General features: G+C 66.0%; 57 protein-coding genes. 9 read left to right on the top strand and 48 right to left on the bottom strand.

The genetic code is table 11. The features are described 5' to 3' along the window. Positions 1-336: 336 nt before the first annotated feature. From pheT to infC, 10 genes are all read right to left on the bottom strand, one after another. On the bottom strand, positions 337-2862 hold the full coding sequence (gene pheT, locus JWP90_RS02400) for a phenylalanine--tRNA ligase subunit beta (RefSeq protein ID WP_297359208.1): 2526 nt from the start codon (positions 2860-2862) through the stop codon (positions 337-339). A 1-nt stretch (position 2863) separates the two neighbouring features. After that, entirely contained in the window at positions 2864-3904 is a 1041-nt protein-coding gene (gene pheS, locus JWP90_RS02395) for a phenylalanine--tRNA ligase subunit alpha (protein ID WP_297359205.1), read from the bottom strand. A 27-nt stretch (positions 3905-3931) separates the two neighbouring features. Continuing rightward, positions 3932-4852 (bottom strand): amino acid ABC transporter permease, encoded by a 921-nt coding sequence (locus JWP90_RS02390; RefSeq protein ID WP_297359203.1) that lies wholly within the window; start codon positions 4850-4852, stop codon positions 3932-3934. Next, positions 4849-5496 carry an amino acid ABC transporter permease gene (locus tag JWP90_RS02385; RefSeq protein ID WP_297359201.1) on the bottom strand — a complete coding sequence of 216 codons (648 nt, stop codon included), beginning with the start codon at positions 5494-5496 and terminating at the stop codon, positions 4849-4851. Before JWP90_RS02385 ends, JWP90_RS02390 begins: the two co-directional genes overlap by 4 nt. A 78-nt stretch (positions 5497-5574) precedes the next feature. Then, positions 5575-6441 carry a glutamate ABC transporter substrate-binding protein gene (locus JWP90_RS02380; protein WP_297359199.1) on the bottom strand — a complete coding sequence of 289 codons (867 nt, stop codon included), beginning with the start codon at positions 6439-6441 and terminating at the stop codon, positions 5575-5577. A gap of 91 nt (positions 6442-6532) precedes the next feature. After that, entirely contained in the window at positions 6533-7321 is a 789-nt protein-coding gene (locus tag JWP90_RS02375) for an amino acid ABC transporter ATP-binding protein (protein WP_297359198.1), read from the bottom strand. Positions 7322-7397: 76 nt separating this feature from the next. Continuing rightward, the gene (locus JWP90_RS02370; protein WP_297359196.1) at positions 7398-8216 is read right to left on the bottom strand and encodes an RNA methyltransferase; all 819 of its coding nucleotides are present in this window, start codon (positions 8214-8216) and stop codon (positions 7398-7400) included. A 106-nt stretch (positions 8217-8322) separates the two neighbouring features. Next, positions 8323-8715 (bottom strand): 50S ribosomal protein L20, encoded by a 393-nt coding sequence (rplT, locus tag JWP90_RS02365; protein WP_297359194.1) that lies wholly within the window; start codon positions 8713-8715, stop codon positions 8323-8325. Positions 8716-8741: 26 nt separating this feature from the next. Further along, the gene (rpmI, locus tag JWP90_RS02360) at positions 8742-8936 is read right to left on the bottom strand and encodes a 50S ribosomal protein L35 (protein ID WP_196834244.1); all 195 of its coding nucleotides are present in this window, start codon (positions 8934-8936) and stop codon (positions 8742-8744) included. Then, entirely contained in the window at positions 8929-9513 is a 585-nt protein-coding gene (infC, locus tag JWP90_RS02355; RefSeq protein ID WP_090710825.1) for a translation initiation factor IF-3, read from the bottom strand. Before infC ends, rpmI begins: the two co-directional genes overlap by 8 nt. A 269-nt stretch (positions 9514-9782) precedes the next feature. Between infC and JWP90_RS02350 the strand changes: the two genes are divergently transcribed. Then, positions 9783-10148 (top strand): DUF1844 domain-containing protein, encoded by a 366-nt coding sequence (locus JWP90_RS02350; RefSeq protein ID WP_297359191.1) that lies wholly within the window; start codon positions 9783-9785, stop codon positions 10146-10148. Positions 10149-10458: 310 nt separating this feature from the next. Here JWP90_RS02350 and JWP90_RS02345 read toward each other — a convergent pair whose 3' ends face one another. From JWP90_RS02345 to JWP90_RS02310, 8 genes are all read right to left on the bottom strand, one after another. Continuing rightward, complete coding sequence (locus JWP90_RS02345; RefSeq protein WP_297359188.1) at positions 10459-12228, bottom strand: DUF5671 domain-containing protein; 1770 nt, start codon at positions 12226-12228, stop codon at positions 10459-10461. Beyond that, positions 12225-12683 (bottom strand): hypothetical protein, encoded by a 459-nt coding sequence (locus tag JWP90_RS02340; RefSeq protein WP_297359187.1) that lies wholly within the window; start codon positions 12681-12683, stop codon positions 12225-12227. Before JWP90_RS02340 ends, JWP90_RS02345 begins: the two co-directional genes overlap by 4 nt. A 76-nt stretch (positions 12684-12759) precedes the next feature. Then, a complete protein-coding gene (locus tag JWP90_RS02335; protein WP_297359185.1) occupies positions 12760-13527 on the bottom strand; it encodes an SseB family protein in 768 nt (255 codons plus the stop codon). Beyond that, the gene (gene priA, locus JWP90_RS02330; RefSeq protein WP_297359183.1) at positions 13511-14257 is read right to left on the bottom strand and encodes a bifunctional 1-(5-phosphoribosyl)-5-((5-phosphoribosylamino)methylideneamino)imidazole-4-carboxamide isomerase/phosphoribosylanthranilate isomerase PriA; all 747 of its coding nucleotides are present in this window, start codon (positions 14255-14257) and stop codon (positions 13511-13513) included. The genes JWP90_RS02335 and priA overlap by 17 nt, the downstream gene beginning before the upstream one ends. A 49-nt stretch (positions 14258-14306) precedes the next feature. Further along, the gene (hisH, locus tag JWP90_RS02325; RefSeq protein WP_297359181.1) at positions 14307-14957 is read right to left on the bottom strand and encodes an imidazole glycerol phosphate synthase subunit HisH; all 651 of its coding nucleotides are present in this window, start codon (positions 14955-14957) and stop codon (positions 14307-14309) included. Next, a complete protein-coding gene (hisB, locus tag JWP90_RS02320; RefSeq protein WP_297359179.1) occupies positions 14954-15562 on the bottom strand; it encodes an imidazoleglycerol-phosphate dehydratase HisB in 609 nt (202 codons plus the stop codon). Before hisB ends, hisH begins: the two co-directional genes overlap by 4 nt. Continuing rightward, positions 15559-16641, bottom strand: a complete 1083-nt coding sequence (locus tag JWP90_RS02315; RefSeq protein WP_297359177.1) for a histidinol-phosphate transaminase — start codon at positions 16639-16641, stop codon at positions 15559-15561. The genes hisB and JWP90_RS02315 overlap by 4 nt, the downstream gene beginning before the upstream one ends. A 65-nt stretch (positions 16642-16706) precedes the next feature. Then, complete coding sequence (locus JWP90_RS02310) at positions 16707-17132, bottom strand: LysM peptidoglycan-binding domain-containing protein (RefSeq protein ID WP_297359175.1); 426 nt, start codon at positions 17130-17132, stop codon at positions 16707-16709. Positions 17133-17480: 348 nt separating this feature from the next. Here JWP90_RS02310 and lexA point away from each other — a divergent pair, with 348 nt between their 5' ends. Beyond that, entirely contained in the window at positions 17481-18146 is a 666-nt protein-coding gene (gene lexA, locus JWP90_RS02305; RefSeq protein WP_297359232.1) for a transcriptional repressor LexA, read from the top strand. 218 nt (positions 18147-18364) lie between these two features. On the opposite strand, the gene hflX is transcribed toward lexA, so the two are convergent. Next, positions 18365-19903 (bottom strand): GTPase HflX, encoded by a 1539-nt coding sequence (gene hflX, locus JWP90_RS02300; RefSeq protein WP_297359174.1) that lies wholly within the window; start codon positions 19901-19903, stop codon positions 18365-18367. 41 nt (positions 19904-19944) lie between these two features. Here hflX and JWP90_RS02295 point away from each other — a divergent pair, with 41 nt between their 5' ends. Next, positions 19945-20559: a methyltransferase gene (locus JWP90_RS02295; protein WP_297359172.1), complete on the top strand. Its 615-nt coding sequence runs from the start codon at positions 19945-19947 to the stop codon at positions 20557-20559. A gap of 1 nt (position 20560) precedes the next feature. Here JWP90_RS02295 and dapF read toward each other — a convergent pair whose 3' ends face one another. The 15 genes from dapF to JWP90_RS02220 all read right to left on the bottom strand — a co-directional run bounded on the left by dapF (position 20561) and on the right by JWP90_RS02220 (position 36208). Beyond that, a complete protein-coding gene (gene dapF / locus JWP90_RS02290; RefSeq protein ID WP_297359170.1) occupies positions 20561-21442 on the bottom strand; it encodes a diaminopimelate epimerase in 882 nt (293 codons plus the stop codon). Positions 21443-21614: 172 nt separating this feature from the next. Then, positions 21615-22523, bottom strand: a complete 909-nt coding sequence (miaA, locus tag JWP90_RS02285; protein WP_297359167.1) for a tRNA (adenosine(37)-N6)-dimethylallyltransferase MiaA — start codon at positions 22521-22523, stop codon at positions 21615-21617. A gap of 17 nt (positions 22524-22540) precedes the next feature. Further along, positions 22541-24139 carry a tRNA (N6-isopentenyl adenosine(37)-C2)-methylthiotransferase MiaB gene (gene miaB / locus JWP90_RS02280; protein WP_297359165.1) on the bottom strand — a complete coding sequence of 533 codons (1599 nt, stop codon included), beginning with the start codon at positions 24137-24139 and terminating at the stop codon, positions 22541-22543. A gap of 297 nt (positions 24140-24436) precedes the next feature. Next, complete coding sequence (locus JWP90_RS02275) at positions 24437-25075, bottom strand: regulatory protein RecX (RefSeq protein ID WP_297359163.1); 639 nt, start codon at positions 25073-25075, stop codon at positions 24437-24439. A gap of 14 nt (positions 25076-25089) precedes the next feature. Continuing rightward, a complete protein-coding gene (gene recA, locus JWP90_RS02270; RefSeq protein WP_297359160.1) occupies positions 25090-26217 on the bottom strand; it encodes a recombinase RecA in 1128 nt (375 codons plus the stop codon). Between the two features lie 708 nt (positions 26218-26925). Beyond that, positions 26926-27150, bottom strand: a complete 225-nt coding sequence (locus JWP90_RS02265) for a DUF3046 domain-containing protein (protein WP_297359158.1) — start codon at positions 27148-27150, stop codon at positions 26926-26928. 81 nt (positions 27151-27231) lie between these two features. Next, entirely contained in the window at positions 27232-27540 is a 309-nt protein-coding gene (locus tag JWP90_RS02260; protein ID WP_297359156.1) for a helix-turn-helix transcriptional regulator, read from the bottom strand. Positions 27541-27717: 177 nt separating this feature from the next. Beyond that, positions 27718-28239 (bottom strand): CinA family protein, encoded by a 522-nt coding sequence (locus tag JWP90_RS02255; protein ID WP_297359154.1) that lies wholly within the window; start codon positions 28237-28239, stop codon positions 27718-27720. Further along, positions 28236-28823, bottom strand: a complete 588-nt coding sequence (pgsA, locus tag JWP90_RS02250) for a CDP-diacylglycerol--glycerol-3-phosphate 3-phosphatidyltransferase (protein ID WP_297359152.1) — start codon at positions 28821-28823, stop codon at positions 28236-28238. The genes JWP90_RS02255 and pgsA overlap by 4 nt, the downstream gene beginning before the upstream one ends. A gap of 3 nt (positions 28824-28826) precedes the next feature. Continuing rightward, positions 28827-31673 (bottom strand): DNA translocase FtsK, encoded by a 2847-nt coding sequence (locus JWP90_RS02245; protein ID WP_297359150.1) that lies wholly within the window; start codon positions 31671-31673, stop codon positions 28827-28829. 66 nt (positions 31674-31739) lie between these two features. Then, entirely contained in the window at positions 31740-31997 is a 258-nt protein-coding gene (locus tag JWP90_RS02240; RefSeq protein ID WP_297359149.1) for a hypothetical protein, read from the bottom strand. A gap of 147 nt (positions 31998-32144) precedes the next feature. Then, positions 32145-33821 carry a ribonuclease J gene (locus JWP90_RS02235; RefSeq protein ID WP_297359147.1) on the bottom strand — a complete coding sequence of 559 codons (1677 nt, stop codon included), beginning with the start codon at positions 33819-33821 and terminating at the stop codon, positions 32145-32147. A gap of 22 nt (positions 33822-33843) precedes the next feature. Beyond that, positions 33844-34821 carry a 4-hydroxy-tetrahydrodipicolinate synthase gene (gene dapA / locus JWP90_RS02230; protein ID WP_297359145.1) on the bottom strand — a complete coding sequence of 326 codons (978 nt, stop codon included), beginning with the start codon at positions 34819-34821 and terminating at the stop codon, positions 33844-33846. 62 nt (positions 34822-34883) lie between these two features. Further along, a complete protein-coding gene (locus JWP90_RS02225) occupies positions 34884-35402 on the bottom strand; it encodes a dihydrofolate reductase (RefSeq protein WP_297359143.1) in 519 nt (172 codons plus the stop codon). Beyond that, positions 35399-36208, bottom strand: coding sequence for a thymidylate synthase (locus JWP90_RS02220; RefSeq protein ID WP_297359141.1), 810 nt, complete (start codon positions 36206-36208; stop codon positions 35399-35401). The genes JWP90_RS02225 and JWP90_RS02220 overlap by 4 nt, the downstream gene beginning before the upstream one ends. Before the next feature lie 181 nt (positions 36209-36389). On the opposite strand from JWP90_RS02220, the gene JWP90_RS02215 reads away from it, so the two are divergent. Beyond that, positions 36390-36818, top strand: a complete 429-nt coding sequence (locus JWP90_RS02215) for an OsmC family peroxiredoxin (protein ID WP_297359139.1) — start codon at positions 36390-36392, stop codon at positions 36816-36818. 28 nt (positions 36819-36846) lie between these two features. Then, on the top strand, positions 36847-37743 hold the full coding sequence (locus JWP90_RS02210) for a TIGR01777 family oxidoreductase (RefSeq protein WP_297359137.1): 897 nt from the start codon (positions 36847-36849) through the stop codon (positions 37741-37743). An 86-nt stretch (positions 37744-37829) separates the two neighbouring features. On the opposite strand, the gene JWP90_RS02205 is transcribed toward JWP90_RS02210, so the two are convergent. After that, positions 37830-38270, bottom strand: coding sequence for a tetratricopeptide repeat protein (locus JWP90_RS02205; RefSeq protein WP_297359135.1), 441 nt, complete (start codon positions 38268-38270; stop codon positions 37830-37832). Further along, on the bottom strand, positions 38267-39007 hold the full coding sequence (dapB, locus tag JWP90_RS02200; protein ID WP_297359133.1) for a 4-hydroxy-tetrahydrodipicolinate reductase: 741 nt from the start codon (positions 39005-39007) through the stop codon (positions 38267-38269). Before dapB ends, JWP90_RS02205 begins: the two co-directional genes overlap by 4 nt. 58 nt (positions 39008-39065) lie before the next feature. On the opposite strand from dapB, the gene JWP90_RS02195 reads away from it, so the two are divergent. Further along, positions 39066-39524 carry a GNAT family N-acetyltransferase gene (locus JWP90_RS02195; protein ID WP_297359131.1) on the top strand — a complete coding sequence of 153 codons (459 nt, stop codon included), beginning with the start codon at positions 39066-39068 and terminating at the stop codon, positions 39522-39524. A gap of 30 nt (positions 39525-39554) precedes the next feature. Here JWP90_RS02195 and JWP90_RS02190 read toward each other — a convergent pair whose 3' ends face one another. The 8 genes from JWP90_RS02190 to JWP90_RS02155 form a co-directional block, all read right to left on the bottom strand. Then, positions 39555-40157 (bottom strand): histidine phosphatase family protein, encoded by a 603-nt coding sequence (locus JWP90_RS02190; RefSeq protein ID WP_297359129.1) that lies wholly within the window; start codon positions 40155-40157, stop codon positions 39555-39557. A gap of 5 nt (positions 40158-40162) precedes the next feature. Further along, positions 40163-41551 carry a pitrilysin family protein gene (locus JWP90_RS02185; RefSeq protein WP_297359127.1) on the bottom strand — a complete coding sequence of 463 codons (1389 nt, stop codon included), beginning with the start codon at positions 41549-41551 and terminating at the stop codon, positions 40163-40165. Positions 41552-41613: 62 nt separating this feature from the next. Then, on the bottom strand, positions 41614-42561 hold the full coding sequence (locus tag JWP90_RS02180; RefSeq protein ID WP_297359125.1) for an aldo/keto reductase: 948 nt from the start codon (positions 42559-42561) through the stop codon (positions 41614-41616). A 263-nt stretch (positions 42562-42824) separates the two neighbouring features. Further along, entirely contained in the window at positions 42825-43646 is an 822-nt protein-coding gene (locus JWP90_RS02175) for a CoA ester lyase (RefSeq protein WP_297359123.1), read from the bottom strand. Further along, positions 43643-44128: a MaoC family dehydratase gene (locus tag JWP90_RS02170; RefSeq protein WP_297359121.1), complete on the bottom strand. Its 486-nt coding sequence runs from the start codon at positions 44126-44128 to the stop codon at positions 43643-43645. Before JWP90_RS02170 ends, JWP90_RS02175 begins: the two co-directional genes overlap by 4 nt. 24 nt (positions 44129-44152) lie before the next feature. Beyond that, on the bottom strand, positions 44153-45319 hold the full coding sequence (locus JWP90_RS02165; RefSeq protein ID WP_297359119.1) for an acyl-CoA dehydrogenase family protein: 1167 nt from the start codon (positions 45317-45319) through the stop codon (positions 44153-44155). Then, complete coding sequence (locus JWP90_RS02160; protein WP_297359117.1) at positions 45316-47367, bottom strand: biotin carboxylase N-terminal domain-containing protein; 2052 nt, start codon at positions 47365-47367, stop codon at positions 45316-45318. Before JWP90_RS02160 ends, JWP90_RS02165 begins: the two co-directional genes overlap by 4 nt. 4 nt (positions 47368-47371) lie before the next feature. Next, positions 47372-48979, bottom strand: coding sequence for a carboxyl transferase domain-containing protein (locus JWP90_RS02155; protein ID WP_297359115.1), 1608 nt, complete (start codon positions 48977-48979; stop codon positions 47372-47374). Positions 48980-49228: 249 nt separating this feature from the next. Between JWP90_RS02155 and JWP90_RS02150 the strand changes: the two genes are divergently transcribed. Both JWP90_RS02150 and JWP90_RS02145 read left to right on the top strand, forming a co-directional pair. Next, a complete protein-coding gene (locus JWP90_RS02150; RefSeq protein ID WP_297359113.1) occupies positions 49229-49855 on the top strand; it encodes a TetR/AcrR family transcriptional regulator in 627 nt (208 codons plus the stop codon). 268 nt (positions 49856-50123) lie between these two features. Next, positions 50124-50423: an Hsp20/alpha crystallin family protein gene (locus tag JWP90_RS02145; RefSeq protein WP_297359111.1), complete on the top strand. Its 300-nt coding sequence runs from the start codon at positions 50124-50126 to the stop codon at positions 50421-50423. 31 nt (positions 50424-50454) lie between these two features. On the opposite strand, the gene JWP90_RS02140 is transcribed toward JWP90_RS02145, so the two are convergent. The 3 genes from JWP90_RS02140 to pdhA are packed head-to-tail and all read right to left on the bottom strand — an operon-like array spanning position 50455 to position 53998. Then, entirely contained in the window at positions 50455-51897 is a 1443-nt protein-coding gene (locus JWP90_RS02140) for a dihydrolipoamide acetyltransferase family protein (RefSeq protein WP_297359109.1), read from the bottom strand. Then, positions 51894-52907: an alpha-ketoacid dehydrogenase subunit beta gene (locus JWP90_RS02135; RefSeq protein ID WP_297359107.1), complete on the bottom strand. Its 1014-nt coding sequence runs from the start codon at positions 52905-52907 to the stop codon at positions 51894-51896. The genes JWP90_RS02140 and JWP90_RS02135 overlap by 4 nt, the downstream gene beginning before the upstream one ends. Next, on the bottom strand, positions 52904-53998 hold the full coding sequence (gene pdhA / locus JWP90_RS02130; protein WP_297359230.1) for a pyruvate dehydrogenase (acetyl-transferring) E1 component subunit alpha: 1095 nt from the start codon (positions 53996-53998) through the stop codon (positions 52904-52906). The genes JWP90_RS02135 and pdhA overlap by 4 nt, the downstream gene beginning before the upstream one ends. A gap of 243 nt (positions 53999-54241) precedes the next feature. Between pdhA and JWP90_RS02125 the strand changes: the two genes are divergently transcribed. Next, entirely contained in the window at positions 54242-54712 is a 471-nt protein-coding gene (locus tag JWP90_RS02125) for an Lrp/AsnC family transcriptional regulator (RefSeq protein ID WP_297359105.1), read from the top strand. Positions 54713-54970: 258 nt separating this feature from the next. Here JWP90_RS02125 and JWP90_RS02120 read toward each other — a convergent pair. After that, a partial coding sequence (locus JWP90_RS02120; RefSeq protein WP_297359103.1) for a polyribonucleotide nucleotidyltransferase occupies positions 54971-56961 on the bottom strand: 1991 nt, incomplete at its 5' end.

Genomic DNA, 56961 nt, shown 5'->3' with positions numbered 1-56961 from the left:
CGCGCCTCTCCGCCCTGCTGCTGCGCACAACTCCGCCTGAACGCCACCGAAACGGCCCGGAACTCCCGTACAACGACGCCGGCCGTCAGATTGGCGGAGTTATGCGCTCCCCGCCGTTGCGAGTGGGCACCCGCGCCTCTCCGCCCTGCTGCCGCGCACAACTCCGCCTGAACGCCACCGAAACGGCCCGGAAACCTTCCGCAGCGACGCCGGCCGTCAGTTTGGCGGAGTTATGCGCTCCCCGCCCGTGCTATCGGAGGCGCAGCTCCCCCTGAACGCCACCGGCCCGGAACCCACAGGGGCCCGGGCCGTCAGATTGGCGGAGCTACGCGCGGCTTAGTCGCGGATGTGCGCCCCGAAGCGCTCAGCCGCGAGGGCGGAACCGGCGAGCTTTGCCTCGGAGGCCTCCGCCGCCGTGAGCGTGCGATCCGGCGCCCGGAACCGCAGCGCGAAGGTGAGGCTCTTGGTGCCGTCGGCGAGGCCGGGGCCGCGGTAGTCATCGACCAGTCGGATGTCTTCAAGCAGCGAACCTGCACCCTCACGTACCGCGGCACCGACGGCAGCGGCAGGCGCGTCCACCGAGACCACGAGCGAGAGGTCCTGCGTAGCGGCTGGGAGCGTGCCGATCACCCCGGCGGTGAAGGGCACGTCCGTCGACTCGAGCAGCGCATCGAGGTCGAGTTCGACGACGGCGACGACGCGCGGCAGGTCTGAGTCGAGCGCGAGCCGCGGCAGCAGTTCACCGGCAAAGCCGATCGACCGGTCGCCGATCCGCAATTCGGCGGTCCGCCCCGGGTGCAGAGCCTTGTGGCTGCCCTGCACGACCTCGATCGTCGCACCGGTCGCGAGCCCGATCTGGGTGACAGCGGCGAGAGCATCCGCGATGCCGGACGGGACCGCTGGCTGCCCTGGCTGCTTCGGTACGGCGTTGCCGAGGATCAGGACCCCGACGTGGCGCGGCTGCGGCGGGATGCCCGTGTTGAGCTCGGCGAGCTGTTCGTCGGTCGGCAGGGTGACACCGGAGGGCAGCTCAGCCTGGCCGTAGCTTTTCCCGGCTTCCGGGGTAAAGATCAGTCCGACCTCGAACAGCGACAGGTCGGTCAGGCCGCGGGCGAGGTTGCGCTTCGCCGCTTCGATCAGCCCGGGGATCAGGGTGGTCCGCAGGTACGGCGCGCTTGCGTCGAGGGCGTTGGCGACCTTGATCGCCGGGACTTCCCCGTCGACGGGCGAGCCGTACAGGTCGTTGTCAGTGGCACCGAGGAACGGGAATGCGAGGATCTCGGTCGATCCGGCCGCTGCGAGCGAGTCGGCCACCGTGCGGCGGATGCGCTGCGAGCGGGTCAGCCCGCGCCCGGCGGGAGCCACCGGGAGCACGGACGGGATCCGGTCATAGCCCACGATGCGGGCGACCTCCTCCGCCAGGTCGGACTTGTCGAGCAGGTCGGGGCGCCAGCTCGGCGGGGTGACGAGCAGCGCACCATCGGAGTCGGCGATCGTTGCACCGATCTCTTCGAGGGAACCGCGAATCTCGTCGTCGGTGTAGTCGACGCCGATCAAAGCGGAGACGTACCCGCTCGGGAACCGAATCGCAGAGGGCTCTTCGGGTTCACCGACGAGGCCGGCGACGGCATCCGCTGTGCCGCCGGCGAGGGTGACCATGAGCTCAGCCACCCGTGCCGCTGAGGCGACGGCGATGCGAGGATCGACCCCGCGTTCGAACCGCCGGGAAGCCTCGCTCGGTAGCTTGTGCCTGCGAGCGGTGCGGGCGATCGACACAGGGTCGAAGTTCGCCGCCTCGATGAGCACGTTCGTTGTCGTTGCGCTCATTTCGGTGTGCGCGCCGCCCATCACTCCGGCGAGGCCGATCGCGCCTGAACCGTCGGTGATGAGCAGGTCCTCACGGTCGAGAACGCGCTTCTGCCCGTCGAGCGTCTCAAGCGTCTCGGCCGCGATGGCCCTGCGCACGACGATGCCGCCGGTGAGCGAATCGAGGTCATAACCGTGGATCGGCTGGCCGAGTTCGAGCATCACATAGTTGGTGATGTCGACGAGCAGCGAGATCGATCGGATGCCGGCGAGCTTCAGTCGCGACACCATCCACGGCGGTGTCGGTCGTGTTGCATCGACGCCCCGCACAACACGGGTCGCGAAGACGCTTGCACCCTGACGTCCGCGGATCGGGGCGATGTCGTCGATCGCGACGGGGTAACCGTCGCCGATCGGTGTCTCAAGCTCCTGCCGGGCGGCAGGGTCACTGAAGGCGACCCCGGTAGCGTGGGAGTACTCCCTGGCGACACCGCGGATGGAGAACGCATAGCCGCGATCCGGGGTGACGTTGATCTCGACCGCTGCGTCATCCAGACCGAGCAGCGTGATGGCATCCGTACCGACCTCGGCGTCGACGCCGAGCGTTGACAGGCGGAGGATGCCGTCGTGCTCGTCACCGAGGCCGAGTTCACGCGTGGAAGCGATCATTCCGTCGGAGACATGGCCGTAGGTCTTGCGGGCGGCGATCGGGAACGGGCCGGGCAGCACCGAACCGGGCAGGGTCACGACAACCTTGTCGCCGACGAAGAAGTTGTCGGCTCCGCAGACGACGCCGTGGATGGCGGGGCCGCCGTCAGCGGCGAGTTCGCCGTCCGGCGCGACCCGCACCTGGCACCAGCGAATGGTCTTGCCGTTCTTCTGGGGTTCCTCGACGAACTCGAGAACCTCCCCGACGACGACCGGTCCTGTGACGTCGAAGGCGTGAACGTCTTCCTCTTCAAGGCCGACCTTCACCAGTGCGGCGTGGACGTCTTCTGTCGTCGATCCCGGTGCGAGATCGACGTATTCGGCGAGCCAACTCAGAGGCACCCGCATGCTAAACCACCATTCCAAACTGCTGTGAGAAGCGCACGTCGCCCTCAACCATCTCCCGCATGTCCTGGACGTCATTGCGCAGCATCAGGCCACGCTCGATTCCCATGCCGAAGGCGAAACCTGAATACTCGTCCGGATCGATCCCCGCGGCACGGAGCACGTTCGGGTTGATCATGCCGCAGCCGCCCCACTCGATCCACCTCGGACCGTGCTTGAACGTCGGATGCCAGAAGTCGAGCTCGGCGCTTGGCTCCGTGAACGGGAAGTAGCTCGGGCGCAGGCGGATTTTCGCCTCGTCGCCGAAGATCGACTTCACGAAGTGGTCGAGTGTGCCTTTGAGGTGCGCCATGGTCAGGCCCTTGTCGACGGCGAGGCCCTCGAACTGCATGAACACCGGCAGGTGCGTGGCGTCGAACTCGTCGGTGCGATACACGCGGCCGGGGGCGAGCACGTACACCGGGAGTTCCCGGTCGAGCAGCGACCGGACCTGCACCGGTGACGTGTGCGTGCGGAGCACCAGGTGGGACTCGGGCGGGTCGATGAAGAAGGTGTCCTGCATGGCGCGCGCCGGGTGGTCGGCGTCGAAGTTGAGAGCGTCGAAGTTGAACCACTCGCTCTCGACCTCGGGGCCTTCGGCGATTTCCCATCCCATGCCGGTGAAGATCTCGCTCACCCGGTCCTGCAGCAGGGTGAGCGGATGCCGCGCGCCCGCCCGGTAGCGGCTGGCAAGCGCGGTCACGTCGACGGTTTCTGCGGCGAGTTGCGCGGCGTTCTCCGCCTCGACGATCTCCTGCTCACGGGCGGCGAATGCTGCGTTGACCCGGCCGCGGGCCTGGCCGACCAGTTTGCCGAGCGGCGCCTTCTGGTCGGGGGCGACGGAGCGCAGCATGCCGTTGAGCTTCGCCAGCGGCGAGGACTCACCGGTGTGCTCTGTGCGCACCTGCTTGAGGGCGGAGGAGTCGGCGGCAGCGGCGATGGCCTCGAGCGCGGCCTCCACCGCAGCGTTCACTGTGGTTTCGGAAATTTCGGGAGAGTCGGACACGGGTCACAAGTCTACCGAGTGGCGAAGCTAGACCCCGCCTTCGCCTTGCTGCCTGGCCGTGATCGACGCTTGGGCAATGGCGAGCCCCGGATCCACGGGGACGTCCTTGCCTGCTGCTTCACCACGCCGCGCAGAGTCGGTGCGCTTCGACAGCCAGCGGGCGACCCAGGAGAGAGACAGGTTCATCGCGAGGTAGATGATGAGGGTGACGGCGAAAAGTGAGAAAAGGTACCGGCTCCCGTAGAAGCTCGCCAGGTTGTTCATCGTTGACCGGAGGAGTTCGAAGTATCCGACGATGAACCCCAGCGACGTGTCTTTGAGAAGCACGACGAGCTGCGCGACGATGATCGGCAACATCTGCCGGAACGCCTGGGGGAACTCGATGAGCATCTTGGACTGCAGCTCGCGCATGCCGAGACTGAGTCCGGCTTCGCGCTGGCCTCGGGGCAGAGACGCCAGCCCGGCTCTGAGCGCTTCACCGATGATCGCGCCGTTGTAGAGCCCCAGGGCGAGGACGACCGCGAGGTAGGAGCCGCTCGAGAACGCCAGGAGGATGAAAAGCATCATCAGAAGGACGGGCATGCCCCGGATGAATTCGAGGACGACAGTCGTCGGGATTCGGATCCAGGCGGTCTTCGCCGTCCGCAGCAGCGAGAAGATGACGCCGATGACAAGGGCGAGGACCGCGGCGGCCCCTGCCGCTCGCAAAGTCCCGACCACTCCACTGCCGATGAAGGTCCACACCTCAGGGTCACTGAAGATGTTCCACCGGCTGGGGTCGAACATCCCCGGCAGCTTCAGGCCACCCGCCGCTGTGCGGGGCGCAGCGAGGATGCTGTAGAGAAAATACAGCCCGACGAGCAGGAGCAGCCCGACGACGACGGACAGGATGATTGAGAGACGGCGAGCCTTCGGCCCGGGTGCGTCGAAGAGAACGGAACCGCTCATCGGGTCACCACCCATTTCTTTTCGAGTCTTGCCGCAAGGATTCCGAGCGGGATGGTGATGATCAGGTAGAACGTCGCAACGCCGAGCAGCACAGCAACGACGGCGTTTCCGTTGGCGTTGGCGAGTTCCTTACCGATGGTGAAGAGCTCGGCGACGAAGAAGCCGCCTGCCACAGACGTGTTCTTGGTCAGCGCGATGATGACGTTGATCAGCGGCGGGATGACCATCCTGAAGGCTTGCGGGAGCACGACGGTACCGATGGTCTGACCAAATCCGAGTCCGAGGCTCCGCGCGGCCTCCGCCTGGCCGATGGGAACGCCGTTGATCCCCGACCGAAGGGCCTCTGCGATGAACGGTGACGTATAAACGGTGAGGCCGATCGTCGCGAGTGTGGCGAAATCGGTACGGACGCCGAGGTACGGCACGACGACGGCGCAGAAGAACAGGACGAGCGTGAGTGGGGTGTTTCGAACCAATTCGGTGTACACCGTCGCGAAACCGCGAAGGGAAGCCACCGGGGAGATCCTCATGGCTGCGATGAACGTGCCGATGATCAGGGCGCCAATCGCTGCGATCACCAGCAATTGCAAGGTCATCCCGAAGCCTGAGAGGTATCGAGGCAGGTTGTCAATGATGACGTCCATGTGGCCTCATCCGTTTCTATGAGTGCAATGCTCACAAACGGGGCGGGAGAACTCCCGCCCCGTTTGTGTCTGGGTTGTCTAGTAGCGGTCTACAGCGGGCGGCTCGACGTACTCGAGCACGGTACCGGCCGTGTTGTTCCAGGCTTTTTCGTATGAGCCGTCTTCGTAGGACTCTTCGAGGACGTCATTGATCCAGTTACGGAAGTCAGTGTCGTCCTTGGCGAGGCCGATACCGTATGGCTCTTCGGTGAAGGGCTTACCGACGACCTTGAACTCGCCCTCGTTCTGCGCGGCGAGGCCGGCGAGGATCACGTTGTCGGTCGACACGGCGACGACCTGTCCGGTGCGCAGCGGCTCCAGGCAGTTCGAGTACGTGTCGGTGAGAACCGGAGTTGCCCCGATCTCGGCAAGCTTGGCCGCAGGGGTCGAACCGGTGACGGAACAGACAGGCTGCCCGACCAGGTCCTTCTCACTCTTGATGTCCTTGTTGTCTGCCAGTGTCAGGATCGACTGGCCGGCCATGTAGTACGGTCCGGCGAAGGAGATGACTTCCTTGCGCTTGTCGTTGATCGTGTAGGTGGCGATGACGATGTCAACCTCACCCTGCTGGATGAACGGCTCGCGGTTCGCCGAGACGGTCTCCTTCCACTCGATCTTGTCCTCAGCGATGCCGAGCTTCGCGGCGATGATCTTGCCGATTTCGACGTCGAACCCTTCCGGCTCGCCGCTGGGGCCGACGAGGCCGAACAGGGGCTGGTCGAACTTGGTTCCGATGCTGATGCTGCCTGCCTCAGCGAGCTCCGCCATGGTGGTGCCCGCCTCGAACGTCGGTTTTTCTTCCGGCTCGGGTGCCGCGCCGCCGCCGGCATCGCCGCCCGCGCAGGCGGAGAGAGCGAGCAGCGCTGCTCCTCCGAGAGCGATTAGGGATAGCTTCTTACGCTTCATCAGCTTCTCATTCCTTTGTGTGGTGCTGTGTCTCGACCGCCGTGGACGGTCAAGGGTAGACGGGCCGGGACTTCGCCCCAGCTTCGGTGGTTCAGTGTTCGAGGATCTTCGAAAGGAAGTCCTTCGCCCGCTCCGACCGCGGGTTGGTGAAGAACTGCTCGGGAGTCGCCTCTTCGACGATCTCGCCTTCGGCCATGAAGAGCACGCGGTCGGCTGCCTTGCGTGCGAAGCCCATCTCGTGCGTGACGACGATCATCGTCATGCCCTCCTTGGCGAGACCAACCATGACGTCGAGAACCTCGTTGATCATCTCCGGGTCCAGCGCGCTCGTCGGCTCGTCCATGAGGATGAGCTTGGGGCTCATCGCCAGCGACCGCGCAATCGCCACTCGCTGCTGCTGCCCGCCCGAGAGCTGGGCGGGCATCTTGTTGGCCTGGTTGGCGACCCCGACGCGCTCGAGCAGCGTCATCGCGCGCTCCGTCGCATCCTTCTTCGACATCTTCTTCACCTTGAGCGGCGCGAGGGTGATGTTCTCGAGCACCGTCTTGTGGGCGAAGAGGTTGAATGACTGGAACACCATGCCCACGTCTGCGCGCAGACTGGCTAGCGCGGCGCCCTCCTCAGGCAACTTCTTGCCGTCGATGGTGATCGATCCACTGTCGATCGTCTCCAGCCGGTTGATGGCGCGGCACAAGGTCGATTTGCCTGAACCGCTTGGGCCGATGACGACCACCACCTCGCCGCGCGCGACGGAGGTGTTGATGTCCTTCAGGACGTGCAGCTCACCGTAGTGTTTGTTCACTCCGTCCACGACGACAAGAGGCTCGCCGCGTTTGGCAACGGGCACGCTCGTGGTGTGCGGGATCAGGGTTGGTTCCATGGAATCCAACGTAGGGGACTCCATGTTTCGCGCGTATGACGGAGCAGTCCCCGTTACTCAGTTGTAACGTAATGTTTTACTGGGCTGAGGACGCGGGAGAGCGCTGCGCGAACGCCGATTCGTACAGGCAGACGGATGCCGCGGTGGCGAGGTTCATGGACTCTGCGTGACCGTAGATGGGTACCGTGATCGCGGCATCCGCCAGCGGCAGCTGCTCGTCGGTGAGCCCATGGGCTTCGTTGCCGAAGAGCCAGGCAGTGGGGGCGGCCAGAGTGCCGTCCGCGCGGGCGTCGAGCAGGCTAGTGCCTTTGACGTCTGCGGCAAGGACGGTGAGTCCTGCGGCACGGGCGCGCTGGATCACATTGGACAGTTCAGCACCGACCGCGATGGGCAGGTGGAACAGCGAGCCGGTGGTCGAACGGACGACCTTCGGGTTGTACAAGTCGACGGTACGGCCGGTCAGGATGACGGCGTCGGCTCCGGCGGAGTCAGCGGCACGGATGATCGTGCCCAAGTTGCCCGGGTCACGCACTTCTTCGAGGATGGCGACAAGTTTGGGGCCCGCCGCGAAGATGTCCTTCATCGACGTCGGGAACTGGTGCGCGACAGCGATGAATCCCTGCGGGGTCACGGTGTCGCTCATCACATTGAGCACCTCTTCGGAGACGTACTCGATCTCGACGTCGGCGGCAGCAGCCTTCTCGGCGATGTCCGGGTAGCGTTCGAGAGCCGTTGGCGTCGCGAACAATTCGACGAACAGTTGCGGCCGGAAGGTCAGCGCCTCGGCGACCGCCTGCGGGCCCTCGAGGAGGAACAGTCCTGTCTCAGCGCGACCTGGTCGTTTGGCGAGTTTGGCGACCGATCGGACGCGCGGGGAACGTGGGTTATCAAGCACGACCCCAGTCTACGGAGCGGCGCCTGAGAGCTCCGAGAGGCTCGCCACGAACGCAACAACGGGCATCCCGCAAAAGCGGAATGCCCGTTGGGACAAGCAGGAAAGACTACGCCGCAGCGTCGACCTTCGGAGCCGACGTGTCGGCCGGGAGGGCCTTCTTGGCGCTCTCGACGAGAGCAGCGAACGTGGCGGGCTCGTGAACAGCCAGTTCGGCGAGGATACGACGGTCGACCTCGATACCGGCAAGACCGAGACCCTGGATGAGACGGTTGTACGTCAGGCCGTTAGCGCGCGATGCCGCGTTGATCCGCTGGATCCAGAGGCGACGGAAGTCACCCTTCTTCTGGCGGCGGTCACGGTACGCGTAAACCATGGAGTGGGTGACCTGCTCCTTGGCCTTACGGTACAGGCGCGAACGCTGACCGCGGTAACCCTCAGCCCGCTCGAGGATCTTCCGGCGCTTTTTGTGAGCGTTTACCGCCCTTTTTACTCTTGCCATTTGTCTATATTCCTAACGGGTCTGGTCTAGCGACCGAGAAGCTTCTTGATGTTCTTGGTGTCGGCTTTCGACACAAGCTGGTCGGTGTTCAGGCGACGCTTGCGCTGGCCGGACTTCACCTCGAGGTTGTGACGCATGCCCGACTGCTGCTTCTTGATCTTGCCGGAACCAGTGAGCTTGAATCGCTTCTTGGCGCCGGAGTGGGTCTTCTGCTTAGGCATTGTTTTCCTCCTGCTTCGCTGCCTTATCGGCAGCACGATGTGCGTTGGCCTCGGCCTTGGCCTCTGACTTGTTCTTCAGAGGGCCGATAACCATGACCATGTTTCGACCGTCGATGGTCGGAGAGGACTCAACAGTGCCCAACTCCGCAACATCTTCGGCAAATTTTTGGAGCAAGCGCACACCCTGGTCGGGGCGGGACTGCTCACGGCCGCGGAACAGGATCATTGCTTTGACCTTGTCGCCACCCTTGAGGAAGCCCTCAGCGCGCTTAACTTTCGTCTCGTAGTCGTGCTTGTCGATCTTGAGGCGGAAACGGACCTCTTTGAGGATCGTGTTCGCCTGGTTGCGCCTGGCTTCCTTGGCCTTCTGCGCAGCCTCGTACTTGAACTTGCCGTAATCCATGATCTTTGCGACCGGTGGCTTGGAGTTCGGGGCGACCTCGACGAGGTCGAGGTCGGCGTCCTGCGCCAGGCGCAATGCCACCTCGATTTTGACGACGCCGACCTGTTCTCCGGCGGGACCCACGAGGCGAACCTCGGGGACGCGGATACGGTCGTTTGTACGGGGATCGCTAATGCGTAACTCCTATAACTCAAATCTCGTGACCACTGATCCAGACGGATGCCTGAACCGGGCGAGAGAGGAGAAATCACACATCGCAACCATGACAGTTAACTACCATCACAGCGGCTCGTACCCTGACTACCTCGACATGGGAACCATGCGTCTGGCGGAGTACAACAACCCGGTAACCTTAGTGAAGCGGTCAAGCGCGGGTGGGAAATTTCCTCTTTCGTACCAGGACATAGTCCCGGAGCCGTCTTAGAGTCTAGCAGAGGTTGGCATTGAGCACTAACGAATCCCCCTACGACAACATTGAAGACGCGGCAGCGGATGCCACACGCGACATCGCAGACGTCGGCGCCGTCGAGGTCATCACCACGACGGCCGTCCACCTGATGAGCGCTGCGGCTGTGAAGTGCGGTCTGGCCGACGATCCGTCGACGCAACAGGACCTCGACGAAGCCCGGAAGCTCATCAACGCGCTTGCTGGCCTCATCACCGCTGGGGCACCAGAGATCAGCGACATGCACGCCCGCAGTCTGCGCGACGGGCTGAGGTCGCTCCAGCTGGCGTTCCGCGAGGCATCCGTCATCCCGGACCCGATCGGTAAGGGGCCGGGAGAAAAGTGGACGGGGCCGGTTAACTAGCTTCACTGGGGCGGCGGGCGGCGGCATCGAGCACCGGCGCCCATGGGCGCCCGACCACACCCTCGGCACTCGATGCCGTCGCCCGCCTGCTCGAAAGTTAACAACGGCAGGGGTTCTGGGCGCCCGACCACACCCTCGGCACAATAAGTCGTCGCTCCACCTCCGCGCCCAGTTCACTACGGCTGGGAGCGCTGGCGCCCGACCACACCCTCGGCAGCCGATGCCGTCGCCCGCCTCGCTCACGGGCTAACTGCGGCGGGAGGCCCGGCGCCCGCCCACACGCGCGGGAAGCAGCCGTTCAGCGGACGCGTCAGTCCGCGAGCGGAATCACTTCGAGGCGAGAGCCAGGGCCCACGAGAACGAGCACTCGGTTTCCTGTGACTCCATCGAGCAGCTGTGCCACACGTTCCGGCGCCGGGGCTATCTCCGGCGCCACCCCGACCGCAACTGTCGGGGCATACGGGGCAGGAGCGACACTCAGATCCTCGATCGGCGGAGGCACCGGGAGTGGGCTCTGCGCACGCACACCCGGGAGCCCCTGTTCGACCCCAGGCAGAACGCCGGGCGCAGATGCCGCACGCCAAACGGTCACGGATGCCCCCGTCGCCGACCCGATCGCAGCGACAAGCGGCGCGGGGTCGGCTCCAGTGACGAGGATCACCTCACCGATCGTGCGCTGGCGCGGCGCCGGAGCTGACGCCGCGGCATCCGACCGGTCGTTTCGCCAGACCCCGAAGTGATAACCGGCCACCAGCGCGGTGGCAGTGAGCAGTCCAAGCGGAGCCCGGATCTGGTCGATGAGCCCTGAGCCGCCCTGCAGGAGAGCCTGGAATACCTGGAAGCCGATGACGAGAAGGGTGATCAGCGCGACGACGGCGCTGACGCCGAAGATGGCGATGAGGTAGATCCGACGCCCGGCGGCCGGCACGGACGCTCCCACAGGGCGAAGCGGTCTCCACGCCATCGTCCACGCGACGCCACCGACAAGAAGTGCGCTGAGTCCTCCGAGCAAGAGCGGTCGAAGCCCCTCCCCCGCCAGCGGCGTGGAAAGGATGCCGAGGGCGGAGTTGACGATGACACCCAGACCGGATGCCGCACCGACGAGGGCGACACCGCTGGCGGCCAGGGTGTTCGCGAAACGCGTGGCAGGCGACCTGTCGGCTGCGACAGTGCGATGGTAGGTCCAGACCACGGTACCGACGGCTGCCGCCGCGAGGGCGGGACCGACCGGAGACAGCAACTCGCGCAACGGATCGGTGTTGTCGAAGAGAAGTCGGAGCACGACATACAACGCGACGCCGATCCCGACGAGGGAGGCGATGCTGGCCAGGAAAATACCGAACAGGATGAGCGCGACGTCGGCGAGCCCGTTGAGCGTGGTGCGAGCACCCTCACGGTACCAATGCCAGACCCAGACCGCTCCCCCACCGAGAGTCCAGATCAGAGCGTGCAGCGCACCGGTCCACCACGGGCCGCCGATCGCCGGCGACCCCGAGAGCTCCATGACAGCGGCGCTGAAAATGCTGCCCAACAAGTTGATGGCGTTAGCAGCGCCGAGAACGAGACCGAAGGTCGCACCGAACAACACGGGCAGCGAGACCAGTTCAAGCGGCCCCCTAATCTGGTGGCGCCACATCCAGCGGTGCCACAGCCATACCCCGGCCCAGACCAGTCCGGTAGCGAAGGCCGACCCATCCCAGTCGCCATCGACCAGGGAGGCGATCGCTGTGAGCAGCCCGGTGCTGGATGAGATCAGTGCCACGATCAGGACTCCGGAGAGGTAGAGCCCCCAGCCGATTGCACCCCTTTCAGCCGGCTCGCTGAGCCGTCGCCATGCCATCCACCAGAGAAGCGCCGCAAGCGGGCCGGCGATCACGGTGAACGCCATGCCCTGGGCGATGCTCGCGGTGTTCTCGCCGACGAGCGGCGTGTTCGGATCGAGGACCAGGCCGAGCAGGGTCTGCACCCCGATGGCCGCGATGATCACCAGCACGAAAAGCAGCGTGTAGACGATGAGCCGGCGTACGGACTGCCCGGCCGACGAGACCGGGGATGCGTACGGCGCCTGGACGGAACTCACCGGATCTCACCGTCCATCGTGCACACGGTCAAATCCCACGGGACAGATTCGATCCGCCAACCGCTGTTTTCCTTGGCGAGCCGGAATCCCTCCTCGTAGCTGTAGTCCGAGCCGAATGGCCCGCCGGAATGCCTGCTCAGCTGCACCCGTACGTCTGCGGTGTCGTCGCGCAGGTCGGATGAGATGAGCGTGACGCGGAGATCATCCCCGTGTGTGTCCTGGACGGTTCCGCACTGCTCCTGCGTCCGCTCTGAGAGGTACTCGATTGCCGTGTCGTCGTTCCCGTCGAGAACGGCGGCCGCGTACCGCTGGACGACGCCTTCAGGCGTGGACTCATCGAGCAGCTCTGCCTCACCACGACTGAAGACCACGACAAACGAGACGATAACGAGCACCGCGATCACCGACAGAAGAACGACCAGATTTCGGCGGGCACCGGCCGCAGCGTGTGTCATGTGGTCAGTATGGCGTACCGGGCCCGGTCGGGGCACCCGGTGAAGGGGACGTCACAACGCGGGCGGGCGCTCCGTCTCAGGCGGACGCCTCGAGTTTCACTCGGAGTGAATCGACCCGGGTGGCGATGATGTCGTTCGCCGCCCAGCGCTGGGCGAGCCGGTTCAGCGTGGTGTCGAGTTCTGCCCGGGTAAGCCCGTCGATGAGTTCGAGCCGGACGATCACTTCAGGGCCGCCGAGGCGAGCGGACGGGTCGCCGGCCGCAAGTCGTACGTTCAGGACCGCAAGCTCGGATCGAACACTCGTGAGGAAGGCGTCAAGCACATCAGGGTTCGAATACCCGGGCTGCCAGGGTTGCGACTGGGCGATGGCCCAGAGCGCTGGCCGCCGGATGGCGAACTCCGTCGCACTCGTCGGGTCGAGCACGACGAGGTCGGTGTTCTCACTCGCCGCCGCAAGTGCGACGCGGACGCCGTCCGCAGGCACGGGGCGCGCCTTCGGGTTCCACGCCGACATGGCAGCGACCGATGAGAACACAGGAAGGACATTGCGGCCATCTGGGCCCTGCACCGTGACGATCGACAGCTCCTGCGTCTTGTCGACTCGCTGGCCGTTCGGCCCGATCCCCACATCGCCGGCGTGCGCGATCAGAGGAATCAGCAGCCGGGACGTGCGGAACGCGTCGACGACATCCGTTTCACCGGATTCGCCGCCGTGGAATCGTGCAAGAGCGCCGATCAGAAGTTCGGGCGCTCCCCCGTCGTCGGTCGAGGCCTGGGCATCACCGAACGAGCGGCCCTGCCACGGCTGGCCAGCGGAGTCAGCGGCGTTAGTCGGATGCGACATCCAGCGCCTCAGCGAGCGTGAAGGCCCCCGCGTAGAGCGCCTTGCCGACGATTGCGCCTTCGAGACCGAGCGGGACGAGCGAGCGCAACGCGACGAGGTCATCGAGGCTGGACACGCCGCCTGAAGCAACGACCGGGCGGTTCGTGCGCGCGAGGACTTGGCGCAGAAGATCGAGGTTCGGGCCCTGCAGGGTGCCGTCCTTCGTCACATCGGTGACCACATATCGTGCGCAACCGGCCTGCTCGAGCCGGTCGATGACCGTCCACAGGTCGCCACCCTCACGGGTCCAGCCCCGCGCTGCGAGTGTCGTTCCACGGACGTCGAGCCCGACCGCGACGGCGTCGCCGTACTGGCCGATGACGTTCGCCGCCCACTCGGGGTTTTCGAGCGCGGCGGTGCCCAGGTTGATGCGTTTGGCGCCGGTGGCGAGTGCCGCCTCAAGCGACGCGTCGTCACGGATGCCTCCGGACAGTTCCACCTTGACGCCGCGGACCTGCTTGATGACCTTGCGGATGACGCCGGCGTTGTTGCCGCGGTCGAAAGCGGCGTCGAGGTCGACGAGGTGGATCCACTCGGCTCCCTGCGCTGCCCAGTCGGCGGCCGCGTCGACCGGGTCGCCGTAGTTGGTTTCGGTTCCGGCCTCGCCCTGGGTCAGCCGGACGGCCTTTCCGTCGGCGACATCGACCGCTGGAAGCAGCACAAGCTTCGGGGTCGTGTTGAACTCACTCATGATTGTCCTTGTTTTCGGGCGCGGCAGCAGCGTACCGCAGGGATGTTCGTCAGTCGTTGGGGAGGGTGCCGATCCAGTTCCGCAGCAGCCGGATGCCTGCCTCCCCTGATTTCTCGGGGTGGAACTGGGTGGCGGAAAGGGGGCCGTTCTCGACGGCGGCGATGAAACGGGTGCCGTGCTCTGACCAGGTCACGCGGGGCTCGGGGAAGGGGTGCGTCGCTTCAAGCGTCCACTGCTGCGCAGCGTATGAGTGCAGGAAATAGAACCGTTCGTCGCGGAGCCCGGCGAAAAGCACCGACTCCTTCGGAGCGTCCACGGTGTTCCATCCCATGTGCGGGAGGACCGGGGAGTCCAGTTCGGTGACGGCGCCTGGCCACTCACCGAGCCCTTCTGTCTCGATCCCGCGTTCGACGCCGTGTTCGAACAGGACCTGCATTCCGACGCAGATGCCGAGCACCTTGCGGCCACCGGCGAGGCGTCGGTCGATGATCTCGGCGCTCCGGTTCTTGTTGAGCTGGTCCATCACCGCGCTGAACGCGCCGACGCCTGGCACGACCAGCCCGTCCGCTTCCATCGCACGAGCCCGGCTCCCGGTCAGCTCGACCGTCGCGCCGGCCGCTTCGAGGGCCTTGACCGCTGAGTGCACATTACCGCTGCCGTAGTCGAGGACCACGACGTTCGGGGAATTCTTTCCGGTCACAGCAAACCCTTCGTCGACGGGATCCCTGTCACCTCGGGGTCGAGCGCTTTCGCCTGGCGGAATGCGCGAGCGAACGCTTTGAATTCTGCCTCAGCGATGTGGTGCGGGTCGCGGCCGCCGAGAACACGGACGTGCACCGTCAGGGCCGCGTTGTAGCTGATGGCCTCGAACACGTGACGGATCATCGATCCGGTGAAGTGACCACCGATGAGGTGGAACTCGAACCCGGCGGGCTCCCCTGAGTGCACCAGGTACGGCCGGCCGGAAATGTCGACGACGGCCTGGACAAGCGCTTCGTCCAGCGGGACGAGGGCGTCACCGTACCTCGAGATGCCGGACTTTGTACCGAGTGCCTCTTTGATCGCCTGACCGAGTGCGATCCCGATGTCCTCAACGGTGTGGTGGACGTCGATCTCGGTGTCGCCCTTGGCGCGCACGGTGAGGTCGGTGAGCGAGTGCTTCGCGAAGGCTGTCAGCAGGTGGTCGTAGAACGGGACCGTCGTGTCGATGTCACTCGCCCCTGTGCCGTCGAGATTGACCGACAGGTCGATGCTGGATTCGCTCGTCTCACGCTGGATGCGGGCGGTGCGCTCTACGGTGCTCATGGTTTCGAGCCTATCGCGGCCATCGCCTCGAGGAACGCGGTGGTCTCCGCTTCGGTGCCGGCGGTCACGCGAAGCTGGCCGGGAAGCCCGATGTCACGGATCAGGATGCCACGCTCCAGCAGCGCCTCGAACAATCCGTGCGGGTTCTCCACTCCCCCGAACAACACGAAATTGCTGTGACTGCGGTAGGTGTGATAGCCGAGTTCAGTCAGCCCTGCTGTAATCCGGTCCCGTTGGACGCGGATGTCGTCCACCATGGCGAGCATCGCGCCGCTGTGCGCGAGTGCAGCAGTCGCTGCCGCCTGCGTGAGGGCGGAGAGGTGGTAGGGCAACCGGACCAGACGGAGGGCATCCGTGACCGCGGGATCCGCTGCAAGATATCCGACCCGGATGCCGGCGAAGGCGAAGGCCTTGCTCATGGTGCGGGACACGAGCAGTCGCTCCCGCCCTGGGAGCAGAGTCAGCGCGCTGGGGATGTCGTGCGGCGCGAATTCGACGTACGCCTCGTCGACGACGACGATGCCGTCTGTCGCCTCATAGACCGCTTTGATCGTGTCGAGCGCGAGCGGCGTGCCGGTCGGGTTGTTCGGCGAGCAGAGGAACACAATGTCGGGCTTCGCTTCGGCCACCGCCCTGGCCGCCGTGGCCGGTGACAGCTCGTATTCGGCGTCACGGCCCGCGGAGATCCAGGTCGTTCCGGTTCCGGATGCGAGGAGTGAGTACATGGAGTAGGTGGGCGTGAACCCCAGAAGCGTGCGACCGGGGCCTCCGAAAGCCTGCAGCACCTGCTGGAGCACCTCGTTGGATCCGTTGGCCGCCCAGATGTTGTCGCGGCTGAGACCGTGCCCGAGATAACCGGCGAGACTGTCGCGTAGCGCACTGAACTCGCGGTCGGGGTAACGGTTGGCGCCCAGAACGGCCGAAGCCAGTGCGGTCACGATGTCCCTGGCGACACCCTCGGGGATGGGATGCGTGTTCTCATTGACGTTGAGCGCCACGGGGACGGTCTTCTGGGGAGCCCCGTAGGGCGTCTTGCCGCGAAGGTCATCGCGGATGGGCAGGGACTCGAGAGAACTCACTCGGCAAGTTTACCGGTGGTGGCCACTGCCTCTGGTCGCGGCGGCGAGCCGGAGCGGACCCCGCTTCAGTTACCCGAGTATTGCTCCGGAATGGCAATGCGCTGCCCGGGTGAAACCGTCGAACTGTCGAGCTGGTTGAGCCTCATGATGTCGGCGATGACGTCACGGGGATCAACGTCAGGGGCGACGGTCGTCGCGAGCTGCCACAACGACTGATCTGACTCGATGGTTGCGTACTCGAAGACGACAGAGCTCGGGCTGGACGTGGCGACTGCCGGGAGCGCGTTGACACCGATCCATGCGGCCACGGCGACCAGCGGACCGGCAGCGAGCGAGGTGAAGACGGCGCGGCCACGGCGGGTGAGGCGGATGCGACCACTGGACTGCCTGGACGGGACTGCCGGGCTGATTGCGGTGACGGGCGACGGACGCATCGCCGCCTGCCTGGGCGGAAGTGCCGGGCGAATCGGTGTGATGACTGCTGTGCTCATGGTGTGTCTCCTGCGTGCTGAATGTGCTCGTGCTGTGCTTCGGAGTGTTCGTATCCGACTCCCGGCCGGGGGTGCCGGATACGAAGCTATGTTCCGAATATATATTCGATAGTCCGAACATTCAAGTATGTGTTCGTACTTTCGCAGAATTCTTTCCCGACACACTCGAACAAATGTTTGCCGCTGCGCGGTGCCGAGACTAGAGTTCTGCTACTGGTTGATACCCAATCAGCGACCACTGACATTGGCCGGCGCTGCCCGCCAGACGGGAGTGACATGACGCTCAGTAAGAGGGATGCCGCTGGAACGGCTGGGCCCGTCGGCACCGCCGCGAAAGCGAAGCGCGTGCTGGCAGACAAGCCGACCACGCGGCGACGCAAGAGCCTGAGCGAGAAGCAGCTGTCGATTCTCGACGTGATTCAGCGTTCGGTGAGTTCACGCGGGTACCCGCCGAGCATGCGTGAGATCGGCGACGCGGTCGGCCTGGCATCGCTTTCGAGTGTCACGCACCAGCTGAACCAGCTCGAGCTGAGCGGTTACCTGCGGCGGGACCCGAACCGCCCACGCGCGCTCGAGATCCTCATCGACCTTCCCTCGCCCTCCTCGGAGGTCGATTTCGAGAACACGACACCGGTCGGCGACGCCGCCATGGTGCCGCTGGTCGGCCGGATCGCTGCCGGTGTGCCGATCACGGCCGACCAGCAGGTCGAGGAGGTCTTCCCCCTCCCCCGGCAGCTCGTCGGCAAGGGCGACCTCTTCATGCTGAAGGTGTCAGGCGAGTCGATGATCGACGCCGCGATCTGTGACGGTGACTGGGTGGTCGTGCGCCAGCAGCAAACCGCGGAAAATGGCGACATCGTCGCAGCAATGCTCGACGGTGAAGCGACGGTCAAGGTGTTCCGTCAACGTGACGGGCACACCTGGTTGCTGCCGCGCAACTCGAGCTTTGAACCGATCCTCGGCGACGAGGCCGACGTCCTCGGCAAGATCGTGGCGGTGCTGCGGGCGGTCTGAGACGCGGCTGTCGTTCTGCCGCGCCAGAGCGCGCTGTTCCGATCCTGCTGAGCCGCAACCTGCGCGAAACGCCCACGGCTTCGAGAACCGCGACGCCCGTGACGTCGAGAACCGCGAAGCACCGCCGGAGGAATGGGACATGACTGAGTCCGCCGTTCTCGATCCGAGCGGAAACCTTCTGCGCATGGGCTCGCCCGCTCAGGACCCGCTGGGGCGGATCACGGCCTCCGAGCGAACTCCGCCACCTGTGCGGCGAGTTCTTCGGACGCCATCGCGCGCACGTGAGTCCCTTCCTCGAGGTAGTCGAGGTGGTCGACGCGTCCCCGCCGGTGCAGCATCGAGATCACGTCACCACGGTCGTACGGCACAAGGAGATCGAGTTCGACCGATGGACTCGGCAGAAGCTCGCTGAGCGCGGCCAGGATTTCGTCGATGCCCTCGCCCGTGCGCGCTGACGCGAAAATCGCCTTCGGCTCAAGCCCGCGCAACAGCAGGCGGTCGTCTTCGTCGACGAGATCGCTTTTGTTGAAGACGACGAGTTCGGGGATGTCACGGGCACCGACATCCCCGATGACGTCGCGGACGGTCATCAGCTGGGCAGCGGGGTCGGGGTGGGATCCGTCGACGACGTGCACGATGACATCCGCTTCACCCACTTCCTCGAGGGTCGACCGGAACGCTTCGACGAGTTGGTGCGGCAGGTTCCGCACGAAACCGACAGTGTCGGAGATGGTGTACAGGCGCCCGTCCTGCGTCTGGGTGCGACGGACCGTCGCATCCAAGGTGGCGAAGAGAGAGTTCTCGACGAGCACTCCGGCCTTCGTGATGCGGTTGAGGAGGCTGGACTTGCCGGCGTTGGTGTACCCGGCGATCGCAACGGACGGGACCTCGAAGCGGTGCCGGTTGGCGCGCTTTGCTTCGCGTGCGGGACCGAAACCCTTGATCTGCTTGCGGAGTTTCGCCATCCGGGTGTGGATGCGCCGACGGTCGAGTTCGATCTTCGTCTCACCGGGCCCGCGTGAGCCCATTCCGGCGCCGGTTCCACCGACCTGGCCACCGGCCTGGCGGGACATCGAATCGCCCCAGCCGCGGAGCCGGGGCAACAGGTATTCGAGCTGCGCGAGTTCGACCTGCGCCTTACCCTCACGGCTCTTGGCGTGCTGGCTGAAGATGTCCAGGATCACGGCGGTGCGGTCGATGACCTTGACTTTCACCACATCCTCGAGGGCGCGGCGTTGGCTGGGTGCCAGCTCCGTGTCGGCGATGACGGTGTCTGCGCCGAGGGAGGCGACGATCCCGCGCAGTTCCTCCGCCTTGCCTTTGCCGAGGTACGTGCTGGGGTCGGGGTTCGGGCGTCGCTGGAGCATACCGTCGAGCACAACGGCGCCTGCCGTCTCGGCCAGGGCGGCGAGCTCACGGATCGAGTTCTCGGCGTCCTGCAGCGATCCCTGCGAATAGATGCCGATGAGCACCACGTTCTCGATGCGCAGCTGCCGGTATTCGACCTCGGTGACGTCTTCGAGTTCGGTGGACAGGCCAGCTACCCGTCGCAGAGCCTGGCGGTCCTCTCGGTCGAGCTGCTCGCCGTCGTGGCCGTTGCCTGCTGCCGAGTCGAACTCGGTTTCGGTGTCGAGCGCTGCGGCCTTGCCTGAGCCGAAGAGGGAATACCCGGACGCGCGAGTTTCCGCGTTCTTGAGCACGCGAGTGACGGCGTCGTCGCCGTCTGGGACTTCTGAAGTGTCATCGGATGTAGTCATCAGAGTTAACCCTAACCCGTGCGGTCGAGTAACGTTCGGGTATGGCCAGCGATCATTATTTCACCGGGGTGCCCGGCACCGAACTCAAGCTGCGGACGGTGACGGTGCACCTCGCGGGCGCCGAGAGGGAACTGACCACGGCCAACGGCATTTTCAGTCCTGGCCGCATCGACCAGGGCACCCAGGTTCTGCTCAGTGAGACGCCGCGCCCCCCTGCGACCGGCAACATCCTGGACCTGGGTTGCGGGTGGGGACCGATCGCCTTCACCATCGCCTTCGCATCACCCGATGCAACGGTGTGGGCTGTCGACGTCAACGAACGCTCGCTCGAACTGGTCCGGCTCAACGCCGAGAAGCTCGGCCTCAGCAACGTGCGCGCTGTCCTTCCCGATCAGGTTCCCGCGGATCTCGCTTTCGACTCGATCTGGTCGAACCCGCCGATCCGGATCGGCAAACAGGCGTTGCACGACATGCTCGAGTTGTGGCTGCCCCGGCTCGCCCCCGGGTCGGACGCGTGGCTTGTGGTCCAGAAGAATCTGGGCGCCGACAGTCTTCACCGCTGGTTGCAGGAACGGCTGAGCGATGACTTCGACGTGACGCGTGAGGCGATCAGCAAGGGCTACCGCGTTTTGCGCGCCGCCAGGCACGACGGCTGAGTCAGCCCAGTTCGAGGGTTCCCGTGTAAACGAGTTCCGCGGCGCCGCTGAGCCCGACGTGCTCGCCGTCCTGAGTGGCGAACATCCGCACCCCCAGCGTTCCCCCTGGCACATCGACTCGCCACTGGTTCGGTGCCGCCGACCCAGCCCAGTGCCGGGTCGCCAGCGCCGCCGCGGCGACACCGGTGCCGCAGGAGAGCGTTTCGCCGCTTCCGCGTTCGTGCACCCGCATGGTGATGCGGCCGACACCGTCGATGATCAGCGGGTCGTGCGGAACGACGAATTCGACGTTGGCGCCGTCGATGGGCTCCGGCTCGATCCGCGGCACATAGCTCAGGTCGGCAGACGCGAGTTCGCTCTCGTCGGCGAGGGCGACGACCACGTGCGGGTTCCCCACGTTGATCCCGAGCCCCGGGCGAGCCACCTTGAGTTCCTTTGCCCGCACCAGCGGCTCCCCACCGTCAAGCATCCACCGGCCGAGATCGACCTGGAACCCGTTCGCGGACTTCTGCACGTCTCGCACCCCGGCTCGCGTTCCGATCGCGAGGGTGTCGCCGGATTCGAGCGTTGCAAGGCCCTGGTCGAGCAGGTACCGGACGAAGACGCGGATGCCGTTGCCGCACATCTCCGCGATCGAACCGTCGGCGTTGTGATAGTCCATGAACCATTCGGCGTTCTCGTCTTCAGCGAGGGCCGCCGCCCCGGCGTCGAGATTCGCCGAGCGCACCGCGCGAATCACGCCGTCTGCTCCCACCCCGAAGTGCCTGTCGCAGATCGCGGTGATCTGTTCCGCCGTCAACGGCCGGGTCCCGTCCGGGTCCGCGTAGAGGACGAAGTCGTTGCCTGTGCCGTGACCCTTGGTGAATGGGAGCGTGAATGCCATGCTCCAAGTCTACGGTTCGTGCTACGGCCGCTGAGGCAGCGGAGCGCCTCGTGCCCGTGAGGGGTCCCGTCCGGCTGTTGAGGAGGCATCCGAACGACCACGCGGGAGCGACGCGACAACCTGGGACTACCCACTGTGCATGCTGAGCAGGGCCGACGACTGGACCAACGGATCAGACGATGACGGATGCCTCAGCAGCGTCCACGAGGTGAGGATCGTCGTAGTCCAGCCAGACGATGTCGGCGTAGCGGCGGAACCAGCTCACCTGCCTGCGCGCATAGCGTCGGGTGAGCTGTTGTGTCTGTTCGATCGCCTCTGCCTCAGTCGCCGTGCCGGCGAGCTGCTGCAAAGCCTGGGCGTAGCCGATGGCACGGGATGCGGTGATCCCGCGCTCGAGACCCAGCGGCACGAGTTCGCGAACCTCGTCGAGGAGTCCACTCCGCCACATTCCGAGAACACGCTCGTCGAGCCGCGCAACCAGTTCATCACGGGGCGCACGGAGCCCGACGATCCGAGTCGGCCTCCAGTACACCGGCGCATCGGGCAGCATGCCGGCGACCGGGGACCCGGTGAGTTCCGCCACCTCGAGCGCCCGGACGAGACGGCGCGTGTTCTGCGAGCCGATCCGCGAAGCGATGGCCGGATCCAGGGCGGCGAGGCGACGGTACAGCGCACCGGCGCCTTCGGTCTCAAGCTCTGATTCCAGCCGGGCGCGGACCGTCTTGTCCGACGCCGGGAACTGGAAATCGTAGAGAACGCTTGCGACGTAGAGACCTGACCCTCCGACGAGAATCGGAGTGGCCCCGCGTCCGGCGATGTCCGCGACGGCCGCGCGAGCATCCGCCTGGTATTGGGCGACGGTGGATTCGGTGGTGACATCGAGCACGTCGAGAAGATGGTGCCGGATGCCGCGGCGGTCGGCGGGCGCAAGTTTGGCTGTGCCGATGTCCATGCCGCGGTACAGCTGCATGGCGTCGGCATTCACGATCTCCGCCCGCCGGCCATCAGCCGCGAGACGCTCGGCGAGGTTGAGCGACAGTTCTGATTTGCCGGTGCCGGTCGGGCCGATGACGCAGATCACCTCGGCCGGTGCGGGATTCAGCGCTGACCGTCCAGCTGATCGTAGATCGGCGTTGTGGCGCCGGAGACGGATGCCGGCGGGCCGACCCTGAGGGACGGCAGGCCGAGCGATACCCGGCCGGGAGTCGCCGACGCGGGCGAAGGAACACCACAGGACTCGGCCTGAGCCCGATCCCAGGCATCCCCCGCCGAGGTGCGGCGCACCCGGAGTGGCTGACCGTCCGCGGTGTCGGCGATCAGGTAGAACGGCGCAGCCTGGCTGACGCGAACGGTGACCACATCGCCGGGTCGCGGAAGCTCAGACCCTTCCGGGACGTCGAAGTGCACCAGCCGGGAGTCCTCCGCGCGGCCTGACATCCGGTGGGTGGCTGCGTCTTTCTTCCCTTCGCCGACGGCGACGAGCAGTCGCACCTCTCGGCCGATGACGGCCCGGTTCTCTTCGAGGCTGATCCGGTCCTGCAGGGCGGTGAGCCGCTCGTAGCGTTCCTGTACGACCGCCTTGGGGACCTGGTCCGGCATCGTGGCCGCGGGCGTTCCTGGCCGGATGGAGTACTGGAAGGTGAAGGCTGTCGCGAAGCGGGCCGCTTCGACAACGCGGAGGGTCTCCTGGAAGTCCTCCTCGGTCTCACCGGGGAAGCCGACGATGATGTCTGTGGAGATCGCCGCGTGGGGCATCTGTGCCCGGACCCGGTCGAGGATGCCGAGGAACTTCTCGCTGCGGTACGACCGGCGCATGGCTTTGAGGATCCGGTCCGAGCCGGACTGCAACGGCATGTGCAACTGGGGCATCACGTTGGCCGTCTCGGCCATGGCGTGGATGACGTCGTCGGTGAACGCCGCCGGGTGCGGGCTGGTGAAGCGGATGCGTTCCAGCCCCCGAATCTCACCGGCGGCACGGAGGAGTTTGCTGAAGGCCTGCCGGTCGCCGAACTCGACACCGTACGAGTTCACGTTCTGGCCGAGAAGCGTGACCTCGATCGCGCCGTCGTCGACGAGGGCCTGGATCTCGGCGAGGATCTCGCCTGGGCGGCGGTCCTTCTCTTTGCCGCGGAGGGCGGGAACGATGCAGAAGGTGCATGTGTTGTTGCAGCCGACCGAGATCGACACCCAGCCGCTGTAGGTCGATTCGCGCTTGGTGGGCAGCGTTGATGGGAACGTTTCGAGCGAGTCGAGGATCTCGATCTGGGCTTCGTCGTTGTGTCTGGCGCGTTCGAGCAGGCTCGGCAGCGACCCCATGTTGTGCGTGCCGAACACCACGTCGACCCACGGCGCCTTCTCGAGGATGACGTTCTTGTCCTTCTGAGCCAAACACCCGCCGACGGCGATCTGCATTCCCTGATGGCGTTTCTTGACGGATGCCAGGTAGCCGAGGTTTCCGTACAGTTTGTTGTCCGCGTTCTCACGGACCGCACACGTGTTGATGACGACGACGTCCGGTTCGACCCCGACCGCCTTGACGTACCCGGCGGCGTCGAGTGAGCCACCGAGCCGCTCGGAGTCGTGCACGTTCATCTGGCATCCGTAGGTGCGGACTTCGTAGGTTCGCGCCCGCCCCGACCCGTCGAGAGCCGCGGCTGACGGCGTGATGACGGTGGGCGTTTCCTGCAGCGTGCTCATGATCGTCCCAGTCTACGTTCGCGCGGCGGTACCCGCGACGAGATCACCCGTTCCGGACGAGGGCACGCAGCGCACCGGATGTTCCTGTCCGCAACACATGAACAGACGCGCGGGAGGGGTCAGGAACACATGAACAGACGCGCGGGAGGGGTCAGGAACAGAACCGGCTTGTGTCGGCCACGCTTGGGTGGCCGACACAAGCCGGTTCGGAACTGCGTTCGCGCCGAAGCTCAGCGGGAAAGCTCAGCGGGAAAGCTCAGCGGGAAAAGCTCAGCGGAAGAGCTAAGCGGAACATCCTCAGCGGAACCGCACGGTGGACGAGGCCGTACTCGATCGACCGGTGAGAAGGGGCGCTATCGCTTCGCGGACGATGTTGCCCGGGTATCCCCGCCGGGCGAGGAACCCGACGAGGCGCCGTTCGAGGGTTTGCTTGTCGAGACCGGTGAGCTGTGACGCCCGCTTCGCGGCGAGCTCGGTGGCCGCGCTCAGTTCGTCGCCCGAGTCGATGTCGTCGAGCACCTCATCGATGACCTCGCGGTCGATCGAGCGGCCGGACATCGCCCGGGCAACGACCGCTTTGCTCTGCCCTTTGCGCTCATACAACGCGTGTTTCAGTTGCTCGGCGAGCACCCGGTCGTCCACGTAACCCAGATCACGCAGGTGGTCGAGCACCAAGTTCGCCTGGTGGGCGGTGAGACCTTCGTCCATGCCGTACGACAGCACCTCGGCTTCGCTGAGCGCACGCCGCGCGAGCTTCTTGACGAGCGCCGCCTCGACCGACTCCGGGTCGGCGTCCGGCGTCGGCTCGGGAAACTCGTGCTGCGCCGTCGCCCCAGGCAGGTAGGTCACCGTCGCGAGCTTGTCGCCACCGGCCGGGCTGTCGCCCGGCTCGCCGGCGGGCGAGTCGTTCTCGTGTGGGTCGATGAATCGGACCATAAGCGAGACCGGCCCTAGGCGCCGCGCCGGGCGGCGAGCTGGTCTGCGGCGGCCTTGGCGGCCGCGGTGGTCTTGGCGGGTGCGGTGGTCTTGGCGGCTGCGGCCGGTGCCGTCGATTCGGCCGAGGCATCCGGCGCAGCGACCGCTCCACCGATACCAAGCTTGACCTTGATCTTGTGCTCGATCTCGTTGGCCACGTCCGGGTTCGTCAGCAGGAAGTTCCGGGAGTTCTCCTTGCCCTGCCCGAGCTGTTCACCGTCGTAGGTGTACCAGGAGCCGGACTTCTTCACGATGAGGTGCTCGACACCGAAGTCGATGAGGCTACCTTCACGGGAGATACCGGTGCCGTAGAGAATGTCGAACTCGGCCTGCTTGAACGGCGGGGCCATCTTGTTCTTGACGACCTTGACGCGCGTGCGGTTCCCGACGGCGTCCGTGCCGTCTTTCAGCGTCTCGATCCGGCGGATGTCGAGTCGCACCGACGCGTAGAACTTCAGCGCTTTTCCACCGGCCGTGGTCTCTGGGCTTCCGAAGAACACACCGATCTTCTCTCGCAGCTGGTTGATGAAGATCATGGTGGTGTTCGTCTGGCTGAGCCCGCCGGTGAGCTTGCGCAGCGCCTGCGACATGAGCCGGGCCTGGAGTCCGACGTGGGAGTCACCCATCTCGCCCTCGATCTCGGCACGGGGCACGAGTGCAGCCACCGAGTCGATCACGATGAGGTCGATGGACCCGGAGCGCACGAGCATGTCGGCGATTTCGAGTGCCTGCTCACCGGTGTCTGGCTGGGAGACCAGCAGCGCGTCAATGTCGACACCGAGCTTCTTCGCGTACTCGGGGTCAAGGGCGTGCTCAGCGTCGATGAAGGCAGCGATGCCCCCGGCCTTCTGGGCGTTGGCGATGGCGTGGAGGGTGAGAGTCGTCTTACCGGATGACTCAGGGCCGTAGATTTCAACGATCCGGCCGCGAGGGAGCCCTCCGACACCGAGCGCGACGTCGAGCGCGATCGAACCGGTGGGGATGACGGCGACAGGGGCACGCTCATCGCTGCCGAGACGCATGACTGAACCTTTGCCGAACTGGCGGTCGATCTGTGCGAGGGCGGTCTCGAGGGACTTCTCGCGGTCTGCTGGTGATGGCATGTCATGCCTCTTTCTCTGTCGATATCGGTGCGCCTGTAGGCTGTCGCGCCCGGGAAGTCCGGTGCTGTGACAAGGCTGAGAGCGGTTTCAGGAACGTTGTCGACTGTATTGTGCACCCCTGACATTGGTGTCTGGGGGAGGAAATCAGTGGGCAGGACGACCCGGAAAGGCTCTTGTGAAGGAGCCTAACCCAAACCGAACAGATGTTCGAGAGCCGCTCGGCGGCGTGTCGAAGTCAATTTCGTTTAGGGTGGCATCCGCCCGCCATCTCACTCCCCCAAATTCAGGAGTTCTTGTGCGACACGCCGGCTGGCGGAGCTCCTGGACGGCGTGTCGGGCCGAATCTGCTGAATTTGGGTGAGGTTGCTGAATTTCGGTGAGGTTGCTGAATCTGGGTGAGGTTGCTGAATTTGGAGTCGGAACAGAACGGATGCTCGCGCTATCGGCACGACGTACTCAAGGGCGGGAGCGAGCCTCCTACCTGCGGGCAGGCGGTACGGAAGCGAGCCTCCTACCTGCGGGCAGGCGGTACGGAAGCGAGCCTCCTACCTGCGAGCAGGCGGTACGGAAGCGAGCCTCCTACCTGCGAGCAGGCGGTACGGAAGCGAGCCTCCTACCAGCCGGCAGGCAGAACGGAAGCGAGCCCTCTACCTGCGGGCAGGCAGAACGGAAGCGAGGCTCCTACCTGCGGGGAAGCGGTACGGGATCCTACGTGCGGGGAGGCGGTACGCCGGCTCCGTGGCGGCGCGCCTCAGGGACATCCGTCTCGCGGCAGATGGCCAGCCAGACGGTCCGCGGCGACTCGCCCGCTGCCAGAGCGTCGTTGGCGGTCCGGCCGCCGAGTTCACGAAGGACGAGGTCGTTGGCGAGCACACGGCTGTACGCGCCACCGAACTCGGTGGTCATCGCCGTCCTGAACTCGCTGAGCTTCACGGAATCAAGCGTAATGGCCGCAGACAGCGAAATACCCCGAAACGGATGCGCTTCGGGGTATTTCGGAAGGAGCGGCCGGCGTCAGCGGCTGACGAGGTTGGCGTCCAGTTCCGCGACGAACGAATCGGGAACGGTATCGGGTATCGGTTCGATGTTTTCGAGAACCGCGAGGCGGTCACCGACTTCGCGCATGATGACGGAGATCGGTGTTTCCAGCGCTTCGGCAACAGAGGCGAGGATTTCACTCGATGCCTCTTTCTGCCCGCGCTCGACTTCGCTGAGGTAGCCAAGGGCCACACTCGCCTTGCTTGCAACCTGGCGAAGAGTCCGCCCTTTTTGCAGCCGGAAGTCACGAAGCACGTCGCCGATTTCTTGACGAACAAGTATCATTTGACCCCTCCTTCTCTGCCGGTCAGTCTCACCGCCGGTAAGTCTGTGGATGGCTACTTTACTACACCGTTCCATGCACAAACCCTAGTGTCGCTGACTGATCTTTTCTTGTGAGTCTGTTCGATGCAACGACGGGATGATTCCTGGTATTCCGTCGTTCCTGAACAGTTTCTGCGCTCAAGAACCGCCGGTAACCGCGCCGGTGATCCCAATCAGATAGTCGACCGCCGCAGTGACGGTGTCACGTCGGACGGTGTCCCTGTCGCCGCTCAAGGTGAGGCCGATGGAGCGGGTGCCGCCAGCCATCGACAGACCGAGGAACACCGTGCCCGGTTGCTTGCCGTCCTGAGAGTCAGGTCCGGCCACTCCGGTCGTCGCGATGCCGATGTCGGGTTCACGCCCGTCGACGCTGAGGACGCGGCGCACCCCGGCGGCCATCTGTTCGGCCACGAGCGGGTAAACGGCGCCATGCTCGGCGAGGAGTCGTGTGTCGACACCGAGCAAGGACCCCTTCACAGCGGTCGCATAGGCGATCACTCCCCCGCTGACGACAGCGGATGCGCCAGCAGGTCGGATCAGCTCGGCGGCGAGCAGCCCGCCGGTCAGCGACTCGGCCACAGCGACGGTCAGTCCGCGCGCCGCGAGATGACGGATCAACGCGGCTGTTCGATCCACCTCGCGCCCGCCGACCACGCTCATGGTCGTCGAGACGCTTTCACCGCGGTGAGCACGTAGTCGAGCCCGCTCGCGATGGTGAGGAGCACGGCGATGGTCATGAGAACGCCGTTGACCCAGAAGACCCAGTCCCCGAGCACAAGGTACAGCGGGGTGAGCGCCATGGCGATCGCGATCGCCTGGGCGAGGGTCTTGAGCTTGCCCATCCATGCCGCGGCCACGACATGGTCGGTCGCCACGATCATCCGGTGCACGGTGATCCCGATTTCGCGGACGAGGACGACGACCGTCACCCACCAGGGCAGCTCGCCGAGAAGCGACAGCGCAACCAGTGCGCCGCCGGTGAGGATCTTGTCGGCGATCGGGTCCAGAAGCTTGCCCAGCTCGGTCACGAGGCCGTGCTTGCGCGCGATCGCGCCGTCGATGCCGTCGGTCGCGATGGCAAGGATGAACAGCCCCGCCGCCGCCCAGCGGAGGGTGCCGTCAGCCCCGTCGTCGGCCAGGAGCATCCAGATGAAGACCGGGGCGAGAAGGATCCGGACCACCGTGATGGCGTTCGGCACGTTCAGGTTGGCTGAGCGGGGACGCGCGGCGCTGGGAAGAGCCATGGTCTAATCCTTGCCGGTGAGGTGCCAGGCGTCCTCGTCGGATTCGCCCTCCACTACATCGTAACCGGCGAACTGGTCTTCGACCTTGTCGCCGTCATAACGATCGTCCGGCTCCGACGCCGACGCTGGGGCGAAGGACGGACCGTCCTCGCCCTTGAGCTTCGCCAGAAGCCCTGGCAGCTGCTCGGCGGTGACGAGAACGTCCCGCGCCTTCGACCCCTCCGATGGGCCGACGATCTCCCGCGACTCCATCAGGTCCATCAGGCGGCCGGCCTTCGCGAACCCGACTCGAAGCTTCCGCTGCAGCATCGACGTCGACCCGAACTGGGTGCCGACGACGAGCTCGGTTGCGGCGAGGAGCAGATCGAGGTCGTCCCCGATGTCGGCGTCGACCTCCTTCCGCTCGGTGATCGCCGCCACATCCTTGCGGTATTCGGGTCGCGCCTGCTGGGTGACGTGCTTGACGACCTTCTCGATCTCCGCCTCGGACACCCAGGCGCCCTGCACACGGATCGCTTTGTTCGTTCCCATCGGGAGGAACAGCCCGTCGCCCTGCCCGATCAGCTTGTCGGCACCCGGCTGGTCGAGGATGACGCGGGAGTCGGTGACGCTCGTCACGGCGAAAGCGAGCCGCGACGGAACGTTCGCCTTGATCAGCCCTGTGACGACGTCGACAGACGGTCGCTGGGTGGCGAGGACGAGGTGGATGCCGGATGCTCGCGCGAGCTGGGTGATGCGGACGATCGAGTCCTCGACGTCACGGGGCGCGACCATCATCAGGTCTGCGAGCTCATCGACGACGACAAGCAGGTACGGGTATGGTTTGAGCACCCGTTCGCTGCCTGCGGGAAGCACGATCTCGTCGTTCACGACAGCCTTGTTGAAGTCGTCGATGTGCCGGAATCCGAAGCTGGCGAGGTCGTCGTACCGCATGTCCATCTCCTTCACCACCCACTGCAGCGCTTCCGCCGCCTTCTTCGGGTTGGTGATGATGGGTGTGATGAGGTGCGGAACGCCGGCATACGAGGACAGTTCGACGCGCTTCGGGTCGATCAGCACCATGCGCACGTCGCTCGGTTTGGCGCGCATGAGCAGGCTTGTGATCATCGAGTTGATGAAGCTCGACTTACCCGAACCGGTGGAGCCGGCCACGAGGAGGTGGGGCATCTTGGCGAGGTTCGCGACGACGAACCCGCCGCCGACGTCCTTGCCGACTCCGATGGTCATCGGGTGGACGCTCTTGGTGGCGTTCCCCGATCGGAGGACGTCGCCGAGGGTCACGATCTCACGGTCCGTGTTGGGGATTTCGACGCCGATGGCGCTCTTGCCGGGGATCGGAGCGAGGATACGGACCTCGTTGGAGGCCACGGCATAGGCGATGTTGTTGGTCAGCGCCGTGATGCGCTCGACCTTCACGCCCGGGCCGACCTCGATCTCGTACTGGGTGACGGTCGGCCCGCGGGAGAACCCGGTGACCTTGGCGTCGACCTTGAACTGGGTGAGCACGCTGGTGACGGCGGCGACGACTTCGTCGTTGGCCGCCGAGCGGGTCTTCGCCGGATCGCCTGCGCCGAGGGTCGAGGCGGACGGAAGGCGGTAGGGAGCCGTCGGGGCTGTCGGGCGGGTCATCCGCTGCGGGCTGGTGTCGTCCATCAGCCCGAGGCCTTCCATGCCAGGAAGCGCCTCGGTCTGCCCGCCGGGGCCGTCGTCGTGCAGCCCTGAGGTGGGTTCGCCCGTCGCGTTGAACGTATCAAGAGCGGCCTCGGCGGCGGAGAGGTCGCCGATGATCTCGGTCATCCCCTCATCGTCGACATCGTCGATCGGGTTGCCGAAGACATCGAGGTCCTGGCCCTCGAGCGCCGAATCGAATTCTCCGTTGCCGCCGCGCGGGCCGCCGAGCAGTTCGCTCACGTCGTCGGTCTCGAGTGCGGAATCGAACGCGGGATCGATCTCGCGCTGGCTCTTGTTGCGTCGCCACCATGGCAGGGAATCGTCGGTCTCTTCGTCGTCGGACTCGAGGCCGTCGAGCCCGGACAGTTCGACCTGCTTCGTCCGTTCGAGCTTCGCCGCTTCGCGTTCCTCCGGGGAAGGGAGTTCGGTGCCGAAGGTCCACGCGTAGAGCTCATGGAGTCGGCTGCCGACCTTGTTCGGTGGTGTCTTCGTGATGATGAACAGGCTCAGCAGAAGCAGAAGGGAGAGGACGATGGCGGCGCCGACCTGTGTGATCAGTGCGACCAGCGGTGCTCCCACGATCCAGCCGACGAGCCCGCCGGCGACCGCGAGCGCAGGCATGCCCTCGCTCGGGCTTGGCTGGCCGCCGAGGGCGTGGCACAGTCCGGCGACGGCGACGAGCGCCAGGATCAGGCCGATGCCGATCCTGCCGTTGTCGTTGACGGAGCTCGGATGCCGGAAGAGCCAGATGGCCAGCAGCAACATGACGACGGGAAGCGCGAATGCGAGACGCCCGAAGATACCGCCGAAGGTGAAGGCGTTGAGGTTCTGGGCGACCTCGTTGTTCACGCCGAACCATTGGACGACCATGCCAACGATGGCAAGCAGGAGGATGAGGAACGGGATTCCGTCGCGGCGTTCTTCCTTGGCAAATCGTTCAGGGCCGAAGGCGCGGGCTGTGCCACCGGCGAGATGGGCGAGTCCCATCCACATCTTGACGAACACGTTCTCGGTCGTCTCGGCTGGGTAGGCGACGGTTTTTGCTGTCGGGAGTTTGGTTGTCTTGGCCGTGGCGTTTTTCACCGGCGCTGCCTTTGCCGGTGCCTTGCGGACGCTCGGTTTTCCTCCGCTCGCCGGCGTGCCCCGACCGCGGCTGGACGATTTGCTGGTCGTAGCCATGGTTCCACGGTACTTCGCAGGGGATGCTTTGGCCCGCATTGACGCGGGCCAGTCCTCTCCAGGCGTTCAGTACCTGATGGCGTCGATGGCCTTCACCCGGGCGGCGATCACGGCCGGGATCAGCCCGGCGAGGGCCCCGACGACAGTCGCGACGACGGTCGCGACGACGGTCGCGACGACAAGTCCGAAGATCGCCGCCGAGCCGGGGAACGGGGGCATGTCGCTGATGAGCCCGCCGATCACGCCACGATACAGGATCGTGAGCGAAGCGGCATCGGCGATCTGCACGGTTCGGCTGACGGCGGTGAGCTCGACGAGGCTCAACCGACGCACCCTTCATCACAGAGCACACCCCGAGCGCGTGTCCGCGTCAGCCGTGAAGATGAGATGCGGGGTTAAAACGCGATGCCCGGTTCGGTGTGACCTGGCGAACCAGGACCCACCCAACCGGGCATATCCAGCACTGCGTGCTTACGCCTCGATGACGAGCGGCACGATCATCGGCCGGCGGCGGTACGAGGTGTTCACCCAGCGGCCGACGGTGCGGCGCACGATCTGTGAGAGCGCGTGCGGGTCGCGAACGCCGTTGCGTGCTGCCTCCGCAAGCGCCTGCTCGATCTTCGGCTTGACGCCGTCGAACACCCGGTCGTCCTCGGCGAATCCCTTGGCGTGGATCTCAGGGCCGACGATCACCTTGCCGGTCTGCGCTTCGACCACGACGATGATCGAGATGAAGCCCTCTTCGCCCAGGATGCGACGGTCCTTGAGGTCTGCGTCGGTGATCTCTCCGACGCTTGAGCCGTCGACGTAGACGAAGCCGATGTCGAGCTGGCCGACGACACGGGCGACGCCGTCCTTGAGGTCGATGACGGTGCCGTCCTCGGCGAGGATGGTGTTCTCCTCTGGCACGCCAGTGTCGATGGCGAGTTTGGCGTTCGCGACGAGGTGACGGTATTCGCCGTGCACGGGCAGAACGTTCTTCGGCTTGATGATGTTGTAGCAGTACAACAGTTCGCCTGCTGCAGCGTGTCCGGAGACGTGCACCTTGGCGTTACCCTTGTGCACGACGTTGGCGCCGAGCTTGGTGAGGCCGTCGATGACGCGGTAGATGGCGTTCTCGTTGCCGGGGATCTGGCTGGAAGCGAGGATGACGGTGTCACCCTCACCGACCTCGATGGCATGGTCCATGTTCGCCATCCGGCTGAGCACGGCCATCGGCTCGCCCTGTGACCCGGTGGACATGTAGACGATCTTGTCGTCCGGCACGTCCTTCGCCTTCTTGTAGTCGATGAGAACGTTCTCGGGCACCTTCAGGTAGCCGAGATCCGCCGCGATGGTCATGTTGCGCACCATCGACCGGCCCAGAAGCGCGACCCGCCGGCCGTTCGCGTGGGCTGCGTCGAGGACCTGCTGGACGCGGTGGACGTGGCTGGAAAAGCTTGCGACGATCACGCGGCGCGGCGCTTTGGCGATGACCTGCTCGAGCACAGGACCGATGGAGCGCTCAAGCGGCGTGAAGCCGGGAACGTCGGCGTTGGTGGAGTCGACGAGGAAGAGGTCGACGCCTTCCTTGCCGAGGCGCGCGAACTCGCGGAGGTCGGTGAGGCGGCCGTCGAGCGGCAGCTGGTCCATCTTGAAGTCACCGGTGGCGAGGACGGTGCCCGCTGTGGTCTTGATCGCAACGGCGAGAGCGTCAGGAATCGAGTGGTTCACCGCGACGAACTCGAGCGCGAACGGGCCGAGCTGCTCCTTCTGGCCCTCGGTGACCGTGAGGCTGTAGGGCTTGATCCTGTGCTCTTTGAGCTTCGCCTCGACGAGCGCGAGCGTGAGCCCTGACCCGATCAGCGGGATGTCGTTGCGGAGCCGCAGGAGATACGGGACCGCGCCGATGTGGTCTTCGTGGCCGTGGGTGAGGACGACGCCGACGACGTCATCCAGACGGTCCTTGATCGGGCTGAAGTCGGGCAGGATGAGGTCGACGCCCGGCTGGTGCTCCTCAGGGAAGAGCACGCCACAGTCGACGATGAGAATCTTGCCGTCGATCTCGAAACTGGTCATGTTCCGGCCGACTTCGCCGAGACCGCCGATCGGAATGACGCGGAGCGTCCCGTTCTTCAGGGCAGGCGGGTTGTAAACGGATGTGGGCATATGCCCTCCTTGGATGTGTGCGTCAGCGAGTGGTGCCGTGCACCTTGGGCAGTGCACCGCCGGCCGCCGCGTTGCGGTCTGGACGGAAGTTGGAGAAGTCCACTCCCGGGATGTTCCTGACGAGGTCGATCTCGTCTTCGATCTGTGCTGCTTCCCATTCCTCAGGTCCGACGAGAGGGAGGCGGACGCGCGGGCTGCCGATACGGCCGAGCCCGTGCAGGATGTATTTCGCCGCAACGGTGCCTGGCACGTGGGTCATCACGGCGCGGACGAGCGGCTCGAGCTGCTTGTGCGCGGCGGTCGCTGCGGCCAGGTCGCCGGCGTTGACGGCGTCGACGATCTGCCGGTACGGGGTAGCGGCGATGTTCGCGGTGACACCGATCAGGCCGGCCGCGCCGATGGCGAGGTGCGGCAGTGCGTTGGCGTCGTCACCGGAGAAGTAGAGCAGGTCGGTCTGGTTGAGGACCCGGCTCACCTCGGAGAAGTCACCCTTGGCGTCCTTCACCGCGAGGATGTTCGGGTGCTTGGCGGCGCGCAGGATGGTTTCGTACGTGATCTCAACGCCGGTGCGGCCGGGGATGTCGTAGAGGATGACCGGGAGGTCCGTGGCATCCGCGATCATGCGGAAGTGCGTCAGGATGCCAGCCTGGGTCGGCTTGTTGTAATACGGCGTGACGATCATGACTCCGTCGGCGCCGGCCTTCTCGCTCTGACGGTAGAGGTCGATCGCATGGGCGGTCTCGTTCGATCCGCCGCCGGTGATGATCTTGGCCCTGCCAGCGGAGACGGACTTACCGATTTCAACGAGGCGGAGTTTCTCCGGGTCGGTGAGGGTGGAGGTCTCCCCCGTCGTTCCGGTGACGACGATGCCGTCTGCACCTGCATTGATGACGTCGTCGATGTGCTTCTCGACGCCGGGCCAGTCGACTTCGCCGTCTGACGTGAAAGGGGTGACGAGAGCTACGAGGACCTGACCGAAAGGATTTGCGACGTTAGACACAGGTATCAGGGTACCGGTTGCCAGGCGTGTCCCGTCCCACCCAGGGGACCGCCGACGGCGGTTCAGACCGATTCGTAACGCAGAAAGCGGTACTCGATCCCGGTGGCCGAGACGCGCCAGCCCTTTTCGGGGTCTGAGGCGACGAGTCGCCAGCGTTCCGTGATGGCGGGCGCGACGGCATCCCCCTCGATGTCGGCACGGATGGTGGTGACTTCGAGCCGGTGTGCGACGTCGATGACAGCGGAGAACACCTCAGCTCCCCCGATCACCCAGACGAACTCGTCAGGCCCGACGTCTTCCGCCGCGAGCTGGAGCGCAGCCGCGAGGGAGTTCCGGACCTCGGCGCCCGGTGCCTGCCAGTCCGGCTGGCGGGTGGCGACGATGTTGCGGCGCCCGGGAAGCGGACGGAAACGCTCCGGGAGGGATTCCCAGGTCTTGCGTCCCATCACCACGGGGCTGCCGAGCGTCACAGCTTTGAAGTGCGCGAGGTCTTCGGGCAGGTGCCAGGGCAGGACACCATGGTCGCCGATGGTTCCGTTGGCGGCCTCGGCCCAGACCAGACCGACGCGTGGGAGCGTCATACCGCCACCGGCGCTTTGATGGCCGGGTGGTGTTCGTATCCCTCGACGGCGAGGTCCTCGAACGTGTAGTCGAAGATGCTTCCCGGGCGGGCGGAGATTCGCAGCTTCGGCGCCGGGAACGGCTCCCGCGTCAGCTGCTCCGTGACCTGGTCGATGTGATTGTCGTAGATGTGGCAGTCGCCGCCCGTCCACACGAAGTCGCCGACCTCGAGTCCGGTCTGCTCGGCGACGAGGTGGGTGAGCAGTGCGTAACTGGCGATGTTGAACGGAACGCCGAGGAACAGGTCTGCGCTGCGCTGGTAGAGCTGGCAGGACAGTTTGCCGTCTGCCACATAGAACTGGAACAGTGCGTGGCAGGGAGCGAGTGCCATGTCGGGGATGTCAGCCGGATTCCAAGCGGACACGATCAGGCGGCGCGAGTCGGGGGTTGCACGGATGGCGTCGATCACCTCGGCGATCTGGTCGATGGTGTCGCCGCCCGGCGTTGGCCATGAGCGCCACTGGACCCCGTAGACGGGACCGAGCTCTCCGTCTGCGTCCGCCCATTCATCCCAGATGCTGACCCCGTGCTCCCGCAACCAGCCCACGTTGCTGTCGCCGCGGAGGAACCAGAGCAGTTCGTACGCGATGGACTTGAAGTGCACCCGCTTCGTGGTGATGAGCGGGAATCCCTCAGACAGGTCGAACCGCAGCTGCCTGCCGAACACGCTCGTCGTACCGGTGCCCGTTCGGTCGGTTTTGCGCGTGCCGTTCTCGAGCGTGTCGCGCAGGAGGTCCTCGTACGGGGTGGGAGTCGTCAGAGCCATGGCTCCAAGGGTACCGGGAAGGATGATCGTGCGACCCGACATTCTGCGGGCGGATGCCGCGGCATCCGTTCGCGACGCGGCATCCGCTGGGGATACGCCGCTAGCTGGTGATCTCGCGGGGGCTTTTCGTTAGGCTCGGGACTGCGGCGACCCTGCCGCCCAGAATTCCTTGGAGGATGACATGGCTGCGACCAGCGAAGCAACAAGCGTGTGGAACGGAACACTTTTCGAGGGGTCTGGCACCGTGTCGCTCGACTCGTCGACGGCGGCGACGAAGCTCCCGGTGAACTGGCAGGCACGTGCCGAAGGTTCCGAGAGCGTGACCACCCCGGAGGAACTGCTCGGCGCCGCCCACGCCGCCTGCTTCAACATGCAGTTCGCGAACATGCTCGCCCAGGCAGGAAGCCCGGCTGAGAGCATTCAGACCACGGCGGCCGTCACGTTCGCGCCCGGCTCCGGTATCACCGGCAGCCACCTCCTCGTCAGTGCAAGCGTTCCAGGCATCAGCGAAGAGGACTTCGAACGCATCGCCAACGAGGCCAAAGCGACCTGCCCGGTTTCGCAGGCTCTCACCGGCACGAAGATCACGATCGAGGCGAGCCTGGGCTAGGCCGACAGCGACTCAGGAACGGATACGCGTGAAACGCGTCGTCCTGGCCGGGGCGTCCGGCCTGATCGGGACGGCTCTGGCGGACGCCCTGCGCGCGAGGGGCGACGAGGTCGTCCGGCTTGTGCGTCGCGACCCTCGCCCAGGCGACGTGCTCTGGCAGCCGGCTTCACGGCGGCTCGACGCCGGTGTCCTTGATGGTGCGTCTGCCGTCGTGAACCTGTCAGGCGCGTCGATCGGCCGGCTGCCGTGGACGCGGAAGTACAAACGGGAGATCCTCTCCTCGCGAATCGACGCGACAAGCACCCTGGTGACCGCCCTTTCTGCCGCCAGGCAGACCCCCGAGGTGTTCCTCAGTGCCTCCGCGGCGGGCTACTACGGGACACGTCCGGGAGAAAGTCTCACGGAGGAGAGCCCGCGTGGCGCCGGGTTTCTCAGCGACGTGGCCGGTGAATGGGAACGAACGGCGATGCGTGCGGATGCTGTGACCCGGGTGGCGATCGCTCGAAGCGGCATCGTGGTCGCCACCGATGGTGTGCTGAAACCGTTGCTGCTGCTGACCAGGGCGGGAGTCGCCGGCCCGCTCGCCGGCGGGCGCCAGTCGTGGCCGTGGGTGAGCCTCGCCGATGAGGTCGGCGGGCTACTGCACATTCTCGACGGGACGCTCTCCGGGCCGGTCAACGTGACCGGCCCGACCGCTGCGACCGCGAACGACCTCATGCGCCACCTGGCTGCGCGGATGCACCGGCCGTTCTTCCTGCCAGTGCCCGGCTTCGCTGTGAAGGCCGTTCTTGGAGACGCGGCGCGTGACCTGCTGCTCGTTGACCAGCATCCGCAACCGAAGCGCCTTCTCGACGACGGTTACGTCTTCCGGCACACAACGGTGGAACAGGCCGTGGATGCGGCGCTGAGGCGTAGCGCAGGCTGAGGCGCCCGCGCCCGTTCACCGGTCCTGAGATGCTCCTCCGGTCGTGACTGAACAGCGCTTCGGGACCCCTCAGCGTGCGGAGGCGGTCAGGACCGGCCGCTGAACCGGATAGCTTCGCGGACGGCGTGCCGCGCACGTCGACGATCGCCCGCGCCGTCATAGACGAGGCCGAGTCGATACCAGGCCCGCCAGTCCTCTGGCGCGGCCTCCACGGCCGCGCGGTATTCGGGGAAGATCGCGTCGACGGCATCCCTCTCCGGCCGACCGCTTGGTCGTACAGGCAGCGCATCGGCAGGAAGCGCGTCCTCGGCTTCGAGGAGGCGTCCGAGTCGTTCCGCCCGCACCCCGAACAGCAGCTCCCGGCCGAGTGCCCACGCCCCGATGATCGGGAGGATGAGCAGCGCGACCCCGATCGCGATGGCGATCGGCTCGCCTGTGGCGAAGAACTTGAACGCCCGATCCCCGACGAGCACGAGGTACAGCACGAGGAGTGCGGCCATCACGACCACACCGATCCGAGTGGTCATGCGCGGCCGATCCCCAGATCCATGAGGTTCTCAAGCCCGACGGTGAGGCCGGTGGCGGTGCGCGTGGCCTCGAGCGCGAGAAGGATTCCCTGCTCGTACGATCGAGCGTCGAGAGTGTTGTGCGTGATCGACAGGGTCTCCCCCGTGCCACCGAACGTGACTTCCTGGCGGGCGACGACGCCGGCGAGCCGCAGGCTGTGGATCGGGATGCTCGACACCTGCTGTCCGCGGGCGCGCTGGTCTGTGTGGGGCGCCTCGACCGGCCCGAGCCCTGCCCTCGCTTCACCGATCAGCTCAGCGGTCCGCACCGCCGTTCCGCTTGGCGAGTCGATCTTCGATGCCCGGTGCGCCTCCACGATCTCGATCGAGTCGAAGAACCGGCCGGCGATCGTGGCGAGGGTCGTGCCGAGCACCGACCCGAGCGAGAAGTTGGGGATGATGACGACGCCGCTGTCGGTGTCGGCGATCTGCGTGCGCAACGTGGCGACCCGGTCACGGGACCAGCCGGATGTGCCGACGAGGACGTTCGCCCCCGCACGGAGAGCATGCGCGACGACCTTCGGAGACACGGCGGGGGCTGTGACGTCGACGACGATCTCGGCACCGTCCATCTCGCTGAGGGAACTCGATGAACCGAGCCGGGCCGACACGTCGAAACCGGGTGTCTCCTCGATGATCCGCGTGAACAATCGCCCCATCGTGCCGTTCGCACCCACCACTGCCACGCTCGTAACCATGTTCCCAATCTACAGGCCGTTGCCCGCTGGCTCGCCTCGGCCGGATTAAGCTGATCGGGTGCCCGACTTCACGCCAACGCCCGTCACAGACGCCACCGCCCACAACCTGCTGTCGGAGTATTTCCACAGCCGGGAGCTGACTTTCGTCGGCGGGACCTATGCGGTGACCTTCCCAGCGCCGGAGCAATTCGAACCGCCCGCCGGCGTCTTCGTCGTCGTCCGCGATGGGGACGGTGCCGTCGGTTGCGGTGGCATCCGCCGCCTTGCGCCCAGTCGGTATGAGGTGAAGCACCTGTTCCTGCGCGAGGAGACCCGCGGCAGGGGCTGGGGGAAGCTGCTCCTGGCGGACCTCGAACGCCGCGCCGCCGACTTCGGCGCCACAGAGGTGGTGCTCGACACCAACGCGACCCTCACCGCTGCAGGCGGGCTCTACCAGTCGATGGGCTACGAAAGCATCGAACCGTACAACGACAACCCGAACGCCACCAACTGGTACCGCAAGTCGCTCGTGAGCTGAGACCGCCAGCGGGAAACGGATCCAGCAGGCTCAGACCAGGGGCGCGTCCGGCAACCCGGTGCGCAACTCCATCGGGAGATGCGCCAGGTCGTTGTGGGTGAGCAGCGTCCATGGCCTGCCTGGCTTGCGCTGGATCACGCTGAGTCCGCAATGGGCCTGGTCCAGCGTCATCCAGCGCCAATCCGGCGCACCGAGCACTTCACGGATGAACCACGCGATGACGAAGTTGTGCGTGATGAGCAGGTCGTGCCGATCGCCCTTGCGCGGTGCCAGGAACTCGGCGACGGCATCCGCCATCTGCGCGGTCCCTGCCTCGATCTCTGCCTCGGTGACCGACCCGAAGAAGGGCAGGTAGGCGGACGGCATCTCGGCCATCGGGCCCGTCGGGATACAGTCCATCAAGAGCGCGCTCGGGTCGGAGGCGATCGACGGCATCCGTTCACCGACGATACGCGCCGTCTCTGACGCCCGTTGCAGCGGTGAGTGGTGAGCCGCCGTCAACGGCAGACCACCGATGCGTTCGGCGAGCAGGTGCGCCTGCCTGCGACCTCGAGCAGACAGCGGGCCGTCGCCGAGCCCGTGCTGGGCGTCCTGCTGTTCACCATGACGAACGAGATAAATGTACTGGGACACGAGTGCTACTCCTGGTTATCCGTCCCGAACCCGGCGAATACGTCTTCATTGACGGCTCCGACTACGGCGAGGGAAAGGGGTCGGGAGACGAGGTCGACGGCAAGCGCCTGCACCTCGTCGGCGGTGACGAGGGCGAGCCTTCGCAGGCTCTCGTCAAGGTCGAGGAATTCACCGAGGGTGATTTCGGCGCGGCCGAGTCTGGACATCCGTGTGTCCGAGTCCTCGAGTGCGAGTGCCGATGCGCCAGAGAGCTGGCCGTTCGCCCGGGTCAGTTCTTCCGGAGTGACACCGTCTGTCGCAAGGCGGCGCAGTTCGTCGAGCATGAGGTCGGCGACCCCGCGTGCTTTCGCCGGGGAGCAGGCGCCGTACAGCCCGAACACTCCGGCGTCCGAATACGACGCAGCGAACGAGTAGACCGAGTAGGCGAGACCGCGCTTTTCGCGGATCTCCTGGAAGAGCCGTGAGGACATCCCGCCGCCGAGGATGGAGTTGAGAACACCCATGGTCAGCCTGCGCTCGTCGGATGCGGCGAGCCCCGGGAACCCGACAAGAACGTGAACCTGCTCGATCGGGCGGGTTTCGACGAGAAGCGCTGACCCTCGCGTCACCGGCGCCTCGGCCTGGCCACGGCGCTCCACCGGCCGGGCTGTCGCGGAGAGGTCCCAGCCCGCAGCGGTCAGGGCGGTCGTCACATCGGCGACGAGGGCGTCGTGGTCGACCGCCCCGGCCGCGGTGATCACGAGGTCCTGCGGGCGGTAGTTCTTGCGGTAGTGGGCGTGCACGGCGTCCCGCGACACCTGGCGGATGGCATCAGGCGTTCCGCCGATCGGCCGGCCGAGGACGTGATCTCCGAGGACCGCTTCGAACAGTTTCTGGCTCGCCACGTCGGCCGGGTCGTCTTCAGCCATCGCGAGCTCTTCGAGGATCACGCCGCGTTCATTCTCGAACTCGACCGGGTCGAGCAGGCTGCTGGTGAGCATGTCGGCGATGACATCGACGGCCATCGCCAGGTCATGGTCGCGCACCCTGGCGTAGTAGCAGGTGTGCTCCTTCGCGGTGAGCGCGTTGTGTTCGCCGCCGACGGAGTCGAAAGCGATCGCGATGTCGAGGGCCGAGCGGGAGGGTGTGCCCTTGAACAACAGATGCTCAAGGAAGTGGGTGGAGCCGTAGCCGGATTCACGCGCCGGGCGTGTCGGTGTGGCGGTCGCTGCGCCGAGTTCGTCTCGTGACCCCACGGCGACCCAGTAGCCGAGAGTGGCACTGCGGCTGCCAGGCACGTGCTCGCTGAGGATCCGAACGCCGCTCGGCAGCACGCTGCGGCGGACGAGGGCGTCTCCGGATGCGACAAAGGAAAGCTCGGCAACATCGAGCGGGAGGTCAACGGCGCCGTTCATCACTTCCACCCTACGGCAGCAGACGCGTGATGTCGCACGCCCCTCCGAGGACCTGCGCCGGTTCAGACCCGAGCGGCGCGTTCAAGTTCGAGCAACTGCCCGCGGGTGAGGCGGATAGCGGTCGACTGCACGAGGGCGTCGACCTGCTCAGCCCTGGATGCGCTGGCAACGGGAGCGACCACCCCAGGCTTCGCGAGCAGCCAGGCGAGCGCGATGGACGCCACCGGGGCGTTATGTTCGGCGGCCACGGTGTCGAGGGCGTGAAGAACACGCAGGCCGTTGCGATTGAAATGACGCGCGACTCGGGAGCCGCGGGCGGAACCGTCCAGGTCTGATCTGGACCGGTACTTGCCGGTCAGGAAACCGCTCTCGAGAGCGAAATACGGCATCACACCGAGCCTCTGACCACGGCTGACCAGCCCGAGGTCACCCTCGAACGGCTGGCGGTGCAGCAGGCTGTAGTGCGTTTCGAGGGCTTCGATCCTGGGGTAGCCCGCTGCGCTGAGAATGCGCGCTTCGACGAGTCGTTCCGCGGAGAAATTCGAGGCACCGAGGTAACGCACCTTGCCTGACTCGATCAACCACTGCGCCGTACCCAGGCTGTCCTCGAGAGGAACAGTCCGGTCGTCGAGGTGGAAGTAGAGCAGGTCGATGTGGTCGGTCTGCAGGCGTTCGAGGCTGGCCTCGACAGCGCGAACCATCGCGACAGGACCAAGGCCGGGGTTGTCCGGGTGGTTGCCGACCTTCGTGGCAACCACCATGTCGTCGCGATTGTGCCGGCGGGCCATCCACTGGCCGATGATGTGCTCGCTTCTCCCAGCGGAGTAACTGTCGGCGGTGTCGACGAAGTTGCCGCCGAAGTCGAAGTAGCGGTTGAGGATCGCGGCGCTGGCGTCGACCTGAGCGGTCCAGCCGAAAACACTTGTGCCAAGCGCGAGCGGGAACACACTCAGCCCGGTCTCCCCGAGCGGGCGTCGAATGGCCGCTCCGAGACCTGCTCCATCGCCCATCACCGGGATCGGAGACGAGGGGTGCAGCGACGAATCAGGCTGTGCCTCGCGGGGGTGGGACGACCCGGATTCCGACTGCTCGGATGGGAACAGGCGAGGAACCATCCTGGTCATCCGATTCACCCACTTCGCCCGTAATCTCGCGGGATGTGGGGGTCGTAGCGCCCCCGCACCTGTGGCCAGAATATGCCAGTCCACCGACACCGTTGACCCGCATCGGCGTCAGCACGGGAAATACTTCGTAACGATTTGGTATCAGCGTTTCACGGCCGGATGAAGCGGCTTCTGCGCAGCACGGATCGGGCATGTTCGAGCACCGGTTCATCGACCATTCTGCCCGCGAAACGGAACACCCCTTGCGCGGTTTCGGCGGCCGCGAGGACCGCCTCAGCGGCCGCGATATCGTGCTCGTTCGGGGCGTATCCTGACCGGATCGTCTCCACCTGACCTGGATGGATACACGCTGTCGCTGCGAACCCTGATGCTTGAGCGTCGCGTACCTCCGATGCGAGTCCGCTGAGATCGGCGATGTCGAGATACACCGAATCGATCGCGGCCCGGCCGTGTGCCCCAGCAGCGAGAAGCACACTCGACCGTGCGTGCACGGCGAGCGGACGGTACCGGCCGTCCTCATCACGGCTCGACGTGCCGCCGAGCGAAGCGACGAGGTCCTCCGCTCCCCACATCAGGGCGACGACCGCCGGATGCGCGGCGATCTCCGACGCTGCGAGCACGCCCCTGGCCGTCTCACAGAGCCCGACCACCCGGAAATGGTCGCCGAGCTGGTCGACCTGGGCGGCGGACTCCGCTTTGGCGAGCATCACCGTTCGATAGCCGGTCGACGCGAGGGCCGCGAGGTCGGCGGCGAAGTCGCCGGTCCCCGCGGGGTTGACGCGCACGATCGTCGTTACCGGGTCGAGCGGATGCTCCGCGAGGGCACGCCGGGCGGCCGCCTTGTCCGCAGGCAAGACGGCGTCCTCGAGGTCGAGGATCACGGCATCCGCTCGCGCGGCCGCCTTGTCGAATCGGTCAGGACGATCGGCGGGGCAGAAGAGCAGCGCAGGGCCCAGGTCGAACTCCGTCACGGCGCGGAGCCCTCGCACCAGACGAGCGTGTTCCGAACAGCGGTCACGACCGCGCGCCCGTGCTGGTTCCGCCCCGTGTGCTCGAGGGTGACGATGCCCTGGCCGGGCCGGGAGGCCGACAGGCGGCTGGCCAGAACCACGGTCTCTGAGTACAGGGTGTCCCCGTGGAACAGCGGTGCGGGGAACCGCACCGACTCGAAACCGAGGTTCGCGACGATGGTGCCCTGGGTCAGCTGTGCGACGGAAGCACCCACCACGGTGGACAGCGTGAACATCGAGTTCATCAGGCGCTGCCCGAACGGCTGCTCGGCGCTCCACGCGGCGTCGAGGTGGAGGGACTGCGTGTTCATCGTCATCGTGGTGAAGAGCACGTTGTCGGCTTCGGTGACCGTGCGGCCAGGACGGTGCAGGTATCGAACCGTCGGATCGAATTCCTCGAAGTACAGCCCGCGCTGCACGATCTCCCGTCGTTCCTCAGCCATCGCATCCCCTCTCTGTGGCACAGCCTAGGCCTCGAAGCCCAGCTCCCGGGCGATGATCATCAGCTGCACCTCACTGGTCCCCTCGCCGATCTCGAGGATCTTGGAGTCACGGTAGTGACGGGCGACCGTGTTCTCATTGAGGTAGCCATAGCCGCCCCAGATCTGGGTCGCATCCCTGGCGTTGTCCATGGCGGCCTCGCTGCCCACCAGCTTGGCGATCGACGCCTCCTTCTTGAACGGCTTGCCGGCAAGGAGCCGGGATGCCGCGTGGTAGTAGGCCATCCTGGCGGCAGTCGCCCGAGCCTGCATCCGCGCGATCTTGAACGCCACGTACTGGTGGGAGCCGATGTTCTTGCCGAAGACGTTACGGGTCGACGCGTAACGGACGGCCTCGTCGACGCAGCCCTGTGCGGCTCCCGTGCAGAGCGCGGCGAAGGCGATGCGTCCCTCGTCGAGGACCTCGAGGAAGTTGGCGTAACCCCTGCCCCGCTCCCCCAGCAGGTTCGCCTCCGGGACGCGGACGTTCTCGAGAGTGAGCGGGTGGGTGTCCGAGGTGTGCCAGCCGACCTTGTCGTAGGCCGGCTCGACGGTGAACCCGTCGATGGGCGTTGGAACCAGGATCGTCGACAGTTCCTTCTTGACGGTGCCGTCAGGACGGTCGCTTTCGCCGGTCACCGCGGTGATCGTGACGAGGCGGGTGATCGGGGTGCCGGAGTTGGTGATGAACTGCTTCGTGCCGTTGATGACCCACTCGCCGTTTTCGCGGTGTGCCCGGGTTCTCGTGGCTGAGGCGTCTGACCCCGCTTCCGCTTCGGTCAGACCGAATCCGGCGAGCGCCTCACCCTTCGCCAGCATCGGCAGGAACTCTGCGCGCTGGGCGTCTGTGCCGAAGCGGTACACCGGCATGGCGCCGAGGCCGACGCCGGCCTCGAGGGTGACGCCGATGGACTGGTCGACCCGGCCCAGTTCCTCGACGGCGAGGCAGAGGGCGAAGTAGTCCTGCCCCTGCCCGCCGTCCTCGACGGGGAAAGGCAGCCCGAACAGCCCCATTTCGCCCATCTGGGCGATGATCTCCATCGGCAGCCGTCGTTCGGTGTCGTAGGAGTATGCGGCCGGGGCGACGACGGTGGTGGCGAAGTCGCGAACCTCGTCGACGATCCTCTGGTGCGCTTCGCTCAGTTCGGTGTTCATTCGGTGTCTCCTTCAACAGTCGAGGGGTCTGGCTGGGCTGATGGGACGAGGGTGGCGACGAGCTGGTCGAGTTTGACGAGGTCGCCCGGGGCAACGTGCACGGTGACCTCGCCTGGGACGGATGCGACGAGTTTGTGTTCCATCTTCATGGCCTCGACGACGACGAGGGTGTCGCCGGCTTCGACCCTGTCCCCGGTGACCGCCTCGACGCTGATCACCGTCCCCGGCATCGGGGAGCGCACCTCCGGGCTGCTCGGGGAGCCGTTCCGGGAGATGAGCGCGAGGCGGGCGGCCAGCCGTTGCTCCCTGGACAGGATGGGTAGTTCGACGCTGAAACCGTCGTCGGCGACCCAGACCGAGCGTGCGTTGCGGGTGAGGCGGAGCATCCTGGTGCGTCCAGCCCAGGTCAAAGCGTGGTCGATCCCGTCGATCGGACGGAGGAGAGCCTGGGTCTCTTCGCCGTCGTCGATACGCACGGATGCTGCTCGCTCGCCGCTGAGGACGGACACCGTCCTCGTCTCATCGCCCAGGCTGAAGGCGTATGACGTCGGTCGGGGTTCGCCGAGGCGCCAGCCGCTCGGCCGGGACCACGGTGATCCGGTCGACGCCGCCTCCCGTTCGCTGTGGAGCAGGAGCGCTGCGGCGGCGAGGTGATCGTCCGTCGCGCGGTGGAACCGGAGTTCGGGCAGGCGCCGGTCGATCAGGGAGGTGTCGAGGTTCCCTGCCCGGACGTCGGCGTCGGCCAGGAGCAGTCGCAGGTACTCGACGTTGGTTCGCACGCCGAGGATGGTGGTGTCGGCGAGCGCACGATCCAGCTGCGCAAGGGCTGAGCTCCGGTCTGGCCCGTACGCGATGACCTTCGCCAGCATGGGGTCGTAGTCGCTGCCGATGACAAGTCCCTGCCGAAGGGAACTGTCGACCCGGATGCCGTCGCCGGTTGCTTCGCGCAGTTCGAGGACGGTACCGGTGGCAGGGAGGAACCCTCGCTCGGGGTCCTCGGCGTAGAGTCGCGCTTCGACAGCGTGCCCGGTGAGGGTGATGTCGGCCTGAGTCACCCGAAGCGGTTCGCGAGCGGCGATGCGGATCTGTTCGGCGACGAGGTCGAAACCGGTCACCTCTTCGGTCACCGGATGCTCCACCTGCAGCCGGGTGTTCATCTCCATGAAGAAGAATTCATCCGGTCGTTCCGCTGACACCAGGAATTCGACGGTGCCCGCACCGACGTAGCCGACGCTCTCTGCCACACGGCACGCCGCCTCACCGATCCGGGCACGGGTGCCCGCGTCGAGGAGCGGTGACGGTGCTTCCTCGATCACCTTCTGGTGGCGGCGCTGCAGCGAGCACTCGCGTTCCCCCAGGTGGATCACCGACCCGTGGCTGTCGGCGAGCAACTGCACTTCGATGTGGCGCGGTTGCGACACGAGCCGCTCCAGGAAGAGGGTGTCGTCGCCGAACGCTGCTGCGGCGACCCGGCGGGCGGTGATCAGCGCTGCCTCGAGATCTGCCGGGTGCGAGACGGCGTGCATTCCCTTGCCACCCCCGCCGGCGGACGGTTTGATCAGGAGCGGGTAGCCGACCCTCGCTGCCGCTTCGGCGAGTTCGGTGTTGCTGAGGCCAGGGCGGGAGTCGCCTGGGATGACCGGAACTCCGCTTGCCGCGACATGGTTCTTCGAGCGGATCTTGTCGCCCATCACCTCGAGGGCGTCGACGCCTGGACCGATGAAGACGATGCCGGCGTCGGCACACGCCCTCGCGAACGCGGCGTTCTCGGAGAGGAAGCCGTAGCCGGGGTGGATCGCGTCTGCACCACTCGCCATGGCAGCGCCGATCACGGCGGGGATGTCGAGGTAACTCTGCGCGGCGGGCGCAGGCCCGATGCGCACGGCGTCGTCGGCATCCGTCACGTGCTTCGCGTTCTGGTCGGCGTCGCTGTAGACGGCGACGGAGCGGATTCCGAGAGCGCGGAGGGTGCGGAGAATACGGCAGGCGATCTCGCCGCGGTTCGCGACGAGGACGGTGCCGAACGGCGGCCGGGAGGTGTCGGTCATCTGGTCACATCCTGAACAGGCCGAAGGCCGGCTCAGGGAGCGGGGCGTTCGCACACACGTCGAGGGCGAGGCCGAGCAGGGTTCGGGTGTCGGCCGGGTCGATGACCCCGTCGTCCCACAGCCGCGCGGTGGAATAGTACGGGCTGCCCTGGGATTCGAACTGGTCGCGGATCGGCGCTGTGAATGCCGCTTCGTCCTCGCCGGCCCATTCGGTCCCCGCGCGCTCGTACTGCTCGCGTTTGACGGTGGCGAGCACACCGGCTGCCTGCGCGCCTCCCATCACCGAGATGCGGCTCGCCGGCCACATCCAGAGAAAACGGGGCGAGTAGGCACGGCCGCACATCGAGTAGTTGCCTGCTCCGAATGAACCGCCGATCACGACGGTCAGTTTCGGGACCCGGGTGGTGGCGACGGCGGTGACCATCTTTGCGCCGTGCTTCGCGATGCCCCCTGCCTCGTAGTCCCGGCCGACCATGAAGCCTGAGATGTTCTGGAGGAAGATCAGCGGGATGCCGCGCTGGTCGCACAGTTCGATGAAATGGGCACCTTTCAGCGCCGATTCGGAGAAGAGGACACCGTTGTTGGCGACGATGCCGATGGAGTGGCCATGAAGCCTGGCGAAACCGGTGACCAGGGTGATTCCGTACTCCTTTTTGAACTCGTGGAACTCACTCGCGTCCACGAGCCGGGCGATCACCTCCCGGACGTCGTACGGCGCCTGCACGTCGACCGGCACCACCCCATACAATTCGTCGATCGGAGCGACCGGCTCCCGGCTCGGAACGATCGACCAATCCGCAGCGGATGCCGGCGGCAGCGTCGCGACGATGTCCCGCACGATGGAGAGCGCGTGGGCATCGTCCACGGCGAGGTGGTCGACGACTCCGGACACGCTCGCGTGCAGTTCCCCTCCGCCGAGTTCCTCTGCGGTCACGATCTCGCCGATCGCGGCTTTGACCAGAGGGGGGCCGCCGAGGAAGATGGTGCCCTGGTTGCGCACGATGACCGTCTCGTCGCTCATGGCGGGCACATAGGCACCGCCGGCGGTGCACGACCCCATCACCGCCGAGATCTGCGGGATCCTGCGCGCAGACAACTGTGCCTGGTTGTAGAAGATGCGGCCGAAATGATCACGGTCGGGGAAGACCTCGTCCTGCATCGGTAGGAAAGCCCCGCCCGAGTCGACGAGGTAGATGCACGGGAGCCGGTTCTCGAGGGCGATCTCCTGCGCTCTGAGATGCTTTTTCACGGTGAGCGGGAAGTACGTTCCACCCTTGACGGTCGCGTCGTTGGAGATGACGAGGACGTGGCGTCCGTGTACCAGCCCGATCCCGGCGATCACGCCGGCGCCGGGGCTGGCATCGCCGTAGAGCCCCGTTGCCGCGAGCGGCGCGATCTCGAGGAACGGGCTGCCCTCGTCGAGCAATTCGTCGATCCGCTCTCTCGGGAGCAGCTTGCCGCGGGCAGCGTGCCGCTCGCGGGACGCTGCCGAGCCGCCACTGGCGGCTACGGCCAGTCGCTCCCGCAGGTCGGCTACCAGGGCGCGTTGCCCGTCGGCGTTGAGCGCAAAGGTTTCGCTCGAGGCGGAAACCGACGAGATCAGTGTCTGCATTGACAGTCCTTTGTACCCTGGACACCGCCAGGACCACTCGGTTAGGCGGCACTAACTGATGTCGAGGTTAGTAGCAATTAACTGACATGTCCAGAGTGGTCGGGATCGTCGCGCGGGAGCGGTGGCTCACGGGCGCGAACTGCGTGGGGGTGCCCACGGGTCCGGTGCTGCACCTTCCCGAGCGAAGGCGTCCGCGAGGCGTTAGTATGGATTAACTCAACTCCCCGCTTCGCTTCCAATGGAGGGTGCATGGCCGAGAACACCCGGCTCGGGGTCCGCCCCGGTGACAGGGATGCTCCGTCGCTGCGAGTCGGACGCACCGAGGCGAAAGCGCAACGCCGTGAAGCACTCCTGGGCGCCGCCGCTCGCCACTTCGCAGAGCGCGGCTTCAACGGCGTCTCGATCGAGGACCTCGGCACAGCAGTCGGCATGAGCGGCCCAGCCGTCTACCGCCACTTCGAGAGCAAGCAGGCACTGCTCGCCGCCATCCTCATCGATGTCAGCCGCGAGCTGCTCCACGGCGGCACCGAGGTCGTCGAACGAGCGCCGGACGGGGAACTTGCACTCCGAGCGCTCGTCGAGTTCCACGTGCGCTTTGCGCTCAACAACCCGGACGTGATCCGGGTGCAGGATCGCGACCTGGACAGCCTGTCAGACGATGACCGCCACACCGTCCGGGCGTTGCAGCGTCGCTACGTCGAACTGTGGGTCGGTATCCTGCAGCGCATGCAGCCGACCACGAACGTCGCCGTGCTTCGGATCCGCGCCCACGCGACCTTCGGCCTGATGAACTCGACACCGTACAGCGGGCAGGAGCTCCCCCACGGCGAACTTCGGGATGTGCTCGAGCGGATGGCGTTCGCAGCGCTGAGGTAAGTCCGGGGCTGCTCCGCTGGCCGGCTACGGCTTGCCACCGCTCGGTGCTTCACGCACGGATCCCGCCCCATGGGCACCGACTGGTCGGGATTCCGGTGCGGTGCATACACTCTCTTGGAACCGGCAGCTCCCGGGCGATGAGTGGCAAGAGAAACCCCGATGGCGAGGAGCTTCGCACGTTCCAACCCCGCGCAGAACGGGACGCGCTCCAGCGACAGGTCTTCGGGGAGGACTTCCTCATGCGAAGCCGACATCGACGTGAACATCGGTGAGGGAGCGCTCGTCATCCAGGCGGAAAAGCGCGAGAAGGAAGCACATGGTCCGCGGAAGCAGCACGAGCTTCTACCGGCGCATCTTTCTCCCAGAGCGGGCAGACGGGTCACACATCGACGCACGGTTCGAGGACGGCGTGCTGAAGGTCGTCATTCCGTTCAGGGAACTGCCGTCACCGGAGAAGATCGCGATCAACAGCGGCCGGTCGACGACGCAGGCGAGCGCGTCGAGCGAACCGCCCGAAAGCCAACGCCAGCCACCGGGACAAGGCGCGAAGGGCGGAGAGCAGCCCTAGACCTCCGTCTGCGCTATGGGTGCCGGGAACGTCACAGGATCGTGAGGACCATCCCCGGATCGCTGAGGATCGTTCCGATGTCGACCAGGAATCGGGATCCCTGCTCACCGTCGATCAACCGGTGGTCGAACGACAGGCTCAACGTCATCACCTCACGCAGGGCGATGTCGCCGTTGTGCTCCCATGGCGTCCGCCGCACTGCTCCCATCGCGAGGATCGCCGCCTCTCCCGGGTTCAGGATCGGAGTGCCGGCGTCGACGCCGAAGACGCCGACGTTGGTGATGGTGATCGTTCCGCCGCTGAGGTCTATGGGGCTGGTGGCGCCCGCGCGGGCGGCCTCGACGAGGTCGACAAGGGCGTCGGCGAGTTCATCGAGGCTCAGAGTGTCGGCATCCTTGATGTTCGGCACGATCAGTCCGCGACCGGTGGCTGCGGCGATACCGAGGTTGATGTGGCCGTACTGGACGATCTCCTGGGCTGCTTCGTCCCACGACGAGTTCACCGACGGGGTGCGCTTCGCGGCGAGGATCACGGCTTTTGCCGCGAGGGTGAGGATGGTGATCCGTTTGCCAGCGAAGGCGGAGGAGGACGCGAGCGACCGCACGAGGTTCATGCCGGCCGTGACGTCGACGGTCAGGAACTCGGTCACGTGGGGTGCGGTGAACGCGGAATTCACCATGGCCTGTGCTGTTGCCTTCCGGACTCCGTGGATCGGCGTGCGGATGTCCTCCCGGCTTCCGCGAGCATCCGCGTCGGCCTGTGGCTCCGCGTGTGTTCCGTTGCCTGCACTTCTGAGCGATGCTGTCGATCCGGCGACGCGCTGGACGTCATCGCGGGTGATCAGTCCACCCTCGCCGGTGCCTCGCACGTGGGTCAGATCGATTCCTCGGTCGCGAGCCAGCTTGCGAACCGGAGGCGTCGATCGTGGCCTCTCCTCGGACGTCTGGCTGCTCGACGACCGGGCTTCGTCCCGCCGCGGAGCGGGAGGATCCGGTGTCTCGACGTCCGGCGGGCGCTGTCCATGCGCATCCGCCGTCCATGCCCGCGCCCTACGGGACGGGCGGCCGCCGCTCTCGACCTTCGGGCCGGAGCCGACGAGCACCCCCTGCCGTTCAGCGGGCGGAGGAGTGGCCGGCGAAAGCTCAGCGTCGAGTTCCGCTGGCATGCCGTCTGACGCCGCGGTGGCTGCGGCCTCAGACTCCTGCGTGCTCCGCGGGTTCTCGACGTCTCCGCCGTCCACGTCGAACTCGACGATCGGATCCCCGACCCGCACGGTCGCGCCTTCATCGGCGAACAACTGGGACACCACGCCGGCGAACGGCGACGGCAACTCGACGAGCGCCTTGGCCGTTTCGACCTCGGCGATGATCTGGTTGAGCTTCACCGTGTCACCGACGGACACCTTCCAGGCCACGATCTCGGACTCGGTCAAACCCTCGCCGAGGTCGGGCAGAGAGAACTGCCTGGCGCTCATGCTGTGGCCTTCCAGCCCGTGAGGGAGTTGCGGCGGCCCATCACACGGTCCACAGCGTCGAGCAGCCGATCGAGGTCTGGCAGGAATGCTTCCTCGAGCGCGGCCGGCGGGTACGGGGTGTCGAACCCGGTCACGCGGGCCGGTGCCGCCTCCAGCCAGTCGAAGCACCGTTCGGTGACGGCCGCGGCGACTTCGGCACCGATACCACCGGACTGGGCGGCTTCATGGGTGACCACGAGACGCCCGGTCTTGCGGACGGACTTCTCCACGGTGCTGAAATCGATCGGCGAGAGCGAGCGGAGGTCGATGACCTCGATGGAGATGCCGTCGTCTGCTGCCGCAACCGCGGCATCCATCGCGGTGGCAACCAGCGGACCGTAGGCAGCGAGCGTCACGTCGGTGCCCTCGCGAGCGACGCGCGCGCTTCCCATCGGCAGCGTCTCGGCGCCGAGGTCTTCAGACACCTCGCCTTTGAGCCAGTAGCGGCGTTTGGGTTCGAAGAACAGCACGGGATCATCGCACGCGATCGCCTGCCGGATCATGGTGTGGGCGTCCTGCGGGTTCGAGCAGGAGATCACCCGCAGCCCGGCGGTGTGGGCGAAGTATGCCTCAGGCGACTCCGAGTGGTGTTCGACCGCTCCGATCCCGCCGCCGAACGGCACCCGGATGGTGATCGGCACCTTCACCTTGCCGCGCGTCCGGTAGTGGAGTTTCGCCACTTGCGCGACGATCTGGTCGAAGCCCGGGTAGATGAATCCATCGAACTGGATCTCGCAGACCGGGCGATAACCCCGGAACGCGAGGCCGACGGCCGTGCCGATGATGCCGGCCTCGGCCAGTGGCGCGTCCATGACCCGGCGCGGGCCGAACTCTTGCTGCAGCGTGTCGGTGACACGGAACACGCCGCCGAGCTTTCCGATGTCTTCACCGAGGAGAACGACTTTGTCGTCCTCGGCCAGCGCACGCCGGAGTCCGGAGTTGATGGCGCCGCCAAGAGTCAGCTGGGTCATGATGCGTCCCCTTCGAAGGATGCGAGGTACGCGGCGTACTGGCTTCTCTGACGCTCGAGCCCCGGATGCGGGTGCTCGTACACGTCGTCGAACACCGTCATCGGGTCGAGTTCCTTGTCGAGCGCGATGCACGCTGCGCGCATGTCCCGAGCGACGGCGTCCGCCTTGTCTTCCACCCGCTTCGCCACCTCGTCCATCGGAACGCCCCGGCTTTCAAGCAGTCGGCTGACCCGGGAGATCGGGTCCTTGCGGCTCCACTCCTCGAGGTCGCCCGCTGGGCGGTACCGCTTCGGGTCGTCCGAGGTCGTGTGCGGTCCCATCCGGTAGGTGACAGCTTCGATGAAGGTGGGGCCTCCGCCGCTGCGCGCCCGGTCGAGGGCGATCCGGGTAGCGGCCGTGACGGCGAGGACATCGTTGCCGTCGACGCGGATGCTCGGGATGCCGAACCCGGGCGCACGATCCGAGATGTGGCGTTGGGCCTGGAGCCGAACCGGCTCGGAGATGGCCCACTGATTGTTCTGGCAGAAGAAGATCACCGGCGCCTGGAAACTCGATGCGAACACCATCGCTTCGTTGACGTCACCCTGACTGGTCGCTCCGTCACCGAAGTAGGCGATGGCGACCGAGTCGACGCCGTCGTAGGCGCAGCCGAGCGCGTAACCGGTGGCGTGGAGGGTCTGGGCGCCGATGATGACGGCGGGAGTCGCCATACCGAAGGCGTACGGGTCCCAGCCGGAGGAGGCGATGCCGCGCCAGACCGTGAGCATGTCGCCGAGGCCGACGCCGCGCGTGTAGGCGACGCCGTTCTCGCGGTAGCTGGAAAACACGAAGTCGTCGGAGCGGAGAGCGCGGCCTGACCCGATCTGTGCGGCTTCCTGCCCGAGGAGCGGCACCCACAGCGCGAGTTCTCCCTGGCGTTGAAGGGCGGTTGCTTCCGCGTCGATGCGACGGATGACGACCATGTCCTGGTAGAGCTCGATGAGCTCGTCGTCTGTGACATCGGCGACCCACGGATCGAAACCGGGGCTTTCAGCTCTGCTGCCGTCGGGGCGGATCAGCTGGACGATGTCTTCGAGCTGGCCCGGGTTCAGATCCTGGTCGGAGCCATCGGCCGGCGTCTCGGTCCGGGTGTCTTCATGGGTTGTGGACACAATCACACGCAACTCTCTCTCGTGCTCTGCTCGCGCCTGGATCGCAGCCGCTCACAGCATCCGGCGCCGTTGCCAGAAGTCATACAGACGGTACGCCCGATACCCATTGCGCACAACCATCCCCACCGGAAGTGCACATTCTGCTCTATCCGGCGGGAATAGCTCCTGCTAAGGTCGGGCAGTATGCACAAGCTGGATCGTACCGACACGCGCCTCCTCATCGCGCTGACCGAAGACCCGCGGTCGACCATCGTCGCGCTCGCCGAGAAACTGGGGCTGTCCCGCAACACCGTGCAGGCCCGGATGAGCGCTCTCGACACCTCAAGCGTGCTGCATCCGTTCGATCGCCGGATCAACCCGGTCGCCCTCGGCTACCCGTTGACCGCATTCATCTCGGTTCACCTTGAGCAGCACAAGCTCGGTGCGATCGTCAACGAATTGAGCAGGATTCCGGAGATCGTCCAGGCTCATGGGCTCAGCGGAACGAGTGATCTTCTGGTCCGGGTCGTCTGCACAGACGCCGACGATCTTTTCCGGATCACAGGCCTGATCCTCGAATGCGATGGCGTCGAACGTGCAGAGACGTCGCTCGCGATGGGAGAGCTGATCCCGTTCCGGGCTCGCCCCCTGCTTGAGCGCAGCCAGGACGCCTGAGCGCTTCACCGTGTGCGGGTGGGCGCTGAATGCTTCCGTGTACGCGTGGGCGCTGATCCAGCGCCACAGCCGAGTTGCCGCACCTCGTCGCCCCTCGGCGACAAATGGTGGCAACTCACGTCACACAGCGGCAAAGAGTGACTGCCGCACCACTGCGAGAGCCCCTGCAGCAGCTCTACCAGCACGGCGCGTTAACGACGGATGCCCCGCCTCGATTTCTCGAGACGGGGCATCCGTTGTTCGCAGAGAGGCTGCTGCTTAGCCTTCGGCCGGAGCGTCGGCGTGGACGCGGATCTCAGGGACAGTCTCGCCACCCTCGGCGGGAGCGTCGGGGTGCACGCGCTCGGCACCGGCGGTCTCAGCGACGACCGGCTCGAGGGAGAGCTTGCCGCGGTCGTCGATCTTCGTGATCTGAACGAGGATCTTCTGGCCGACGCCGAGCACGTCTTCGACGTTTTCGACACGCTTGCCACCGGCGAGCTTGCGCACCTCGGAGATGTGCAGCAGGCCGTCCTTGCCCGGGAGCAGCGAGACGAAGGCGCCGAACGTGGCGATCTTCACGACAGTTCCGAGGAACTGCTCGCCGACCTCAGGGTTGGTCGGGTTGGCGATGGCGTTGACCTGGGCGCGAGCGGCCTCAGCCGACGGTCCGTCGACGGCGCCGATGTACACGGTGCCGTCTTCCTCGATCGAGATGTCCGCGCCGGTCTCGTCCTGAATGGCGTTGATCGTCTTGCCCTTGGGGCCGATCAGCTCGCCGATCTTGTCGACGGGGATGTTGACGCTGATCACGCGGGGCGCGGTCGGTGCCATTTCATCCGGAGCGTCGATCGCGGCGTTGAGGACGGAGAGGATCGTTGCACGAGCATCCTTCGCCTGGGTCAGCGCGGCCTTCAGCACCGAGGCAGGGATGCCGTCGAGCTTCGTATCGAGCTGGATCGCCGTGACGAACTCGCTCGTTCCGGCGACCTTGAAGTCCATGTCGCCGAGCGCGTCTTCGGCACCGAGGATGTCGGTGAGAGCCGCGTAGCGGGTCTGGCCGTCGACCTCGTCCGAGACGAGTCCCATGGCGATACCGGCAACCGGGGCGCGCAGCGGCACACCGGCGTTGAGCAGCGACAGGGTGGAAGCGCAGACGGAACCCATCGACGTCGAACCGTTGGAGCTGAGAGCCTCAGACACCTGGCGGATGGCGTACGGGAACTCCTCGCGGCTCGGCAGCACAGGAACGAGAGCGCGCTCGGCGAGGAAGCCGTGTCCGATCTCGCGACGCTTCGGCGAACCGACGCGGCCGGTTTCACCGGTGGAGTACGGCGGGAAGTTGTAGTGGTGCAGGTAGCGCTTCTTCGTGATCGGGCTCAGCGAGTCGATCTGCTGCTCCATCTTGAGCATGTTCAGCGTGGTGACACCCAGGATCTGGGTCTCTCCGCGCTGGAAGATCGCCGAACCGTGAACGCGAGGAATGACCTGAACCTCGGCATCGAGCGGACGGATGTCTGCAAGGCCGCGGCCGTCCATCCGGACGCCCTCGGTGAGGATGCGGGTGCGGACGACGTCCTTGGTGACGGACTTGTACGCAGCTGACACCTGGTTGTTGGAGTCAGCTGACAGCTCGCCTGCTTCGACCTTGGCCGAGATCGCAGCCTTGACGCGGTCCTTCAGCTCGTCGTCGGCGTCCTGGCGCGCAACCTTGTCGGCGATCTGGTAGATCGAGGCGAGCTCTTCGCGGGCAAGAGCCGAGACAGCGGCGAAGGTCTCGTCGTTGTATGGCAGGAAGACCGGGTATTCGCGAACTTCCTTGGCCGACTGGGCGGCGAGCTCGGACTGAGCCTTGACCAGCTGGAGCAGGAACGGCTTCGCAGCGTCGAGGCCTTCGGCGACGACGTCCTCGTTCGGCTTGATGGCGCCGCCCTGGATCAGGTTCCAGGCGCCTTCGGTTGCTTCTGCTTCGACCATCATGATGGCGATGTCTTCGTTGCCGTTCTCGTCGGTGACGAGGCGGCCGGCGACCGTGAGGTCGAAGACAGCGTCAGCCAGCTGCGAAGCCTTCGGGAAGGCCACCCACTGGCCGTTGATGAGCGCGAGGCGGATGCCGGCGATCGGACCGGAGAACGGAAGTCCCGAGATCTGAGTCGACATGGATGCCGCGTTGATGGCCAGCGCGTCGTAGAACTCGTCCGGAGCGATGCTCAGAACGGTGATGACGATCTGGACTTCGTTGCGCAGGCCGGTGACGAAGGACGGGCGCA

The sequence above is a fragment of the Mycetocola sp. genome, from assembly GCF_025464835.1.
Lineage (GTDB): Bacteria > Actinomycetota > Actinomycetes > Actinomycetales > Microbacteriaceae > Mycetocola_A.
Note: the sequence above shows the minus strand (reverse complement) of the source record. Positions and strands in the feature narration are given on the sequence as shown.

Coding starts and splice junctions, on each gene's coding strand:
- dapF (WP_297359170.1), bottom strand. CDS start 21,442: ATGGCATTCACGCTCCCATTCACCAAGGGTCACGGCACAGGCAACGAC.
- JWP90_RS02385 (WP_297359201.1), bottom strand. CDS start 5,496: ATGGACGTCATCATTGACAACCTGCCTCGATACCTCTCAGGCTTCGGG.
- JWP90_RS02125 (WP_297359105.1), top strand. CDS start 54,242: ATGCACAAGCTGGATCGTACCGACACGCGCCTCCTCATCGCGCTGACC.
- JWP90_RS02140 (WP_297359109.1), bottom strand. CDS start 51,897: ATGAGCGCCAGGCAGTTCTCTCTGCCCGACCTCGGCGAGGGTTTGACC.
- JWP90_RS02185 (WP_297359127.1), bottom strand. CDS start 41,551: ATGAACGGCGCCGTTGACCTCCCGCTCGATGTTGCCGAGCTTTCCTTT.
- JWP90_RS02205 (WP_297359135.1), bottom strand. CDS start 38,270: ATGACCACTCGGATCGGTGTGGTCGTGATGGCCGCACTCCTCGTGCTG.
- JWP90_RS02235 (WP_297359147.1), bottom strand. CDS start 33,821: ATGCCCACATCCGTTTACAACCCGCCTGCCCTGAAGAACGGGACGCTC.
- JWP90_RS02170 (WP_297359121.1), bottom strand. CDS start 44,128: ATGGCTGAGGAACGACGGGAGATCGTGCAGCGCGGGCTGTACTTCGAG.
- JWP90_RS02295 (WP_297359172.1), top strand. CDS start 19,945: ATGGCCAGCGATCATTATTTCACCGGGGTGCCCGGCACCGAACTCAAG.
- JWP90_RS02225 (WP_297359143.1), bottom strand. CDS start 35,402: ATGACGCTCCCACGCGTCGGTCTGGTCTGGGCCGAGGCCGCCAACGGA.
- JWP90_RS02150 (WP_297359113.1), top strand. CDS start 49,229: ATGGCCGAGAACACCCGGCTCGGGGTCCGCCCCGGTGACAGGGATGCT.
- JWP90_RS02335 (WP_297359185.1), bottom strand. CDS start 13,527: ATGTCGCATCCGACTAACGCCGCTGACTCCGCTGGCCAGCCGTGGCAG.
- JWP90_RS02160 (WP_297359117.1), bottom strand. CDS start 47,367: ATGACCGACACCTCCCGGCCGCCGTTCGGCACCGTCCTCGTCGCGAAC.
- JWP90_RS02380 (WP_297359199.1), bottom strand. CDS start 6,441: ATGAAGCGTAAGAAGCTATCCCTAATCGCTCTCGGAGGAGCAGCGCTG.
- JWP90_RS02155 (WP_297359115.1), bottom strand. CDS start 48,979: ATGCAGACACTGATCTCGTCGGTTTCCGCCTCGAGCGAAACCTTTGCG.
- JWP90_RS02340 (WP_297359187.1), bottom strand. CDS start 12,683: ATGACACACGCTGCGGCCGGTGCCCGCCGAAATCTGGTCGTTCTTCTG.
- hflX (WP_297359174.1), bottom strand. CDS start 19,903: ATGACTACATCCGATGACACTTCAGAAGTCCCAGACGGCGACGACGCC.
- dapB (WP_297359133.1), bottom strand. CDS start 39,007: ATGGTTACGAGCGTGGCAGTGGTGGGTGCGAACGGCACGATGGGGCGA.
- JWP90_RS02165 (WP_297359119.1), bottom strand. CDS start 45,319: ATGAACACCGAACTGAGCGAAGCGCACCAGAGGATCGTCGACGAGGTT.
- rpmI (WP_196834244.1), bottom strand. CDS start 8,936: ATGCCTAAGCAGAAGACCCACTCCGGCGCCAAGAAGCGATTCAAGCTC.
- JWP90_RS02310 (WP_297359175.1), bottom strand. CDS start 17,132: ATGAGCACAGCAGTCATCACACCGATTCGCCCGGCACTTCCGCCCAGG.
- JWP90_RS02135 (WP_297359107.1), bottom strand. CDS start 52,907: ATGACCCAGCTGACTCTTGGCGGCGCCATCAACTCCGGACTCCGGCGT.
- JWP90_RS02390 (WP_297359203.1), bottom strand. CDS start 4,852: ATGAGCGGTTCCGTTCTCTTCGACGCACCCGGGCCGAAGGCTCGCCGT.
- JWP90_RS02375 (WP_297359198.1), bottom strand. CDS start 7,321: ATGGAACCAACCCTGATCCCGCACACCACGAGCGTGCCCGTTGCCAAA.
- JWP90_RS02260 (WP_297359156.1), bottom strand. CDS start 27,540: ATGATACTTGTTCGTCAAGAAATCGGCGACGTGCTTCGTGACTTCCGG.
- pgsA (WP_297359152.1), bottom strand. CDS start 28,823: ATGGCTCTTCCCAGCGCCGCGCGTCCCCGCTCAGCCAACCTGAACGTG.
- JWP90_RS02180 (WP_297359125.1), bottom strand. CDS start 42,561: ATGGGCGATGGAGCAGGTCTCGGAGCGGCCATTCGACGCCCGCTCGGG.
- JWP90_RS02245 (WP_297359150.1), bottom strand. CDS start 31,673: ATGGCTACGACCAGCAAATCGTCCAGCCGCGGTCGGGGCACGCCGGCG.
- hisB (WP_297359179.1), bottom strand. CDS start 15,562: ATGAGCACCGTAGAGCGCACCGCCCGCATCCAGCGTGAGACGAGCGAA.
- priA (WP_297359183.1), bottom strand. CDS start 14,257: ATGAGTGAGTTCAACACGACCCCGAAGCTTGTGCTGCTTCCAGCGGTC.
- pheT (WP_297359208.1), bottom strand. CDS start 2,862: ATGCGGGTGCCTCTGAGTTGGCTCGCCGAATACGTCGATCTCGCACCG.
- JWP90_RS02255 (WP_297359154.1), bottom strand. CDS start 28,239: ATGAGCGTGGTCGGCGGGCGCGAGGTGGATCGAACAGCCGCGTTGATC.
- rplT (WP_297359194.1), bottom strand. CDS start 8,715: ATGGCAAGAGTAAAAAGGGCGGTAAACGCTCACAAAAAGCGCCGGAAG.
- JWP90_RS02215 (WP_297359139.1), top strand. CDS start 36,390: ATGGCTGCGACCAGCGAAGCAACAAGCGTGTGGAACGGAACACTTTTC.
- JWP90_RS02220 (WP_297359141.1), bottom strand. CDS start 36,208: ATGGCTCTGACGACTCCCACCCCGTACGAGGACCTCCTGCGCGACACG.
- JWP90_RS02275 (WP_297359163.1), bottom strand. CDS start 25,075: ATGGTCCGATTCATCGACCCACACGAGAACGACTCGCCCGCCGGCGAG.
- miaB (WP_297359165.1), bottom strand. CDS start 24,139: ATGAGCACGCTGCAGGAAACGCCCACCGTCATCACGCCGTCAGCCGCG.
- recA (WP_297359160.1), bottom strand. CDS start 26,217: ATGCCATCACCAGCAGACCGCGAGAAGTCCCTCGAGACCGCCCTCGCA.